Annotated in this window: 65 protein-coding genes and 2 tRNA genes (2 of these 67 only partly in view); 37 read left to right on the top strand and 30 right to left on the bottom strand. The window is 35.8% G+C overall.

Annotated elements, in window-relative coordinates; genetic code table 11:
* Both C1638_RS11345 and C1638_RS11340 read left to right on the top strand, forming a co-directional pair.
* Positions 1-164, top strand: the 3' end of a protein-coding gene (locus C1638_RS11345) for a 3'-5' exonuclease (RefSeq protein ID WP_109621032.1). Its footprint begins 538 nt before the window's first position; 164 of the gene's 702 nt are visible here — the last part of the coding sequence; its start codon lies off the left edge, out of view; it ends in the stop codon at positions 162-164.
* A gap of 3 nt (positions 165-167) precedes the next feature.
* Entirely contained in the window at positions 168-494 is a 327-nt protein-coding gene (locus C1638_RS11340) for an SUF system Fe-S cluster assembly protein (RefSeq protein WP_109621030.1), read from the top strand.
* A gap of 293 nt (positions 495-787) precedes the next feature.
* Here the strand turns inward: C1638_RS11340 and C1638_RS11335 are convergent, their stop codons facing one another.
* Both C1638_RS11335 and C1638_RS11330 read right to left on the bottom strand, forming a co-directional pair.
* Positions 788-1,624, bottom strand: coding sequence for a sulfurtransferase (locus C1638_RS11335; protein WP_109621028.1), 837 nt, complete (start codon positions 1,622-1,624; stop codon positions 788-790).
* A 114-nt stretch (positions 1,625-1,738) separates the two neighbouring features.
* On the bottom strand, positions 1,739-2,587 hold the full coding sequence (locus C1638_RS11330) for a hydroxymethylglutaryl-CoA lyase (RefSeq protein ID WP_109621026.1): 849 nt from the start codon (positions 2,585-2,587) through the stop codon (positions 1,739-1,741).
* A 189-nt stretch (positions 2,588-2,776) separates the two neighbouring features.
* Between C1638_RS11330 and pepT the strand changes: the two genes are divergently transcribed.
* The 5 genes from pepT (at position 2,777) to C1638_RS11305 (ending at position 7,239) form a co-directional block, all read left to right on the top strand.
* Positions 2,777-4,024 (top strand): peptidase T, encoded by a 1,248-nt coding sequence (gene pepT, locus C1638_RS11325; RefSeq protein WP_109621748.1) that lies wholly within the window; start codon positions 2,777-2,779, stop codon positions 4,022-4,024.
* 5 nt (positions 4,025-4,029) lie between these two features.
* A complete protein-coding gene (locus tag C1638_RS11320; RefSeq protein ID WP_109621024.1) occupies positions 4,030-4,596 on the top strand; it encodes an energy transducer TonB in 567 nt (188 codons plus the stop codon).
* A 183-nt stretch (positions 4,597-4,779) separates the two neighbouring features.
* Entirely contained in the window at positions 4,780-5,376 is a 597-nt protein-coding gene (locus C1638_RS11315; RefSeq protein ID WP_109621022.1) for a porin family protein, read from the top strand.
* 281 nt (positions 5,377-5,657) lie between these two features.
* Positions 5,658-6,512 (top strand): sensor histidine kinase, encoded by an 855-nt coding sequence (locus C1638_RS11310; RefSeq protein ID WP_228428129.1) that lies wholly within the window; start codon positions 5,658-5,660, stop codon positions 6,510-6,512.
* The gene (locus tag C1638_RS11305; protein WP_109621017.1) at positions 6,505-7,239 is read left to right on the top strand and encodes a LytR/AlgR family response regulator transcription factor; all 735 of its coding nucleotides are present in this window, start codon (positions 6,505-6,507) and stop codon (positions 7,237-7,239) included. The genes C1638_RS11310 and C1638_RS11305 overlap by 8 nt, the downstream gene beginning before the upstream one ends.
* Before the next feature lie 85 nt (positions 7,240-7,324).
* Here the strand turns inward: C1638_RS11305 and C1638_RS11300 are convergent, their stop codons facing one another.
* From C1638_RS11300 to C1638_RS11280, 5 genes are all read right to left on the bottom strand, one after another.
* The gene (locus C1638_RS11300) at positions 7,325-8,233 is read right to left on the bottom strand and encodes a DUF6268 family outer membrane beta-barrel protein (protein ID WP_109621016.1); all 909 of its coding nucleotides are present in this window, start codon (positions 8,231-8,233) and stop codon (positions 7,325-7,327) included.
* A gap of 136 nt (positions 8,234-8,369) precedes the next feature.
* Positions 8,370-9,566, bottom strand: coding sequence for a multidrug effflux MFS transporter (locus C1638_RS11295; protein ID WP_109621014.1), 1,197 nt, complete (start codon positions 9,564-9,566; stop codon positions 8,370-8,372).
* 180 nt (positions 9,567-9,746) lie between these two features.
* Positions 9,747-10,568: a helix-turn-helix domain-containing protein gene (locus tag C1638_RS11290; RefSeq protein WP_109621012.1), complete on the bottom strand. Its 822-nt coding sequence runs from the start codon at positions 10,566-10,568 to the stop codon at positions 9,747-9,749.
* A gap of 91 nt (positions 10,569-10,659) precedes the next feature.
* On the bottom strand, positions 10,660-11,712 hold the full coding sequence (gene thiL / locus C1638_RS11285) for a thiamine-phosphate kinase (protein WP_109621746.1): 1,053 nt from the start codon (positions 11,710-11,712) through the stop codon (positions 10,660-10,662).
* Positions 11,713-11,803: 91 nt separating this feature from the next.
* Positions 11,804-12,298: an acyl-CoA thioesterase gene (locus tag C1638_RS11280; protein ID WP_109621744.1), complete on the bottom strand. Its 495-nt coding sequence runs from the start codon at positions 12,296-12,298 to the stop codon at positions 11,804-11,806.
* A 114-nt stretch (positions 12,299-12,412) separates the two neighbouring features.
* Between C1638_RS11280 and C1638_RS11275 the strand changes: the two genes are divergently transcribed.
* From C1638_RS11275 to C1638_RS11260, 4 genes are read left to right on the top strand one after another with little or no spacing between them, the layout of a single operon-like run.
* Positions 12,413-13,615: a BaiN/RdsA family NAD(P)/FAD-dependent oxidoreductase gene (locus tag C1638_RS11275; RefSeq protein WP_109621010.1), complete on the top strand. Its 1,203-nt coding sequence runs from the start codon at positions 12,413-12,415 to the stop codon at positions 13,613-13,615.
* Positions 13,616-13,645: 30 nt separating this feature from the next.
* Positions 13,646-14,050, top strand: coding sequence for an energy transducer TonB (locus C1638_RS11270; protein ID WP_109621008.1), 405 nt, complete (start codon positions 13,646-13,648; stop codon positions 14,048-14,050).
* A 1-nt stretch (position 14,051) separates the two neighbouring features.
* Positions 14,052-14,690, top strand: a complete 639-nt coding sequence (locus tag C1638_RS11265; RefSeq protein WP_109621006.1) for a DUF2306 domain-containing protein — start codon at positions 14,052-14,054, stop codon at positions 14,688-14,690.
* Positions 14,687-15,604: a YARHG domain-containing protein gene (locus C1638_RS11260; RefSeq protein ID WP_109621003.1), complete on the top strand. Its 918-nt coding sequence runs from the start codon at positions 14,687-14,689 to the stop codon at positions 15,602-15,604. The genes C1638_RS11265 and C1638_RS11260 overlap by 4 nt, the downstream gene beginning before the upstream one ends.
* A 24-nt stretch (positions 15,605-15,628) precedes the next feature.
* On the opposite strand, the gene C1638_RS11255 is transcribed toward C1638_RS11260, so the two are convergent.
* From C1638_RS11255 to C1638_RS11245, 3 genes are all read right to left on the bottom strand, one after another.
* Positions 15,629-16,009 carry a ribosomal maturation YjgA family protein gene (locus tag C1638_RS11255; protein ID WP_185140427.1) on the bottom strand — a complete coding sequence of 127 codons (381 nt, stop codon included), beginning with the start codon at positions 16,007-16,009 and terminating at the stop codon, positions 15,629-15,631.
* An 81-nt stretch (positions 16,010-16,090) separates the two neighbouring features.
* Positions 16,091-16,747, bottom strand: coding sequence for a thioredoxin family protein (locus C1638_RS11250; RefSeq protein ID WP_109620998.1), 657 nt, complete (start codon positions 16,745-16,747; stop codon positions 16,091-16,093).
* Between the two features lie 8 nt (positions 16,748-16,755).
* Complete coding sequence (locus C1638_RS11245; RefSeq protein WP_109621743.1) at positions 16,756-17,244, bottom strand: TlpA family protein disulfide reductase; 489 nt, start codon at positions 17,242-17,244, stop codon at positions 16,756-16,758.
* Between the two features lie 150 nt (positions 17,245-17,394).
* On the opposite strand from C1638_RS11245, the gene C1638_RS22345 reads away from it, so the two are divergent.
* From C1638_RS22345 to C1638_RS22340, 3 genes are all read left to right on the top strand, one after another.
* Positions 17,395-17,553: a hypothetical protein gene (locus C1638_RS22345; RefSeq protein ID WP_165826528.1), complete on the top strand. Its 159-nt coding sequence runs from the start codon at positions 17,395-17,397 to the stop codon at positions 17,551-17,553.
* 241 nt (positions 17,554-17,794) lie between these two features.
* Complete coding sequence (locus tag C1638_RS11230) at positions 17,795-17,959, top strand: bacteriocin (protein WP_109620992.1); 165 nt, start codon at positions 17,795-17,797, stop codon at positions 17,957-17,959.
* 29 nt (positions 17,960-17,988) lie between these two features.
* Positions 17,989-18,147, top strand: coding sequence for a hypothetical protein (locus C1638_RS22340; protein ID WP_164463070.1), 159 nt, complete (start codon positions 17,989-17,991; stop codon positions 18,145-18,147).
* A gap of 36 nt (positions 18,148-18,183) precedes the next feature.
* Here the strand turns inward: C1638_RS22340 and mutS are convergent, their stop codons facing one another.
* Entirely contained in the window at positions 18,184-20,775 is a 2,592-nt protein-coding gene (gene mutS, locus C1638_RS11225; RefSeq protein ID WP_109620990.1) for a DNA mismatch repair protein MutS, read from the bottom strand.
* Positions 20,776-20,899: 124 nt separating this feature from the next.
* Between mutS and C1638_RS11220 the strand changes: the two genes are divergently transcribed.
* Entirely contained in the window at positions 20,900-21,430 is a 531-nt protein-coding gene (locus C1638_RS11220) for a GNAT family N-acetyltransferase (RefSeq protein ID WP_109620988.1), read from the top strand.
* A 4-nt stretch (positions 21,431-21,434) separates the two neighbouring features.
* Here C1638_RS11220 and C1638_RS11215 read toward each other — a convergent pair whose 3' ends face one another.
* Positions 21,435-22,313: a cupin-like domain-containing protein gene (locus C1638_RS11215; RefSeq protein ID WP_109620987.1), complete on the bottom strand. Its 879-nt coding sequence runs from the start codon at positions 22,311-22,313 to the stop codon at positions 21,435-21,437.
* Between the two features lie 183 nt (positions 22,314-22,496).
* Between C1638_RS11215 and C1638_RS11210 the strand changes: the two genes are divergently transcribed.
* The 9 genes from C1638_RS11210 (at position 22,497) to C1638_RS11170 (ending at position 30,603) form a co-directional block, all read left to right on the top strand.
* Entirely contained in the window at positions 22,497-23,393 is an 897-nt protein-coding gene (locus C1638_RS11210; protein ID WP_228428127.1) for a bestrophin family protein, read from the top strand.
* 263 nt (positions 23,394-23,656) lie between these two features.
* Positions 23,657-24,187, top strand: coding sequence for an RNA methyltransferase (locus C1638_RS11205; RefSeq protein ID WP_109620983.1), 531 nt, complete (start codon positions 23,657-23,659; stop codon positions 24,185-24,187).
* A gap of 187 nt (positions 24,188-24,374) precedes the next feature.
* Entirely contained in the window at positions 24,375-25,028 is a 654-nt protein-coding gene (locus C1638_RS11200; RefSeq protein WP_109620981.1) for a CBS domain-containing protein, read from the top strand.
* A 1-nt stretch (position 25,029) separates the two neighbouring features.
* Positions 25,030-25,896, top strand: coding sequence for an NAD kinase (locus C1638_RS11195; protein WP_109620980.1), 867 nt, complete (start codon positions 25,030-25,032; stop codon positions 25,894-25,896).
* A 69-nt stretch (positions 25,897-25,965) separates the two neighbouring features.
* Positions 25,966-27,036 (top strand): class II fructose-bisphosphate aldolase, encoded by a 1,071-nt coding sequence (gene fbaA, locus C1638_RS11190; protein WP_109620979.1) that lies wholly within the window; start codon positions 25,966-25,968, stop codon positions 27,034-27,036.
* Between the two features lie 97 nt (positions 27,037-27,133).
* The gene (gene accD, locus C1638_RS11185; RefSeq protein WP_109620977.1) at positions 27,134-27,988 is read left to right on the top strand and encodes an acetyl-CoA carboxylase, carboxyltransferase subunit beta; all 855 of its coding nucleotides are present in this window, start codon (positions 27,134-27,136) and stop codon (positions 27,986-27,988) included.
* 54 nt (positions 27,989-28,042) lie between these two features.
* The gene (locus C1638_RS11180; RefSeq protein WP_109620975.1) at positions 28,043-28,552 is read left to right on the top strand and encodes a DUF6973 domain-containing protein; all 510 of its coding nucleotides are present in this window, start codon (positions 28,043-28,045) and stop codon (positions 28,550-28,552) included.
* A 190-nt stretch (positions 28,553-28,742) separates the two neighbouring features.
* A complete protein-coding gene (locus tag C1638_RS11175; protein ID WP_109620972.1) occupies positions 28,743-30,146 on the top strand; it encodes a nucleoside recognition domain-containing protein in 1,404 nt (467 codons plus the stop codon).
* 64 nt (positions 30,147-30,210) lie between these two features.
* Entirely contained in the window at positions 30,211-30,603 is a 393-nt protein-coding gene (locus tag C1638_RS11170) for a hypothetical protein (RefSeq protein ID WP_109620970.1), read from the top strand.
* A gap of 15 nt (positions 30,604-30,618) precedes the next feature.
* On the opposite strand, the gene C1638_RS11165 is transcribed toward C1638_RS11170, so the two are convergent.
* The 4 genes from C1638_RS11165 to C1638_RS11150 form a co-directional block, all read right to left on the bottom strand.
* Positions 30,619-31,509, bottom strand: coding sequence for a ferric siderophore ABC transporter substrate-binding protein (locus C1638_RS11165; RefSeq protein WP_109620969.1), 891 nt, complete (start codon positions 31,507-31,509; stop codon positions 30,619-30,621).
* Between the two features lie 23 nt (positions 31,510-31,532).
* The gene (locus C1638_RS11160) at positions 31,533-31,931 is read right to left on the bottom strand and encodes an ExbD/TolR family protein (RefSeq protein ID WP_109620967.1); all 399 of its coding nucleotides are present in this window, start codon (positions 31,929-31,931) and stop codon (positions 31,533-31,535) included.
* A 94-nt stretch (positions 31,932-32,025) separates the two neighbouring features.
* Positions 32,026-32,730, bottom strand: a complete 705-nt coding sequence (locus tag C1638_RS11155; protein ID WP_076352931.1) for a MotA/TolQ/ExbB proton channel family protein — start codon at positions 32,728-32,730, stop codon at positions 32,026-32,028.
* A 175-nt stretch (positions 32,731-32,905) separates the two neighbouring features.
* A complete protein-coding gene (locus tag C1638_RS11150) occupies positions 32,906-33,367 on the bottom strand; it encodes a hypothetical protein (RefSeq protein WP_109620965.1) in 462 nt (153 codons plus the stop codon).
* 169 nt (positions 33,368-33,536) lie between these two features.
* Here C1638_RS11150 and C1638_RS11145 point away from each other — a divergent pair, with 169 nt between their 5' ends.
* Both C1638_RS11145 and C1638_RS11140 read left to right on the top strand, forming a co-directional pair.
* Positions 33,537-35,333: a DUF885 domain-containing protein gene (locus tag C1638_RS11145; protein ID WP_109620963.1), complete on the top strand. Its 1,797-nt coding sequence runs from the start codon at positions 33,537-33,539 to the stop codon at positions 35,331-35,333.
* Positions 35,334-35,515: 182 nt separating this feature from the next.
* Positions 35,516-35,965 (top strand): DinB family protein, encoded by a 450-nt coding sequence (locus C1638_RS11140; protein WP_185140426.1) that lies wholly within the window; start codon positions 35,516-35,518, stop codon positions 35,963-35,965.
* Positions 35,966-36,095: 130 nt separating this feature from the next.
* Here C1638_RS11140 and C1638_RS11135 read toward each other — a convergent pair whose 3' ends face one another.
* Entirely contained in the window at positions 36,096-36,716 is a 621-nt protein-coding gene (locus C1638_RS11135) for an endonuclease III domain-containing protein (RefSeq protein WP_076352927.1), read from the bottom strand.
* Between the two features lie 33 nt (positions 36,717-36,749).
* Here C1638_RS11135 and bcp point away from each other — a divergent pair, with 33 nt between their 5' ends.
* The gene (gene bcp, locus C1638_RS11130; protein ID WP_109620961.1) at positions 36,750-37,199 is read left to right on the top strand and encodes a thioredoxin-dependent thiol peroxidase; all 450 of its coding nucleotides are present in this window, start codon (positions 36,750-36,752) and stop codon (positions 37,197-37,199) included.
* 82 nt (positions 37,200-37,281) lie between these two features.
* On the opposite strand, the gene C1638_RS11125 is transcribed toward bcp, so the two are convergent.
* The 5 genes from C1638_RS11125 to C1638_RS11105 are packed head-to-tail and all read right to left on the bottom strand — an operon-like array spanning position 37,282 to position 41,481.
* On the bottom strand, positions 37,282-37,815 hold the full coding sequence (locus tag C1638_RS11125; protein ID WP_109620959.1) for a GNAT family N-acetyltransferase: 534 nt from the start codon (positions 37,813-37,815) through the stop codon (positions 37,282-37,284).
* Positions 37,784-38,449 (bottom strand): hypothetical protein, encoded by a 666-nt coding sequence (locus tag C1638_RS11120; RefSeq protein ID WP_109620957.1) that lies wholly within the window; start codon positions 38,447-38,449, stop codon positions 37,784-37,786. The genes C1638_RS11125 and C1638_RS11120 overlap by 32 nt, the downstream gene beginning before the upstream one ends.
* Positions 38,450-38,481: 32 nt before the next feature.
* The gene (locus C1638_RS11115; RefSeq protein ID WP_228428125.1) at positions 38,482-39,564 is read right to left on the bottom strand and encodes a mannose-1-phosphate guanylyltransferase; all 1,083 of its coding nucleotides are present in this window, start codon (positions 39,562-39,564) and stop codon (positions 38,482-38,484) included.
* A 2-nt stretch (positions 39,565-39,566) separates the two neighbouring features.
* Positions 39,567-40,157 carry a SprT-like domain-containing protein gene (locus C1638_RS11110; protein WP_109620955.1) on the bottom strand — a complete coding sequence of 197 codons (591 nt, stop codon included), beginning with the start codon at positions 40,155-40,157 and terminating at the stop codon, positions 39,567-39,569.
* Position 40,158: 1 nt separating this feature from the next.
* Positions 40,159-41,481 carry a TolC family protein gene (locus C1638_RS11105; protein ID WP_109620953.1) on the bottom strand — a complete coding sequence of 441 codons (1,323 nt, stop codon included), beginning with the start codon at positions 41,479-41,481 and terminating at the stop codon, positions 40,159-40,161.
* A gap of 185 nt (positions 41,482-41,666) precedes the next feature.
* Between C1638_RS11105 and C1638_RS11100 the strand changes: the two genes are divergently transcribed.
* The 4 genes from C1638_RS11100 to C1638_RS11085 all read left to right on the top strand — a co-directional run bounded on the left by C1638_RS11100 (position 41,667) and on the right by C1638_RS11085 (position 44,389).
* Complete coding sequence (locus C1638_RS11100) at positions 41,667-42,911, top strand: bifunctional folylpolyglutamate synthase/dihydrofolate synthase (RefSeq protein ID WP_109620951.1); 1,245 nt, start codon at positions 41,667-41,669, stop codon at positions 42,909-42,911.
* Between the two features lie 41 nt (positions 42,912-42,952).
* A tRNA-Val gene (locus tag C1638_RS11095) sits at positions 42,953-43,027 on the top strand.
* Between the two features lie 34 nt (positions 43,028-43,061).
* Positions 43,062-43,136: transfer RNA gene (locus tag C1638_RS11090), tRNA-Val, on the top strand.
* A gap of 131 nt (positions 43,137-43,267) precedes the next feature.
* Positions 43,268-44,389: a hypothetical protein gene (locus tag C1638_RS11085; protein ID WP_109620948.1), complete on the top strand. Its 1,122-nt coding sequence runs from the start codon at positions 43,268-43,270 to the stop codon at positions 44,387-44,389.
* On the opposite strand, the gene C1638_RS11080 is transcribed toward C1638_RS11085, so the two are convergent.
* The 4 genes from C1638_RS11080 to C1638_RS11065 form a co-directional block, all read right to left on the bottom strand.
* A complete protein-coding gene (locus C1638_RS11080; RefSeq protein ID WP_228428123.1) occupies positions 44,379-45,350 on the bottom strand; it encodes a glycosyltransferase family 9 protein in 972 nt (323 codons plus the stop codon). The genes C1638_RS11085 and C1638_RS11080 overlap by 11 nt on opposite strands.
* Before the next feature lie 2 nt (positions 45,351-45,352).
* Complete coding sequence (locus C1638_RS11075; RefSeq protein ID WP_109620946.1) at positions 45,353-45,772, bottom strand: SufE family protein; 420 nt, start codon at positions 45,770-45,772, stop codon at positions 45,353-45,355.
* 129 nt (positions 45,773-45,901) lie between these two features.
* A complete protein-coding gene (locus tag C1638_RS11070; protein ID WP_109620944.1) occupies positions 45,902-46,996 on the bottom strand; it encodes a glycosyltransferase in 1,095 nt (364 codons plus the stop codon).
* Entirely contained in the window at positions 46,996-47,220 is a 225-nt protein-coding gene (locus C1638_RS11065) for a uroporphyrinogen decarboxylase (protein WP_109620942.1), read from the bottom strand. Before C1638_RS11065 ends, C1638_RS11070 begins: the two co-directional genes overlap by 1 nt.
* A gap of 151 nt (positions 47,221-47,371) precedes the next feature.
* Between C1638_RS11065 and C1638_RS11060 the strand changes: the two genes are divergently transcribed.
* Complete coding sequence (locus C1638_RS11060) at positions 47,372-49,912, top strand: ATP-dependent Clp protease ATP-binding subunit (protein WP_109621735.1); 2,541 nt, start codon at positions 47,372-47,374, stop codon at positions 49,910-49,912.
* A gap of 76 nt (positions 49,913-49,988) precedes the next feature.
* On the opposite strand, the gene C1638_RS11055 is transcribed toward C1638_RS11060, so the two are convergent.
* Positions 49,989-50,516 (bottom strand): hypothetical protein, encoded by a 528-nt coding sequence (locus C1638_RS11055; RefSeq protein WP_109620940.1) that lies wholly within the window; start codon positions 50,514-50,516, stop codon positions 49,989-49,991.
* A gap of 211 nt (positions 50,517-50,727) precedes the next feature.
* On the opposite strand from C1638_RS11055, the gene mnmA reads away from it, so the two are divergent.
* Both mnmA and C1638_RS11045 read left to right on the top strand, forming a co-directional pair.
* The gene (gene mnmA / locus C1638_RS11050) at positions 50,728-51,915 is read left to right on the top strand and encodes a tRNA 2-thiouridine(34) synthase MnmA (protein WP_109620937.1); all 1,188 of its coding nucleotides are present in this window, start codon (positions 50,728-50,730) and stop codon (positions 51,913-51,915) included.
* 101 nt (positions 51,916-52,016) lie between these two features.
* Positions 52,017-52,223 carry a hypothetical protein gene (locus C1638_RS11045; RefSeq protein WP_109620935.1) on the top strand — a complete coding sequence of 69 codons (207 nt, stop codon included), beginning with the start codon at positions 52,017-52,019 and terminating at the stop codon, positions 52,221-52,223.
* A 56-nt stretch (positions 52,224-52,279) separates the two neighbouring features.
* On the opposite strand, the gene C1638_RS11040 is transcribed toward C1638_RS11045, so the two are convergent.
* Complete coding sequence (locus C1638_RS11040) at positions 52,280-52,633, bottom strand: hypothetical protein (RefSeq protein ID WP_109620932.1); 354 nt, start codon at positions 52,631-52,633, stop codon at positions 52,280-52,282.
* A 12-nt stretch (positions 52,634-52,645) separates the two neighbouring features.
* Positions 52,646-53,389 (bottom strand): glycine-rich domain-containing protein, encoded by a 744-nt coding sequence (locus tag C1638_RS11035; protein ID WP_109620930.1) that lies wholly within the window; start codon positions 53,387-53,389, stop codon positions 52,646-52,648.
* Between the two features lie 119 nt (positions 53,390-53,508).
* Between C1638_RS11035 and C1638_RS11030 the strand changes: the two genes are divergently transcribed.
* The 3 genes from C1638_RS11030 to C1638_RS11020 all read left to right on the top strand — a co-directional run bounded on the left by C1638_RS11030 (position 53,509) and on the right by C1638_RS11020 (position 56,151).
* Positions 53,509-54,405, top strand: a complete 897-nt coding sequence (locus C1638_RS11030) for a hypothetical protein (RefSeq protein ID WP_109620928.1) — start codon at positions 53,509-53,511, stop codon at positions 54,403-54,405.
* 150 nt (positions 54,406-54,555) lie between these two features.
* Positions 54,556-54,762: a hypothetical protein gene (locus C1638_RS11025; protein WP_109620927.1), complete on the top strand. Its 207-nt coding sequence runs from the start codon at positions 54,556-54,558 to the stop codon at positions 54,760-54,762.
* A 162-nt stretch (positions 54,763-54,924) separates the two neighbouring features.
* Positions 54,925-56,151 (top strand): DUF6051 family protein, encoded by a 1,227-nt coding sequence (locus C1638_RS11020; RefSeq protein WP_109620925.1) that lies wholly within the window; start codon positions 54,925-54,927, stop codon positions 56,149-56,151.
* Positions 56,152-56,241: 90 nt separating this feature from the next.
* Here C1638_RS11020 and C1638_RS11015 read toward each other — a convergent pair whose 3' ends face one another.
* On the bottom strand, positions 56,242-56,334 hold the end of the coding sequence (locus tag C1638_RS11015) for a LytR/AlgR family response regulator transcription factor (RefSeq protein ID WP_109620923.1). It continues 651 nt past the right edge of the window; only the last 93 of its 744 coding nucleotides appear in the window; its start codon lies off the right edge, out of view — the gene reads right to left on this strand; its stop codon occupies positions 56,242-56,244.

Here is a 56,334-nt window from a genome sequence, read left to right as displayed (position 1 = left end):
CAAAGGATGATATCGACGGCTCAATGGTTTCATCAATTTACTACATAGAAAAAGACTTGCAGCGAATTGTTGACTATTGTGAAAAAGATGTCTTAACTTTGGCAAATATTTTCCGACGTATGCGTCAGGAAGATTTGTTGAAAAGGAATATCAATCTAGATTAAAAAATGAAATTTACAGACGATCAAATTGCTGACATTGGTGAGGAAATCATCAGCATGCTAAAAACCGTATATGACCCCGAAATTCCGGTAGACATTTACGAATTAGGGCTTATTTATGATGTACAGATCTCCGATGATGCTGACGTAAAAATTATAATGACACTTACTACTCCCAACTGCCCCGTGGCAGAAACTCTTCCTCAGGAAGTAAAGGATAAAGTAGCTGAAGTAGAGAATGTAAAGAGTGTAGATTTAGAACTTACTTTCGAACCGAGCTGGAATAAAGATATGATGAGTGAAGAAGCTAAGTTTGAGCTTGGAATGTTATAAAATTCAGACATTTTTTAAGCATGAAAATTACTTTACAATCATAATTCTAAAACCATGGTAAGAAAAATTGGAGCAATACTGCTTGCTTTTCTCGGAGTTTATATGCTTTATTTAGGTACTCAGATGAAAGCCCAACCTCCATTTATTACAGGAATAGGATTTATAATTATCTCATTACTTTACTTAAGTAAAAAGTAAAATACTATTGTTCAATAGTATACTCATATAAAAAGGATGTCATCACCAGACATCCTTTTTTGTATAATTAAAAACCCTGACATTAGGATTTATTTTTAATTTTCTTTTGCTATTTCTTTTCCCTCTCTCCTGCTCCACTCACTCCATGATCCTACATACAGCTCGGGTATTGGAAATCCGGCATAATCTAAGGCTAAAATAGTATGACATGCTGTAACTCCCGATCCACAATGGATAATCAAATGTTCAGGATTATTCTTCAGCAATTCATGATACTTTTTATTTAAAATTTCAGGTTTTAAAAACAACCCGTTTTCATCAAGATTTTCAGAAAAAGGAATATTGATTGCTCCCGGAATATGGCCTGCAACCAAATCAATAGGCTCAGATTCTCCTCTGTATCTATAGGCATCCCTTACGTCAACAACGGTAGAAGAATTACTTTTCAATTGATTTTCAACCTCTTCAAGACTTGAAATTAGAAATATCCAATCCTCTTTTTTAATCAATGGAGCTTTTTCAAATGATTCTTCCCCAGTTGAAAATTCTATGTTTTCATTTTCGGCAGCCTGTATCCCTCCATTAAGAACCTGTACATTTTCCAATCCAAAGGATCTTAACATCCACCAAGCTCTTGCTGCTGCATTAGAACCATTTTTATCATCATAAATAACAATGTGGGAACTTTCGGCTATCCCAAGATTTGAAAGAGTTGTTGCAAATTTTTCAATACTTGGAAGCGGGTGTCTTCCTCCAAAAGCAGCATTTTCTCCTATCTCAGCCAGATCTTTATCCAGATCAATAAATCTTGCTCCCTTGATGTGCTTTTCCAGGTAGCTTTGTCTGATATCTTTTCCGGCTCTTGCATCAAGGATGATAAGTTTTTCAGAAGAATTATTTTTTAACTCAGATGATGAAATTATTGGAGACATTGTATTAATTTTTGGTTTGATTTTAATTAAATTTTGGCTAAAGCCATGTGTATATTAATATAGTAAAGCGGGCTAAAGCCCGCTCCTATTGATTTTTTTATTCTTTATAACTATTTAAAAATGAAAAATATCTTTCGCCTTGTTATAAGAACTTTCAAAATTCAGCAAATTCAGTTTATGATCAGCTTTTTCAACACTCATAAAGTTAATCACCTGTTCCGTAGGCATATTTCCTACAAGATCATCCTTGGCCATAGGACATCCTCCAATGCCCTTGATGGCACTGTCGAATCTTCTGCAACCCTTGTCGTAGGCCGCTTTTAATTTTGAATAAGATTCTTCATAACGATTATGAAAATGTCCTCCGAAGTTAATTTCAGGGTACTTTGAAGGGATTTTTTCAAATAAAAGAGCAATTGTTTCCGGTGTTGCCACTCCCGTTGTATCGGAAAGTAAAACATCCTTTACACCGATATCTGAAAATCTTTGTGCCCACTGGTCTACATCTTCCCACTTCCACATTTCACCATACGGGTTTCCAAAAGCCATAGAGAAGTAAATATTCAATTGTTTTCCCTCACTTTTTACCAGTTCCAGCATCTTAATGATTTCGTCAAAAGCTTCTTCCTGACTTTTGTTGGTATTTCTATGCTGAAAAGTTTCGGAAATAGAGAATGGAAATCCAAGAATATCCACAGACTCATGTTTCAAAGCTTTTTCAGCACCTCTATAGTTTCCTATAATGGCAGAAACTTTTGTCTTGGAACGGGATTTATCAATATTTTCAGCCACCTCATCAGAGTCAGCCATCTGTGGAATTGCTTTTGGAGAAACAAAGCTCAGACAATCCAATACATCAAAGCCAACATCCATTAAGGAGTTGATATAATCTATTTTTTTATTGGTAGGGATAAATTCTCCCCATCCCTGCATGGCATCTCTAGGACATTCGGTAAGAAACATTTTTACTTTTTGATTTTCTCAAATATAATAAAACTAAACTAGTTCGTATACTGTACATACAAATCTAACACTATTTTGATTTTCAAATATTTATATCTGATTTATAATTTCAATAATTGATATTCAGTCGCAAATAACGTATTCTGAGCGTCAAATTTGCTAACTTTGTTAAAATTTATGATCAATCTGATGAGTACAATAGAATTCAATCCATTATGGAAAGAGAAATTACTAAACCGTTTTCTTAGCTATGTAAAGATATATTCAACCAGTGATGCAGAAAGTGAAGCTACCCCTTCTACTCCTCGTCAGTGGGATATTGCCAATTACATTACAGAAGAGCTGAAAACGATCGGCCTGGAAAATGTTTCAATTGATGAAAACGGTTATATTATGGGCTATGTTCCATCTAACCTTGAAAATGATAACAGACCTACAATTGGGTTCATTTCACATTATGATACATCACCGGACTTCAACGGAGAAAATGTAAAACCTCAGGTTTGGGAAAATTATGACGGAAATGATCTTCTACTGAACCAAACTACCGGATTCACATTATCTTCTTTAAAATTTGAAAGTTTAAAAAAATATATCGGTCAGACCTTAATCACAACAGACGGGACAACTCTTCTTGGTGCTGATGATAAGGCAGGTTGTGCAGAAATTGTAACGGCTGCCGAATATCTGATAGCCCATCCAGAGATCAAACATGGAAGAATTGCCATAGGATTTACTCCTGATGAAGAGATCGGAAGAGGTGCACACAAGTTTGATGTAGCTAAATTCGGTGCTGAATGGGCCTATACAATGGATGGTGGAGAAGTTGGAGAATTAGAATATGAAAACTTCAATGCTGCAGGCGCTGTGGTAAAAATCCACGGATTAAGCGTACACCCGGGTTATGCTTATGGTAAAATGGTGAATGCTGCTTTATTAGCTGCTGAATTTATCCAAATGCTTCCTGCTAACGAAACACCGTCTACTACAAAAGGTTTTGATGGATTCTATCACTTAATGGATATTACCGCTGATATTTCAGAAGCTAAACTTCAATATATCATCCGTGACCATGACGCTGATAAATATGAGGCAAGAAAGAAATTCTTGGAGGAAAAAGTTGCCGAATTCAACCAAAAACATGGTGAAGGAACTGCTGAAGTAGAAATCAAAGAGCAGTACAGAAATATGAAGCAGCAATTTGAGGGCAAAATGCATATTGTAGATCTTGCTGCAAAAGCAATGACTGAAGCAGGAATTGAGCCTAAAATCAAAGCAATCAGAGGAGGTACAGATGGCGCACAGCTTTCTTATATGGGACTTCCTTGTCCGAATATTTTCGCTGGAGGAATCAACTTCCACGGGCCTTACGAATATGTAGCCTTAGAAAGTATGGAGAAGGCAACTGAAGTGATTATTAATATTGTAAAAGCCTAATTGAGATGAATAAACTCTTAGCATTAGCATTTATATTCTCATTTGCTTTCGGAAGCGCCCAGGTTTCGGGATTTCAAAAAGCAGATTCTAAATATGAAAAAAAGAAAAAGGCTTTGTATAACAAATATCCTAAGCCTAATGACTTAAGAACTAAGCTAGAGTGGCTTCTTACGGAAGACAAAATAACATCTTATAAAAACGCCCTTGAGAAAATCTCTGAAGACGAAAAGAAAGCATTAGACACTGACCCACCAGTTAAGACAAAGGTGAGCAAAGAAGCAGAATATGAGACAGGAAAAGCAGCTTTTCTAAAGTCATTGTATGAAGCTGTGGATCTTACTTTCTTAAACTATGCTTCAGATTCTTATAAAGCAACCTTAAGCTTTGTAGTAGATTCAAAAGGAAATGCGCTTAATGCTCAAGTAAAAGGAAATAATGACGATGTAAATGCATTTATTGAAGCTGCTTTCTACCGTATCAGGGAGAAAGGCAAGTGGAAACCTGCAGAAAGCAATGGAAAACCGGTATCATCCATGATCTCGATTCCTTTGGTTTTAACATTCAAAAAATAAAAAAAGCAAACCCGGTAGATTTTACCGGGTTTGCTTTTTATTTGCTTTCCCTATTCTATGGCAAGCCAGCTCTCCTCTCCATCCGCACCCCTTGTCACAAGCTTATTGCCATTCGTCAAATAAAATTTTATCCTCTTTCTCAGAGTTGTTGTTTTGCATCAAATTTTTAACAGTAATCAATTTATGAAACAACAATTTTTGGCACTAAGCTCATTATTTTTATGCATTACCTGCTCCATTGAAGCTCAGGCACAGCAAACACCGGCTTTCCATATTGGAGTAAAGGGAGGTACAAATTTTACAAAAACCTCAACGGAATCTTCTTCCTTGGAAGGGAAATACGGTTTCGGTTATCAGGCAGGGGTGATGACAAGACTAGATATTGGAAGCCTGTATGTACAAGGAGAAGCTCTATTCAACAAAAGAAAAACGTCCTACGATACAAAAGATGGTGGTTCCGCAAAACTTACATGGAACGCTATTGATCTTCCCGTGGTCATTGGTTATAAACTGGTAAAGACCGATGATTTTAATGTAAGAGTCTTTGCCGGCGGAGTCTACAGCTATGCATTTAATAATAAGGTATCCAGCTCACAGGCTCTTCAGGAGGGCTTTAAAAATTTTGACAAATCCAACATTGGCGTCACAGGGGGTGTGGGTGTAGATTATAAGAACTTTACTGTAGATCTGAGATACGAAACCGGCCTTTCAAACATCAGTAAGGAGTTTAAATCCAAGCCACATAGTTTTAGTCTTGGGATAGGTTATTTTCTATTCTAAAAACTTAAATTATCTTTACTCATTAGAAACTGCGGACCTGCAGTTTCTATTTTTTTATTAAATTATTTTAAGCTTCTATGACAAAATCATTTGTTTTAAGAGAATACATATTCACCTTTATTTTCTGGCTTGTTTTTACGATTGTATTATGGTGCAATTTTCAAACCGACACAGACAAATATCTCGCAAGCATTCAAGCTGTTATCATTGCGATCAGTTCTTTTATGTTTACCCATTTTTTAACCAATAAACTTCTCCCAAAAGCTTTGCGGGCAAAAAAAATGAAACAGTTTCTGATTCAGACCGTAATGGTTATTTTTCTTTTGAGTATCATTTTTTCTGTTATTTTCACTTATCTCGAGGTTTCTCCAAAAAGACAGCTCCCTTCAAACTTTTGGGATCACATTCCCTTTTTATGGAAAGGTTTTTATATGTCTTTACCCGCCTCTTTTTTGATCAATGGCTCTGCCTGTGGTATCAAATTCTATAAGGAACATGGAAGAATAGAACGAGATCATATCCTCCTTCAGCAGGCCCATCTTGAAAATCAGCTTAAACTTCTTCAGGATCAGATCAATCCGCATGTGGTATTCAATATCCTGAATCATATTCATATCCTGATGAAACGTGATACGGAGCTTGCCGATTTTTTACTGATGAAGTTTTCAGATATTCTGCGGTATCAGCTGTATCATTGCAATCAAAATCTTGTTCCGCTGGATAAGGAGATTGAATACCTTCAAAATCTTGTTGAGGTAGAAAAGCTAAGATGGGGAAATGAGCTGGATGTAAAGGCCACTTGGGAAATGGGAAGCAGAAAGGCTTTTATTGCTCCTTTACTTTTGGTTCCTTTTATTGAAAATGCCTTTAAATATGTTTGCAGGCTTCCTGGTCATAAAGGCTACATTAAAATCAATTATAAAGAAGAATCCGGAAACCTCTCTTTTTATGTAGAAAATTCATATTCTGACGTGACTATGTATAAAAAGAAAGACGGAGCTGGCGGAATTGGCCTTCAAAATGTAAAAAAACGATTAAAACTACAATATCCGGATTCTCATGACCTGAAAATTGAATCTGATGGTCTTGTTTATAAAGTAACTTTAACCTTAAAACTCTCTGACAAAAATGAGTAATACGATTCCTAAAATGAAATGTCTGATTATAGATGATGAGCCACTGGCAAGGTTCCATCTTAAGGAATTGGCAGATCAGATTGATTTTTTATCCGTAGAGGGAGCTTGTGCCACTGCCCTGGAGGCAGATACCAAGGTAAAGGAAAGCGAAATAGATCTTCTTTTTCTGGATATCAACATGCCTTACCTTACTGGTCTTGAGTTTTTGGAACAGCTTGAAAATCCACCTTTATGTATCCTTACAACAGCTTATTCAGAATATGCTCTGGAGGGATTTCGTTTACAGGTAGCGGATTATCTTTTAAAGCCTATTGCCTTTAATCGTTTTTACCAGGCGGTGAATAAAGCACAGCAACAGTTTATTATCAATGAAAAACTAAGGAAAAATACACCATTGGATGATCCTTTTCTGTATGTAAGACAGTCTGATACGTTCATCAAGATTTCCTGGGTAGATATTTTATTCGTTGAAAGCATGCAGAACTATACCAAGCTTCATTTTAAGGATAAATCTCTGGTCATCCATCAAACCATGAAAGCTATTGAAGAATCATTGCCCACCGATCATTTCTTTAGGATTCATAAATCTTTTTTAATCAATATCACTCATATTGACATGATTTCCGGAGGACGTTTATTCATTAATAAAATAGAGCTTCCAATCTCCCGAACCCGAAAAGAAGAATTGCTGAACCAGGTAGTGTATAAGAAGTTGATTAGTAAATAAAGGAAAAAATAAGAGCTGGAAGAGAGAAGTTATAGTAATCAGAAGATCAATTAAGAGATCATATTTCTTTCTTCCAGCCATTTTATTAAGGTAGATTCCAGCGTATTGCAAGGGCAGCATAGAATGTACTTGTAAACTTGGGATCTGCTATTTTTTTGTCTTTAAAAATGCTTGATATTTTTCGCTCGCTTTCACTGAAGTTTCTCATCAGAGTTGATCCACCTGTAATACCGAGGCTCAATTTATCATTGATCTTTATTTCTGGTCTTAAACCTGCCGTAATCTGCTGATAACCAAACATCATAGATTTCCCGTCCTTATTTCTTTCTACTGACATTCCGCTGAGGTTGACTACTGCTTTTAGGGTAAGGGCATCTGAGAATTGATATCCTGCCTCTGCTCCTTCAGGGAAGTTAATCTTGAATTTGACCTTTCCATTGGTTTTCCAATCAAAATAAATCCATGGCAAAACCATTGGCGTTCCAAATGCCGTTGTAAGCACAGGACCTCCTCCTAAAGCAAGGTTTGGATTAAAGTGTCTGATAAATAGAACTCCCCCCTGTCCCAATATATCATCAGAACTGATTCTTTCCAGATCGGTATACAGCCCTACTGAAGCCATCATCATTATGCTCCATTTCTTTCCCAAAGGTCTTATATGCTGCAGCCCAACCTGAGCGTTCAGCATTTGATCCGGAAATAGTGGGGTTTCGTAATTTTTGTGTGATATCCTTGCATAGGATCCACTAAGGAGCATAGACCATGCTTTTACTTTTCCATTATTGTCCTTTTTCATAGATAATGGAATACTCAGATTCAGATTTACTCTTTTAAAATCACTCTTAGAGTTGGTTTTAACACTATCTTCCGGACGAATATAGTTGGAGAAGGGCGTGTATTCTGTCTTCAATTCTGCAGATATTCCCGTCTGTGCATTGATCCAATATCCTAACGGCAATAGGCAGCAAAAAGCCGTCAAAAGGTTTCTTTTCATATTCTAAATTTTATGCAAAGAGAACCTTTTGACTATTTCTTTCAAAAATTACTTGATTAAGTGTACGTCTATGATGACCAACAGAAATAGTAGCAGGATTATATTTTTAAAACTACCTCAATATACCTACTGTTTCTTATGCAAATGCTTTGATCTGCTTCAATGAACGATATCCAAACCATACAGCAATTAACCCTATTAAAGCTCTTGTGACAACCATTGGTATGATTGAGTCGGCCTCCATCAGCCCTACAATTCCCGAGATTACAAACGTAACCATTAGTTGCATAAAGCCCATTAATGCTGCTGCTGTACCACGTCCCTCCTTAAATGGTGACAGGGCATGAGCAGAGGTAATCGGGAATAAAAGTCCTATGGCTAATAACGAGATATGCAATAATACAATTTCCAGCCCTACAGACAATTGATACATTGAAACCAGGATATGAAGACAGCATGAAGATAATAAAATAACAGTGGCCCAGAACTTAATTCTGGTTTCTTCAAACCTCTTGATCAGCCTTGGAGTAATGTAAGCCGCCAAGATTAAAGCCACAGAATTGAACGCGAATATAAACCCGAAGACTTCACTGGAAAAACCATGCAGCTCCATAAACAGAAACGGAGCATTGGAAATATAAATAATCAGGGAAGCAAAAGCAATACTTCCGATCATCGTATTGTTTACAAAGTCTCTATTGGAAAGAATTGTTTTAAGCTGTTTGATAAGGTTTATTTTTTCCTCTACAACGTCAGTATCTTTGGATAGAAGTCTGGCATTGGTTTCAGGAACACATTTATAAACAAGAATTAGTGTTATAAATCCTAATATTACCAAGAAAGCAAAAGAGCTGTTCCATCCCCAAAACTTAAGGAATACACTTCCCAGCAAAGGGGCCACAATAGGTGCTACTCCACTGATTTGGGATTGTTGGGAAAATATAGCTACAGATTTTTGTTTATCATACAGGTCAATAATGATAGCTCTTCCTATCACAATTCCGGCACTTCCTCCAAATGCCTGTAGAAATCGCATAGCCCATAGCATATAAATATTTTTTGTAAAATAGATTCCTATTGCTCCTACAATAAACAATAGCAACCCGCAATACAGCATCGGTTTTCTTCCTTTATGATCTGATAAAGGCCCCCATAAAAGCTGCCCAATGGCAAATCCTGCAAAAAATACAGAAATGGAGATTTGTATGTGCCCGATATCCGTCTGAAAAATTTGAGCCATACTTGGGAATGCTGGTAAATATAGGTCTATACTCAACGATTCCAACGTATTAAGCAAGGCTAAAATAAAAATAACGACACCTAGGTTTTTCATAAATAGTATTAATTATTAAACGATCTACTCATGCGGTTTTCATGGGGTGCAAAGGTCCTCCAAAAAAGTAGGCGGTTCAATAACAGAACTGAAGAAATAATAGGACAAACTGAAGATTTGTAGATGTAAAAACAAACAATAAGTACTAATTTAAAACAATAACATTGTACATATTGAAGATTATTCTTTTCCTTTATTTTTAAAACAATCAGGGTTTTGACCGGTATGTTTCTTGAAAAACCGGGAAAAATATGAAGTATCGTTAAAACCAAGCTTGAAAGCAACCTCTTTAATGGATAAAGCGCCAAAGCTAAGTTCTCTTTTGGCTTCGAGAATAAGTCTTTGGGCAATCATTTTTTTGACAGTTGTTGCTCTTAGCAAACGAACAATATCATTAAGGTGATGGGTACTGATTTTTAGATGTTCAGCATAAAAGGATGTGTTTTTCTGAGTGATATAATTTTCCTCAATTAGTTTTACCAGTTGCTGAATACGCTGGCGGTCATTCAATAAAGGTTCCTGAGGAATAATTTGTTCTCCGATGATGATACAAAATGCTTTCAGATAAGCCTTTAAGAGTTCTGTTCTTGCCGTTGTTTTATATTCCTGCTCCATCAATGCTATAATTGTTCTGCAGGTTTTTTCATTTTGGGGATTTAAAAAAAAGGGCAGCTCTCCTCCCGTAAGCACCGATTCTATGGTACAGGCTTCGTTGAAAATTTCCCTGCTTATCGCCATGGCATACCCCTTCTCTCCTTCTAATTTCATGTTGAATGCCTGCCCCGGCGCAATGATACAGATTTGATTGTTCTCGAGTTTATACCTTTCAAAATCCAATTCTAATCGGCTGTTTTCATACACTTCCCTAAACCAGATGATTTCAAAAAAATTATGCCGGTGAACATCATGAAAGTTCTCTGGACCGGCATCAGTCAGAGTACTCATCTGAAATTCTTCGGAAGTCAGGTGATGAACCGGAATTTCTTTTTCTGGTGTAATCATTACTAAATTATTTAGCTATAAACAAAAACCACAGCAAAAAAAGTGCTGCGGTTTTCTTACAATATTTAAAATTAAATATAATTTTTCGATTTTATTGGCTTAAAAAAGCATCCCATCCCTGGGCGGTAAGAGCAACCAGTTGATTAGACCCTCTCGCTACCATAAAGTTTCCGTCTTCTTTTTCAACAGCATGCCCGATAATGGTAAAGTCCGGATGATTTTTAATTTTATCAAAGTCATTGGGTGAAATGGTGAATAATAATTCATAATCCTCTCCTCCGCTTAATGCGGTCATTACAGGATTTAAATTCATTTCATCTGCCGTAGAGATCGTTAGATTATCTAAAGGAATCTTTTCCTCGTATAATCTGAATCCTACTTTTGACTGATCAGAAAGGTGAAGGATCTCTGAAGCTAAACCGTCTGAAATATCAATCATAGAAGTTGGTTTAATATCCAACTCTTCTAAAATATTTTTAACATCTGTTCTTGCTTCAGGCTTCAATTGTCTCTCAAGGATATAATCGTAGCCCTCCATCTCCGGCTGCATATTGGGATCTGCAAGATAAACGGCATGTTCTCTTTCCAGGATCTGAAGTCCCATATAAGCTCCTCCAAGATCTCCTGTAACTACAAGAAGATCATTTGGCTTTGCTTCGCTTCTCTTGACAATATTTTCATCAGTTTCTATTCCTACCGCTGTAATACTCATCACCAATCCGGCATTAGAACTCGTTGTATCACCTCCAATAAGGTCAACTTTGTATCTTGCACATGCCGCCTGAATTCCTGAATAAATCTCTTCCAAAGCTTCCACCGGAAAACGGTTGGAAACAGCCAGAGAAACTAAAATCTGTGTAGGAACGGCATTCATTGCAGCTATATCACTAAGGTTTACTACCACGGCTTTATAGCCTAAATGTTTTAACGGAACATAACCAAGGTTAAAATGCACGCCCTCAGCCAAAACATCGGTTGTAAGAACCACTTTTTTATTGCCAGGATTAATAACTGCCGCATCATCTCCTACTCCAAGTTCTGAAGATTCATTGGATAATGGAAAATGCTCTGTCAAATGCTTAATAAGACCGAATTCTCCTAGTTTTGAAATGGGCGTAAGCTCCTGTGATTTATCTTCAAACATAAAATTTCTTTTTTGTACAATGTCCAATGTAAAATGCATTAATAACCCAAAGGTTTTTCATAACATTGAACCCTGAACTTTAAATTTTGAATTAATTTGTCAATTCTGCCGGATCAATATTTTGTGGGTGGAAAGGAAGCTTTTTAAAGTCTTCTTTTGAAAGCACCACCGTTTCCGGGCTTTTATACTTGTTCATTGCTTCCACTACATCATCTGGTGGAGTGGTCATTTTTCTAAGCATCATATCTATCCATACCCCTGTAGCTTCTGCTGTAGCACAGTGCATCCCATCCGGTGTATAGAATTTGTGTACGAAACGATAGATAGAAGAATCCTCTGAACATCCGTCTATTTCTACACTTACAATTACGATCTGATCTGCATAGATCTCCTTGAAGAAAGAATATCTCTCATGCAGGATTACCGGACCAATTCCCCATCTGCTCAATTGGGTAACCCCCATTTTCTCTTTGGTCATGAAAGCCATTCTGGCTTGTGCACAATACTGTACATAGGATGAATTCGCCAAATGCTTATTGGCATCAAGATCACTCCATCTCACTTCAAATTTATGGTAGAAAATCATATGAAAATCGTTTTTGGTATAATTAAAATTATAATCTTCAAAAATACTCAAATAAGATGGTTTATAAAAATTGTACTTTTGAAAAAATAATCTTCAGCATAGGATTACATATACATGAAACAGATCATCATAATCGGAGGCGGGGCTGCAGGCTTTTTCTGCGCATCGAACCTTGACGAAAAGAAATACACAATTACGATTTTAGAACAGAACTCTGATGTCCTTCAGAAAGTAAAGATTTCCGGAGGCGGACGCTGCAATGTTACGCACGCATGCTTTGACCCAAAAGAGCTTGTTCAGTTTTACCCGCGTGGAAACAAGGAATTATTAAGTGTTTTTACCAAGTTCCAACCGGGAGACACCATGGAATGGTTTGATCAGCGTAATGTTCCGTTGAAAATAGAAAATGACAACAGAACTTTTCCTGAAAGCAATTCTTCACAGACCATCATCAATACTTTTTTGAATGAAACTCAAAAGAAAAATGTTACGGTAAAAACAAAATGCGCGGTAAAGGAGATTGAAAAACTGGATGAAAAGTACATAGTAAGAACTAATTCCGGAGACTTTGAAGCAGATTATATTGTGTATACAACCGGAAGTTCTCCCAAATCTTTAAAAATGATTGAAAATCTGGGTCATAAGATCATAGACCTTGTCCCTTCCCTTTTTACTTTTAATATTAAGGATGATTTGCTAAAAGATCTTCCGGGAACAAGTTTTGAAAACGCAGGTATTTCAATTCCTAAACTGAAGACAGAAGAAAGTGGTCCTTTACTGATTACCCATTGGGGACTTTCCGGGCCGGCTGTTTTGAAAATTTCTGCATGGGAAGCGATAAGCCTTGCCAAGGTTAAATACAATTTTGAAATTGAGGTTAACTTTATCTCAATGGAAGTGGATGAGGCAGAAGAAACCTTTCAAAACTTCAAACAAGGTAATCCTAAAAAAACCGTCGGACAATCCAAGATATTTGATATCACAAATAGATTCTGGCAGAAAATTCTGGAGATTTCAAAGGTTGACCTCAACAAGCAGGTTGCCAATATTTCAGGAAAGGAAATGCAGAAAATTTTAGAAAATCTTTGCGCGAAAAAGTTTCAGGTAACTGGAAAATCAACATTTAAGGATGAGTTTGTAACGGCAGGAGGTGTTGATTTAAAGGAAATTAACTTCAAAAATATGTCTTCAAAACTTCTTCCTAATTTTTATGTTGCCGGAGAGGTTCTGAATATAGATGCGGTAACCGGAGGTTTTAATTTTCAGGCATGCTGGAGTGAAGGATGGCTGATTGCTCAAGACCTCAATAACTTGTAAAAAACATTATTTTCACTAAAAACTATAACCATGAAAAAAATAGGTCTATTTATCTTACTATTAGGATCTCATTTTGTTTTCGCCCAAACAATACACACAGGATTGGCAAACAATAAATCTGTTGTCTCTACAGAGAATATCAATGTAGAAACTCCAGCAGAATTCCCCGGCGGTATGAATGCTTTCAGAAAATATATTTTCAATGAGATTAATATCGAAAAAATAAAAAGCTCCGGAGTATTTACATCAGTAACAAAATTTGTAGTGGGCACTGATGGAAATATTGAATCTGTCTCTGCTAAAGGCGATAATAAGGACATGAATCAGGAAATGGAACGTGTAATAAAATCCATAAAAATTAAATGGAAGCCCGCTCAGAGTAATGGCCGCCCTGTAAAATATTGGGTTACACTTCCAACAACTATAAACCTCTGATATGCTTTTGGCCAAAAGAAATATTTCAAAAATTCTCACAATCCTTTTAGTTTTGGGATTTGGGTATTTCTTTTGGCTGATGCTTACAATAACCCTCGAATATATTCCGTTGGATTCCAATGTTAGTTTTCTGATGATTAAACAGACAGAAGTTCAACATAGACCAGAATACCTTGGCTTCTTTTACACCCATGTTTATACAAGTATTTTTGTATTGCTTTCGGGCTTTTTCGCCATTATAAGGAAAGATTTTGGTTTAAAAAATCTTCACAGAAACATGGGAAAGATGTATATCTTCCTCGTCCTTATTTTTTCTGCTCCCTCCGGAATTTACATGGGATTCTTTGCTAATGGCGGAATCATTTCAAAGGTTTCATTCATTATTTTAGGGATATTATGGTGGTTTTCTACCTATAAGGCCTATCAATTGGCCAGACAAAAAAGATTTAAGGAGCATAAACAATGGATGTGGAGAAGCTTTGCGCTTACTTTATCTGCTATCACATTACGGATGTGGAAGGTTATTATTGTATATTTATTTCACCCCAATCCCATGGATGTCTACCAAATCATAGCATGGCTGGGCTGGATCCCGAACCTCCTTTTAATTGAATACTTAATTACAAAAAAACATATATGAAAATTTTAAATTACACTCTTATTTCCCTGCTTACCCTTTCATTGGCAGGCTGTAAAAAAGATGGGAAAACCAACGGATCAGGAAATGATTCCCTAACTGCAAAAAAAGATTCTGTTGTCATTCCGGAAGTTCATCAGGAATACTACGGAATCTACACAGGAGATTTTGAAGGGATGGAAAAAATGATTGATGAATCGGATGGTTCAGAATATGATGGAAGCGTCTACAAAAGAATCTCCTTGAAAATCAATAGAATTACAAAGGACAGTGTTTACGGACAAAGTATTGTGAATGGAAATCAACGTCCTATCAGAGGAATCTTTAATGAAGCATCAAAATCCTTTGTACTGGATGAACCCGGCAATGACAAAACAGATGGCAGATTTGAGGTAAAACTGAGCGGTGACAGCTTAACCGGAAAGTGGAATGCATTTAATAAGACGGCGGTAAAGGCTCCTTTGAAAACCCTTAAGCTTACCAAAAAAGAGTTTGTTTACAATCCTAATTTTATGCTGGATCCGGATTCAAATCTGGTAGACTGGACAAATCCCAAGGATTTTGTAGAGAAATATACAGACAGTGAGGGAAAGACTGAAAGTTACACTACCTCCAAAAACAGAGTGGCTTCTGATGCTGTATTCAAGCTGAATGCATCCAAGCAAAAGCTGAATGAAAAAGAGATTAAAAATCTAAGAAAATTGGATCTTGAGATCATCAAAAATTCTGTATTTGCAAGGCATGGTTATTCTTTTAAAAAGGAAACCTACAGAAACTTCTTTGAACAGACGGATTGGTATATTCCTGTTTCAGGAAATGTGGATAATGAACTTTCTCCCATGGAAAAGGAAAATGTAGCTTTACTGAACCGTTTTATCAAGTATGCAGAGGATAAATATGATAGTTTTGGGAGATAGATTGCAGAAATCAGGAATTAGCTGTTATGGTTTTTTTTCTGTCATCTTTACGAAAAGGTAGATTAACAGGCACCCTACAGCATAACACAGAATATCTATCCAGGAAAAAGAATTTCCAATGACAATATACATTAGGCTTCCCTGGCGGAAGCCTAATTTTTCTGCAATATTGAAGTATTGTGCAAACTCCACCATACAGGAAAAAATTAAAATTCCTCCAATAAGTTTTTGATTATTTACCCTGAAAAAACTTTTCACCATGGTATAAAGAAGAATAACGACAATGACATCACCAAGATAGGCCCGCACAAAGAAAATATCTTTCAGCTTGGTGGCAATTAAAACTTCTATAAGAAAAATGAAGATCGAGATCAGGAAGTATTTCAGGCTAAATTGTAATTTCATCATTATTGTTTTTGATCTTAAAAATTAAGGCATAAAAAATCGGCATTTAGAAAAACACCGATCATTATTTTAGCAAATATATTATTTCTTTACCTTTATTGTACACCCTATGGCAACAGTTTTTGTCATTTTTACTGGCTCTCCTTTTATCAAAGCATTTACCGCATCCTGAGCATAATATTCAGTTACATCATTGGGGTTATCGTAGTTATTGTCAATAGCTCCTATATATTTTACGATATTTTTTCCGTTTTCTTTTTGCAATACAAAAACATGAGGTGTTTTTGTGGCTCCATATTGAGGATAAATTTTTTGTCCTTCATCCACTAAATACGGAAAAGTAAACCCTTTCTGTTTCGCTCTGTCGATCATCTGTTTGTAACCGTCTTCGGGTTGTACATTTGGATCATTTGGATTGATGGCGATGACCGGATATCCCTGATCTTTATATTTTTTATCAAGCTCTACAATTCGATCTTCATACTTTTTTGCATAGGGGCAATGGTTGCATGTAAATACAACAATAAATCCTTTTGCAGTCTTAAAATCACTTAAGGAAACCATCTTTCCATCAATATTTTTAAGCTTAAAATCAGCGGCATCATCTCCTACTTCATAGCCTTTTACAGCAGCCACTTTTTCTTTTTGAGGCTTATTTTTATCATGATCTGTTGTTGTAAAGCTCAACAGGCCCAAACCAACGATAAATGCCGTCATTAAAATTTTCAGATTTTTCATAATATTATTTATTGTAAATTTTCACTAATTGTTTTATCTAGGTCTTCCTTGCTCATTTCTCCGTCATTGAAAAATACTTTTTCTCCATTCTTATAGAACAGGGTTACCGGAATATTTCCATCCCAATCCTTTTCAAACCTTGGAATCCAGGTGTTCATTCTTTTGATATCATCCAGCAGAAGAACCTCAGCCGTCAGGTTTTTATTTTTTATAAATTTTAAAACCCTATCCTTATCTACCAATCTGTCCAATGAAACCAGAATCATCTTAAACTTAGCATTGCTGGCAAATCTATTATTGACTTCCATAAAGTGTGGTAATTCTTTCACACATGGAGCACAGGTTGTTGCCCAGAAATTAACGACCAGAAATTTATCCTTTTCCTGTTGAATCCTTTTTTCAAGGTCTTCATATTTGATGACAGGAACCTCAGTCTGCTGCGCTTTATAAACCGTGCAGAACAAAAAGATGGCCAATATTCTTATTAAATTCTTCATACTCAAATTTACCAATTGCATTCTTTCTCTATGAGTATCAATCTGTTAAAATTTGTTAATAATGTTTAATTATTGTATAATTTTCATTCACCACCTATTGAATTATTCAAAATAAAATGTAAATTAGCTTACAACCAAACTAAAATTATCATGAAAAAATCAAACATTCTACAAAGAAAATTAACAAAACAAGAATTAAAGGAAATCAATGGAGGAAACAGAGTATTCTGCCTAAGAGGCTTCTGCATGGTTCCCGGATCAGACGAACTGGTACGAGGTCTTATAGGAGAAGACGGATACTGCTGTTAATCTAATTAAAATCAACCAAAACAAAAAATACCATGAAAAAATCAAACATTCAACAAAAGAAATTGACAAAAAAAGCTTTAAAAAACATTAGCGGAGGCGGCGGACCAGACATATGCATGGACGGGTTTTGCACGGAAAGAGGGTCTAATGAGGTACAACTCGGCCTTATGGACAGAAATGGCTATTGCTGCTAATACACAACAATTTATTAATATCTGACAATCAGAAAATTAAAACTACTATGAAAAAGTCAAACATTCCACAAAGAAAGCTTTCCAAAAAGGAATTAAAAGAAATAAGTGGAGGTCTTAGACCCGTCTGCCCTCGAGTAATAAGCTGTACAGATATGAAGACCGGAATAGAAAAATCAGGAGTTCCTGGTATTCAGGATGGGCCTTGTTGCTAAAAGACATCTGTAACCAAATTCAAAATCATATGAAAAAGTTAAGTAGTCAGAAACGCAAGCTTACCAAAAGCGAGCTGAAAGAAATTAATGGAGGTGCAGCCAACTGTGCAGAAGGTTTATGTAAACTTCGAGGAGTAGGCCATTTCCTTATTATAGGTCCTGTTGGAAAAAACGGATACTGTTGCTAGCTATTTTTCAAACGTATTCAAAGAAAAATGATTGGATTATTTTCCAATCATTTTTTTTATGGCATTCAGCTTCATTAAAGCCTCTATAGGTGTTAAGGTATTGATGTCGATCTTCGTCAGTTCCTCACGGATATTCTCCAGAACAGGATCATCCAGCTGGAAGAAAGAAAGCTGCATATTTTCTTCGGTTACCCTTTTAATACTTTCAGATGTCCCGTTATTTCCTTGTGTTCTGCTGGCTTCAAGGGTTTTAAGAATTTCGTTTGCTCTGTTCACCACTTTCGCAGGCATACCCGCAAGTTTTGCAACGTGAATACCGAAACTATGTTCGCTACCTCCAGGAACCAACTTTCTTAAGAATATAATATTCCCTTTGTTTTCCTGAATGGATACGTGAAAGTTCTTTACACGTTCAAAATTCACAGTCATTTCATTGAGCTCATGATAATGGGTAGCAAATAAGGTTTTCGCCTGTGTAGGATGCTGGTGAAGATATTCTGCAATAGCCCATGCAATGGAAACCCCGTCATAAGTGGACGTTCCACGGCCAATCTCATCCAGAAGAATAAGGCTTCGTTCAGAAATATTATTCAGAATGTTAGCCGCTTCGTTCATTTCCACCATGAATGTGGATTCACCTGCAGAAATATTATCCGTAGCCCCTACTCTTGTAAATATCTTATCCAATAATCCGATCTCTGCGTGTTTTGCAGGCACAAAACTACCAATCTGAGCCAAAAGGCATACAATAGCCGTCTGCCGCAGAATCGCCGACTTACCGGCCATGTTTGGTCCTGTAACCATGATGATCTGCTGAGAATCTTTATCTAAAAAGATATCATTCGGGATATATTTTTCACCCAATGGAAGAGCATTTTCAATGATCGGGTGTCTTGCTTCTTTTAGGTCAATAGCATATCCATCATTCAAAATAGGTTTTGTATAGCTCTCTGAAACAGCCAGTTCGGATAATCCGGCAGCTACATCCAATTGTGCTATGATATTGGAGTTCCCCTGAATTTGATCTATATAAACCATTGTTTCAGCACATACATCTCTGTACAGCTTACTTTCCAGAACACCAATTTTTTCTTCGGCGCCTAGAATCTGGCTTTCATATTCTTTTAATTCTTCTGTAATATATCGTTCAGCATTTACAAGGGTCTGCTTTCTTAACCAATCACTCGGAACTTTATCTTTGTGGGTATTTCGAACTTCAATATAATATCCAAAAACATTATTAAAATCTATTTTAAGACTTGAAATTCCTGTTCTTTCAATTTCTCTCTGACACATTTCATCCAGAAATCCACGGCCTTTGCTCTGAAGATTCCTTAATCTGTCCAGTTCTTCAGATACATCATTCTTGATAACGTTACCCTTGGCAATGTTTACCGGAAGTTCTTCATTAAGATGGTTTTGCAGGAATTTGATAAGCTCTTCAAGATCAAATAATGGTTCAAGCCAGGCCATCACATCTGCATGAGGATGCAATAAAGCCTTGATTTTATGTATATTAATTAAACTTTGGCGCAAATATCCCAATTCTTTTGGTGAAATTTTTTCTGCTGCTAGCTTTCCCATCAATCGGTCAAGATCAGAGATTGATCTTAACAGCTGTGCTATTTCATATTTAAGAGCATCCTTTTCGTTCAGAAAATCAATCAGTGAAAGCCTTCTCGCAATTTCATCCACAGATTTCAGAGGAAGAATAATTCTTCTTCTCAATAATCTTCCACCCATTGGAGTAGAAGTTTTATCAATGATGTCCAGAAGTGATTTCCCTTGTGGATTACTTGGGTAAACGATTTCCAGGTTTCTTAATGTAAAATTATCCATCATCAGGTAGTCTTCCTGAGGAATAACCTGAAGTTTGGTAATATGAGCAAGAAGATTATGATGGGTATCTTCCACGAGATATGCGAAAATAGCCCCTGCTGCAGTAATCGCCAACGGTAAATTTTCTATTCCAAATCCTTTTAAGGAATTGGTTTTGAAATGGTTTGTTAGTTTTTCGTAGGCAAAATTGTATTGAAAAGCCCAGTCTTCAAGCTTAAAGGCGTTTTTATTCTTGATCTGTTCAGGAATCTGTACACTTCTCTGGAAAATAATCTCACTTGGATCAAAGGTATTGACAATATGCAACAGCTTTTCGAGATTTCCCTCGCTCACCAGGAACTCTCCGGTAGAGACATCCACTAGTGCGATTCCGTATTTCTCTTTTTCTTTATGCAAAGAAAGCAGGAAGTTGTTCTTTTTAGAATTTAGGACCTGATCATTGAACGTCACTCCGGGAGTTACCAATTCCGTAACCCCTCTTTTCACAATCCCTTTCACCATTTTCGGATCTTCCAACTGGTCGCAGATCGCCACTCTCATGCCTGCTCTTACCAATTTTGGCAAATAAGAATCTACAGAATGATGTGGAAATCCGGCCAATTCGATATGTCCGTCTCCGTTTGCTCTTTTGGTAAGAACAATTCCTAAAATCTGAGACGTTCTCACGGCATCCTGCCCAAAAGTTTCATAAAAGTCCCCTACTCTGAAAAGTAATAGTGCATCAGGATATTTACCTTTGATGGTATTATACTGGGTCATTAGTGGGGTTTCTTTCTTCAATTTTGCCATAGTAAAAAATGAACCCCAAATTTAGAAAAATAAATTCAGGGTTACAGAATTGTTTGATGGTTTATCATTGAATACGCTTTTCCTTATCAGGAATTAATTGTATTTTCACCATAAAATCAAATCCATGGAATTTCCTGTTCTAGAAACTGAAAGACTTATTTTGCGACAGCTTACCCTGAATGACTCGGAGGATCTTTTTGAGTATTTTTCTCAGGATGAGGTTATGGAATATTATGATCTTGACACTTTCAAAACACTGGAGGATGCTCAGCACATCATCCAACATTTCAACAGTGAATTTAAAGAAAGAAAAGGCTTTAGATGGGCCCTGGAACTAAAGTCTGAAAAGAAAGTAATTGGCACCTGTGGCTACCACAACTGGTATCATGAGCATTTCAAAGCCGAAATTGGATATGAGCTTAATCCTTTATACTGGCAGCAGTCTTTTATGAAAGAAGCCATACTTCCTATTCTCACATTTGGTTTCGAAAGTATGAGGCTACACCGTGTGGATGCATTTATTGATCCGGCAAATATCTCCTCCGAAAAACTACTTTCTTCTCTCAACTTTCAGGAAGAAGGAACTATGCGGGATTACTTTTTTGAAAAAGGGAAATTTGTGGATGCTAAACTCTTTGGACTGATTAATAAATAAAACGTTATTTTTCAGATTTCAAATGCTGAGCTAATGCTTCAGAGCTTTTTTTATAAGCCCATTCCTGCTTGTATTTCACCCATTTAGCCTTAAAAAGCTTACGCATAAGCTTATCTGTATACCTCATGATAAAAACATGATACAACATATTGGCAAAAACAGCCGGCTTATTCGGAAGCGCTCTTAATGATAAAGAAAAACCAGGCTCCAGATATCTGTTGAAATGCCAGAATGCTCCCGGAATAAAAAGAGCATCCCCGTGCTCCATGAAAATTTCATATCCCTTTGCATATTTAAGTGCCGGAAATTTTTCATAATCAGGGTTTTCGTAATCCAAATCATATATGGTATGAACGGATAAGGGAACTTTATAAAGAAATGGTGACTGCTCCTGATCAAATAAAAGAATCCTCTTTTTACCCTCAAAGTGAATATGCATAAAATCCCCAAGATCAACATCATAATGCATCAGAACATGAGCCTCACTTCCGCCAAAGAATAAAGTAGGAAGCCTTTTGAAGAACTTCATACCCAGATCCGGATAGGTAAAGTTTTTCAGCAGCTCAGGAAGCCTGTCCGTAATAATGTAGAAAAAAATACGAAGATCTGAAGGCTTACTCTTTATCGTATCAATATAATCCTTCATTTTCATATTGGCTACCGGAGCATCAGTACTTTTGGCCGCATCTGCGGGCTTATTGTCGTATAAAGGAATATCCTGATCACCAGCTTTCTCTCGGATGTAAGCCAGATTCCATTTGTCAAAAGCCTCCCAGCGGCTAGCAAAATTCTTGATTAAAAGAGGCTTATGCTTCTTGAAATAATTCTTCTGAAAATCTTCTTTACTGATATCATTGACAACATCTACGTTTTCGAGGATCATGTATTTTGTATTTTAGGCGAAATAAAAATAGTGTTTTTTTGAAAACTGCGGAAACTTTAAGAGAGAAGAGAAAGGCCTCGTTTTTATAAATTCTTGTATGAGATAAAAATTTTACGTCACTCAGATTTTAAAATAATTTTAAGGCGTTCTATAAAGGAGAGCTCAGATGAAAAATTTATATTTGTGTTATTAAGCGAATTTATGAGAGTCTACAATACTAAACATTTCCTTAAGATCCTTTTCAGTTTACACAAAAGCGATACCCTAAAAATTCTTTTTCCAAGCATGATCCTTGTAGGATTATACTCTTGGGGAATTGAATATTTGGAAGTGGAATACCTTCACCTTACTTCAAAATCCGGGATCAGTAATGTGGGAATGATCCACTCTCTGCTGGGTTTTGTGCTTTCCCTTTTATTGGTTTTCCGAACTAATACCGCCTATGACAGATGGTGGGAGGGAAGAAAGCTTTGGGGGAAATTAGTTAATGATACCCGAAATTTTGCCATAAAAATCAATGCCATTCTTGGAGATAATCGTCAGGATGCAGAACAAATTGCAAGATATTTAAAGTATTTTCCCCATTTTTTAGCCAAGCATCTTTCTAAAGAATCAACCCGTTTGGCTCTGGACGAAGATTATTCTGAAATTGAGAAAACATTAAAGAACCATGGCCCAAGTGAAATCATCATTCTTTTGACCCACAAGCTGAACCAATTAAAGAAAGAAGGGAAAATTACTGAGGTTGAAATGCTGTATTTAGATAGTCAGCTTTCAGGTTTTCTGGATGTGTGCGGAGGTTGTGAGAGAATTAAGAACACCCCTATTCCCTATTCATATTCTTCATTTATTAAAAAGTTCATTATTCTGTATGTATTTGCATTGCCTATTGCTTACGTTATTACCATTGGCCTTTTCATGATACCGCTTACTGTTTTTGTGTATTATGTTCTGATGAGCCTGGAACTTATTGCTGAAGAAATTGAAGACCCGTTCAATAATGATGAAAATGATATTCCAATGGAAACGATCGCTCAGAATATTGAAAAAAATGTTCATCAGATTATGGGTAAAAAATAAGAAACAGGCTTCTAAAGATCTATTTCATTTAGTTTACCATCTTTTTTATATTTTTTCTCATGCATAAAGCCTCTCAAAAGAGGTTTGTAAATAGTAAGTATTTTACTATTTTTGAAATAAAAATATCCATGGCCTTGTTATCAAGAAATTGAATTAGCCAGTGGTAACAACAGCGACAACATAATCTACTGTTGTGAAAACGAAAGCATTGAAAAAAACAGAGGTCTATAAAGACGGAAAATTAATCTCAACAAAATAATACATTGGTACAGAAACTAAAATTGGAAGAACTTAACAGAATAGATGTTGAAACATTTAAGAAAGTTGAAAAAATTCCGTTGGTCATCATTTTAGACAATATCAGAAGTATGCACAATGTGGGTGCAGCTTTCAGAACGGCAGATGCCTTTTTAATTGAAAAAATAATCCTTTGTGGAATTACTCCACAACCACCTCATCGTGAAATTCACAAGGCTGCTCTGGGCGCAACAGAAAGTGTAGACTGGTCTCATGAAGAGGATACAAATAACGCCATCTCTGATCTGAAAAGCAAAGGTTATGAAGTGATAGGTATTGAGCAGACAACTAGCAGCCAAATGATCACAGATTTCACAATTGATAAATCGAAAAAATATGCCTTGGTCTTAGGAAATGAAGTAGAGGGAATCAGTGATGAAGTACTGTCTAATATTGATGTATTCTTAGAAATTCCGCAGCTTGGAACCAAACATTCTCTTAATGTAAGTGTATGTGCCGGAATTGTGATGTGGGAGTTTGCAAAGGCCCTAAAATAAAAAAACTGCATATGTCATTAGTAGACAGTGCAGTTTGAAATAAATCTAATAAAAAGTAAAAATGAAAGGCGACAAAGGTACTTTTTTTTTCTTTACAAACAAATTTTGACGTCATTTTTTTTGTTAGATCTTAAAAAAAGTCGTGTTTTCAGAAAAAGTTTCATTTAATTTTTTATAAATTAGCACAATGTTTATCAAGGACTATATCTCAAAAGATTTCCCATGTTTTAACCTGTCGGACTCCATCGAGTCGGCCAGAAATACATTGGAAGATTTCGGATATTCTCATGTATTCATCAAGAAATCTCATCACTTCTATGGAGCCCTTGCTAAGGACTTTTTATATGAAGAAGATGGAGGAACGTTGAAGGATCTTGAGCATCAGATTGAGCGGTTTGCCATTCTGGAAGATAATAACATCATGGATAGTATCCGCCTTTTCTATACATTCAATTCTAATGTGATCCCCGTGATCAACAAGAATGAAAAGTATCTGGGCTATATTACCTGTGAGGATATTTTCCAGGACCTTTCCCGTTATCCTTTATTTTCAGAATCAGGAGCTATTCTTACTGTGGAAGTTCCTGCCAGAAAATATTCAATGACGGAGATTGCCAATATTGTGGAGAGTAACAACTCGAAATTTTATGGCGGATTCATCAGCTTTATGTCTGAAGAAGTAATTCACGTGACCATAAAGATCAGCAATGAAAACCTGGCCTCGATAGACGCAACGTTTGACCGGTATGACTACAGAATTGTTGAAAAATATTATTCTGATGAGAAAACCGACCTTTTTAAGGACCGATTTGGTTTTTTCCAAAAATTCATAGAAATATAACATGAAGGCAGCTATATATTCTCAGAAAAAAGATCTTGATACTTTTTTATATTTAAGCAAGTTTATCTCTGAACTTGAAACCAGAGGTGTAAAATCTGTTCTGTATGATGAAATGGCTGAAGCTCTTCAATTTTCGAAAATCTTCGAGACTTTCAACAGCAAACAGGACCTTTTGGACAAGGAGGTGGATCTTTTCTTTACTTTCGGTGGAGATGGAACCATTGTAAATTCCTTAACATTTATTGAAGATCTTGAAATCCCCGTGGTCGGTGTAAATACCGGAAGATTAGGATTTCTTGCTTTTTTCACTAAAGAAGAAGCCTTTAAAGAACTGGACGCTATCCTAAAAGGAGATGTAAAAACAAGCCGCCGTTCTGTAATCGAAGTGGTTTCTCCAAATCTGGAAGGATTTTTCCCGTATGCATTAAATGATGTAACAGTTTCCCGAAAAGAAACAACCTCCATGATTACGGTAGACTCTTATATTAACAATGAGTTTTTAAATGTATTCTGGGGAGACGGGGTAATAATCTCAACACCAACCGGTTCTACTGCCTACTCTTTAAGCTGCGGAGGGCCTATCATTTCTCCTAATAATGAGAACTTCGTCATCACTCCTATTGCTCCTCACAATTTGAATGTGAGACCTTTAGTGGTAAATGATAAGGTAGAAATAAAATTCAGAGTTGAAAGCCGGGTACCACAATACTCTCTTTCCTTAGACTCTAGATTGATACACATTGAAACAGATAAGGAAATCATCATCAAAAAAGCCGATTTTCAGCTTCTTTTGGTGCAGCCTAACAATTTGAGTTTCTACGAAACCATCCGTCAGAAGCTACTTTGGGGACGAGACAAAAGAAATTAATGATTTCTTAAAAATGATTACCTTTACACGAAATTAAACACCTAATAAATTTATAATAAAAAGTAAAACATGAGCAGAATTTTTCCGGCAGGAGTTGCCACAGGTCAGTTAGTTACTGATATTTTTCAGTATGCTAAAGAAAACAAGTTTGCACTACCTGCAGTAAACGTAATTGGATCAAGCAACGTAAACGCTGTGATGGAAACTGCAGCGAAATTAAACTCTCCTGTAATTATCCAGTTTTCAAATGGTGGAGCTGCTTTCAATGCAGGGAAAGGATTAAGCAATGACGGACAAAAGTCTGCAATCTTAGGAGCTATCGCGGGTGCAAAACATATTCACACTCTTGCTGAAGCTTACGGAGCAACAGTAATTCTACACACAGACCACTGTGCAAAGAAATTACTTCCTTGGATAGATGGATTAATGGATGCTAACGAAGAATTCTTCAAGCAGACAGGAAAATCTCTTTACTCTTCTCACATGTTAGACCTTTCTGAAGAGCCTTTAGAGGAAAACATTGAGGTTTCAGCTAGATATTTCGAAAGAATGGCTAAACTTCAGATGACTCTTGAAGTAGAAATCGGGGTAACTGGTGGTGAAGAAGATGGTGTTGACAACTCAGACGTTGATAACTCTAAATTATATACTCAACCTGAAGATGTAGCTTATACTTATGAAAAATTAAGAGCTATTTCTGACAACTTTACAATTGCTGCTGCATTCGGTAACGTACACGGAGTTTACAAACCTGGAAATGTAGTTCTTACTCCAAAAATCCTTGACAATTCTCAGAAATATGTTCAGGAGAAATTCGGAACTGCTGCTAAGCCGGTAAACTTTGTATTCCACGGAGGTTCAGGATCTACTTTAGAAGAGATCAGAGAAGCAATTGACTACGGAGTAATCAAAATGAATATCGATACTGACCTTCAGTTTGCATACACAGAAGGAGTGAGAGATTATATGGTAAACAATATTGATTATTTAAGAGCTCAAATCGGAAACCCTGACGGAGAAGAAAAACCTAATAAGAAATTCTATGACCCAAGAGTTTGGGTAAGAAAAGGTGAAGATACATTCTCTACAAGATTGGTGAAAGCGTTTGAAGATTTAAATAATATAGATACTTTAAAATAAAATTTGTAAAAGTAAAATGTATAAAGCACAAAGTAATTGATAATGCTTTGTTTTTTATACATTTTACATTATACACGGTACATTAATACAATACAAAATGGCATTCGACTGGTTTAAAAGAAAAGCAAAAAACATTACCACCTCTACTGATGAAAAAAAGGACGTTCCTAAAGGCCTATGGCATCAGACTCCATCTGGAAAAGTTGTGGAACACGATGAACTAAAGAGAAATAACTATGTTTCTCCTGAAGACGGATTTCATGTGAGAATAGGAAGTGCGGAATTTTTTGATATCCTTTTTGACGGCGGTAAATTTACTGAACTGGATGCCCATGTTGAAAGTATTGATATCTTAAACTTTAAGGATACAAAGGCTTATAAAGACCGTTTAAAAGAAGTAAAAGCAAAGACAAAACTTACAGACTCTATCAGAAATGCTGTAGGAACTGTAAAAGGAACTGAAATGGTAGTTTCTTGTATGGATTTTGCTTTTATCGGAGGTTCTTTAGGCTCTGTAATGGGAGAAAAGATCAGAAGAGCGATTGATTATTGTATCAAACACAGACTTCCTTACATGATCATTTGCCAGTCCGGAGGAGCAAGAATGCAGGAAGCAACTTATTCCCTAATGCAGTTAGCTAAAGTACAGGCTAAACTTGCTCAGCTTTCAGAAGCGGGACTTTTGTATATCGCTTACCTTTGTGACCCTACTTTCGGTGGAATCACTGCTTCTTTCGCTATGACGGCTGATATCATTATGGCTGAACCAAAAGCCTTAATCGGCTTTGCAGGACCAAGAGTAATCCGTGAAACTATCGGTAGAGATTTACCGGAAGGATTCCAGACATCTGAATTCCTACAGGAAAAAGGATTTGTAGACTTCATCGTAAAAAGAACTGAAATTCAGGATGTTGTTGCGAAAACAGTTAATTTATTAGCGGTAAAAGCATAATTTCTGTAACAAAAACAATACAATCTCTCTCTAATTGGGGAGAGATTTTTATTTATGAGGACTTTTAAGATATTTTTCAATACCATCCGAAGTATGAGCTTTAAAAAGATAATCCGTCTTTTATCGCTTATTCTTCCACATCCTCTTTTCGCAATTCTCAGCTTTCATGCTACTGTAAAAGCATTCACAATAGCACAAAAAAAATTTCCTGCAACGGCGTCCAATAATGGGATAGGAAACGCTTTCAGACATGCGCTTTGGTGCTGTTTTATTATTATGTATTGCAGCAAGGTTTCATCCCCTAAAAAAGCATTGGATTTCTGTAAGAAAATAACAGATATGCATGAAGAGCTATTCCCCAACCAACCTTTAGAAACCAAAATGGACCTTCATAACAATAAAGTGGGAATGGATTACTTTATGGAGCTTCTGCCAGGAATTCACCGTCAGTTTTTTGAAAAAAGTTTCTTTATAGAAGGATTAATCAAAAAAATGGATGATGCCAAAGTCTTGAAAAATCTGGATGATGATTTCGAGGGATATCTCGTTTATCTGGAAGAGTAAATACATTTATTTTAACCACAAACCCTATTCAAAAACACTTTAGAACTCTAAAAGAAGTTCAATACTACGCTTCATAAAAAGCACTCATTGGATGAAAATTAAAGATTTTCAAAAGCTTACGTGTTTTATTCTTTCGCGCCTTTTGCAGTTTAAAGTATTTTTGATAAGTTTAAACAATTAAATCAATCGAATGGTTCTCAGCAGAATTTGGTCGGCTTTTATTATTATCGCCATTGCCATTGCCAGTATAAAATACATTTCGTCAAGCCATTACAAAACCATTTTCAATGATATGGTGGTAGGAAAAGGCGGTGATACGGTGAAGATTGCATCACAACCCATGACTACCCTCTCTCCCATTGTAAAGGACAGCCTGATGAAAAAGAATGATTTTGCAGACAGCAGAATTCATTATAAAACAGATTCACTAAAGCAGAATGTAAATGTTTACCGTGTTCAGGAAGCAGATGGTGTTATCGGAACTTCGGAAACAGCTGTAAAAATCTGTATTGGACTGATCGGAATCATGACGCTCTTCATGGGTTTCATGAGTATTGCTGAAAAAGCGGGAGGAATTAATCTTTTAAGCAGGTTTATTCAACCTTTTTTCTCCAAATTATTTCCGGATATTCCTAAAAACCACCCGGCATTCGGGCATATGCTGATGAACTTCAGCGCCAATCTTCTTGGACTGGATAATGCGGCAACACCATTTGGATTAAAAGCAATGGAAAGCCTCCAGACTCTCAACCCTAACAAAGATACAGCCAGTAATTCACAGATCATGTTTCTTTGTCTCCATGCTGGTGGAATGACTTTGATTCCCGTATCTATTATTGCAATCAGGGCTTCTATGGGTTCCAAAACCCCTACTGATATTTTCCTGCCATGTATGATCGCTACTTTCGCGGCAACTTTAGCAGCTATGATTATTGTTTCATTATACCAAAAGATCAATCTTCTCCGTCCTGTGGTTATTGCCTATGTAGGTGGAATCTCAGCAATTATTGCATTATTGGTGGTGTATTTAGTACAATTGAGCAAGGATGAACTTGATGATTTCAGCAAAATATTAAGTAACGGTCTTATTCTTTTTATTTTCCTTGCTATCATACTTGGGGCCGTTTATAAGAAGATCAACGTTTTTGATGCCTTTATTGAGGGTGCTAAAGAGGGTTTCACTACCTGCGTAAAGATTATTCCTTATTTAGTTGGAATGCTGATCGCTATTTCACTTTTAAGAACTTCCGGTGTTTTTGATGTTATCATTGATGGAATGAAATGGGTTGCCAATGTAGCTCACTTGGATCCAAGATTTGTAGACGGACTTCCAACAGCCTTAATCAAACCTTTATCCGGTTCCGGAGCAAGAGGAATGATGGTTGATACAATGGCAACATTCGGAGCAGATAGTTTCCAAGGGAAATTAGCAGCGGTACTTCAGGGAAGCTCAGATACTACATTTTATGTGATTGCAGTATACTTTGGGGCCGTAGCCATAAAGAATACCAGATACACGGTAATCGCCATGCTTTTGGCTGATTTAGTAGGTGTTATTACTGCAATTGCGTTGGCTTATTTATTTTTTGCTTAATAAAGTTACCCATTGAGCAGATTCTATTAATTTTAAACATTAAACTCAAAACATTAAATCCATTATGATTACAGATAAAGAATTCACCCTAAGGCTTATCCGCCAATTGACTCAAGCATTAGAAAAACTGATCCTGGATAAACCTGAAGAAAGCTTAATGCAGAAAGAACTGGATTTTGATACTCTGATGAGAGATATTTTCAAGATAAGTTTCACAGAGATTTCCTCCAAGACTAAGGAAGAACTGATTGAAATGGTCAACGAAAGACAGGAAAGAGATCATAAAGACTATTATGAAATGTTAGGGAACCTATTCTACTTTAAGAGCAGAGAAGATCAAAATAAAGACTTCCAGGATAAAGCAAAAACATTCTATGAGCAATATCTTCAAACCAGTGGAATCTTTGCTCTTCCCATTATCAATAGAATTAACGAATTAAAAAAAGCACTTGAATAAAGTGCTTTTGTATTTTTAGAATGTAATCTTATAAGATCCGGTGGAAGATGTATTGGCTTTTTCTGCTTTTACATACTTCTTAACCCAAGATACAGATGTAGATGACACACAGGGATCTGAAACTCCCCCTAATCTTCTTGCTGAAACCACATTTCCCGCTTTATCTACAGTATATGCAATGGTAATAGATCCGCTTGCTGTACAGCTGTGAGAAGGCTGTGCTCCTCCTCGTCCCATCGTCCCCGGAATATATCCAACAAGTTTTCTGTCAATCCCCACTTTGCTGTCTCCATTTCCGTCGCCACCCAGGGGATCTCCTGCATTACCAATTCCATCTCCAGTACCTTGACTTCCTGCTTTTGTTCCTCTTCCTTTAATTAGATTTCCAATAGCTGCATTCCCTTTTCCATCACCATTTCCTGTTTTAGAATTGGCTGTGGTTGCTCCTGCTTTTTTTGTATTTTTAGAAGCGGCTGTACTAGTAGCCTCTTTTTTTTCTGTCTTTTTGGATTCCTCCTTTTTAGGAACTGTATTTTTTGAATTATTCCCAGTGATTACCTTTTCTTTAGCTTCAATTTTCTTTGGCTCAGGTACAGGAATTGGTTCCGGTTTTACCACTGTCTTTGTTTCAGTAACGGGAGTTTCTATAGGCTCTGGTGTCACTTCTTCTGTAGCAGCTGCTAAACTTCCTGGTTGCTCCGCAGGCTCTTCAATTCCATTTCCATTCCTGTTGTCTCCGAAGTTCACCAACATTGTAGTAATAACTTCAGGATCCTTATCAAGCTCAGGTTTTAACTTATATAAAAAAACAAAAAGCAAAATGCCACACCAAATAAGAATAGAGAGTATTGCACTCTTTATCCGGTCTCGGTTCTCCTCGCTTTTGTTTGCTGTATAGCTTCTCATCTAAAAATGATTCTTACTATTTATTATTTATCCTTAACTGTTGCAATCGCAATGTTAAATTTATGTTTTTCAGCGATTTCCATAGCAAAAACCACATCTTTATGCATGGTATTTTCGTCTGCTCTGATCGTGAAAGACTTATTGGTCTGATTGGTTAACTTATCAACGATAATCTGTTCCAATTCTCCTTTATTCACCGGATTATCATCTACAAAATATGATCCATCAGGTTTAATACTTACCGTCAAAGGATTTGGAATATTGTCATCAACGGCACCGGCTTTCGGAAGATTCACATCTATTGCACTCTGATTGGCCGCAGATGACGTAATCATAAAGAAGATCAGCATCAACAGGATAACATCTGTCATCGCAGCTAAACTGAACTCCGGGTTCGCTTTATTTCTTCTCTGAATTTTCATCTGTTTATTCTAATATTTTTAATGGTCAGATGGAATCGCTTAATTAATGATTCTCTAAAAAGAGCTATTCTCAGAGCGATTTCATAAGAAAGATTTATAAAGGTTTGTTGATAAGGTCTAAAAATTCACCTGACATATTCTGAGCCTTTAATACAAATTTATCAATTTTTGTTAAAAGAATATTATAACAGAAATTTGCAGGAATTGCCACCGCAAGACCCACCGCCGTTTGTCCTAACGCAGTATAAATACCCTCCGAAAGTGTTTTTGGCGAGAAAGATCCTGTTGCATGAGATAAATTAAAGAAAGCAATAATCATCCCGATTACAGTTCCTAAAAGTCCTAACATCGGAGCAATACTTGGAACTACAGCCAAAAGGTTCAGGTTTTTTTCCATATTGGCAACTTCTACCTGAGCTTGGGATTCCATAGCACTTACAATATCAGAAACAGGACGCCCTAATCTTGAGATTCCCTTTTCAAGGATTCTACCCTCTGGAGAATTCTGTGTTTTACAATAATCTGCCGCTGCTTCTATCTTTCCTTCTTTGATAAAATCTTCAATATTATTCATGAAATTAGAATCTGTTTTTGAAGTTAATCTCTTGATAAAGAAGAATCTTTCAAAAAACAGATATAAAGAGAATACTCCAAGCACCAATACGGTTCCCATCACTATTTTAGCGAAAGCTCCTCCATGGAACATGATTTTCCAAAATGAAAATTCTAAATTGTCTGTGGCAACAGCAGGTGTAGCAATCTGTGCAAATAAAATCTGAGAAAGTTCCGTTAACAGCATTAAATGTGAATTTTATTAAAGTTTCAACGACAAATGTAGTGGAATATTATGAATTGATATCTTAAAAATTGCTTAAAAACAACTTAAAGTTTGTTAGAATTGGTAAATAGCAAATTTCTTTCCAAAAGAGATTTTGAAAAGAAATTTGATTTTATAAAAAGATTAGAGATTGCTCTTAGTCTTCGTCTAGCACAATGTCATCCTGCCTGAATTCGCATTTTAACCTAAAAGGAATCGGCGTATCTGATCCGGTATAAAAATCATCAATGGTCCCTTTCCAGATTACCTGGAGTTCCCCCTCCTCGTTCTTCTCAAAAAGAAGCTCATTATCATAGATATAAGCATCTTCATCATCGAACAAGTCTACTTCCGTATAGGTTTCGTCGTCAGAGTCATTGATTTTGATAGTTTTTCCTTCTATCTCCCCAGAGTCGATAGGAAAATCGAAAACCTCAAGTGAAAGCTGAGGAAAATTGTATTGTAATGAATCATCATCTACATGATCCAACCCGTCATCCGTTATAATTTCAACCTCTAAAAAATGTTGTTGGTTGCTGTAAACTGCTTTACAATAAGTATTTCTGATATTGTACTTTAGCGTTTCCTCCGGATGGTAAATTTTTAAAATCCCTTTCATTATTTCTTAAAAAAAGAACTGTAATAATATGATTGTTAAACGTTTTCAACAAAGATAAAAAATTGATTCAAAGTGAAAAGGATTTTGAAAAATATTTTTTCAAAATCAATCAGTACAATGATAGGAATCACCCAATAATACTTATTTTTGTTACATAAAGATTCTGAAAATGAAAAATATTTTATCGAAAAGTATTCTAGGACTAGGATTATTGATTGGTCTTGCCTCGTGCAAAAAAACTGATTCTCCTCTCACCAAGGTGACCCCTACCAATCTGGATTCTATTGCATCCAACTATTATGAACAGTATCTTAAACTATATCCATTAGATGCTACTTCTCAAGGAGACTTGAGATATAATGATCAACTTCCCATCAATATTGACAAGGATTTTATATCGGGAGAGATTGCTTTCTACAATTCTGTACAGAAACAACTGGAAAGTGTAGATTATAAAGCTCTTTCTGATGATGACAAAGTGGTTTATGATGTTTTGGATTATACTTTAAAAGATAAAATTGAGGCTCACGCTTATCACCCTGAATATATTCCTTTCACACAGTTTGGAGGTCTTCCTTTAAGCTTTCCTTTATTTGGAAGCGGACAGGGAAGCCAGCCTTTTAAAACTGAAAAAGACTATAGTGACTGGCTGAAAAGAATGGAAAAATTCCCGGAATGGATGAATGCCGCTACAGATAACTTCCGTGAGGGAATTAACAACAAAGTGGTTCTTCCTAAGAAATTGATTATCAAAATGATTCCTCAAATGAGATCTGAGGAAATCACATCTTCCGATATGGATAAGAATATTTTCTATGGACCTGTTAAGAATTTTCCAAAAGACTTTACTCAGGCTCAAAAAGATAAATTTTCAGCTCTTTATAAGGATGCCATCACCAAAAAAATAATTCCTGCTTATACCAAAATGGGTACATTTTTGGAAAAAGAATATTTACCAAAGGGACGGGATACTGATGGATACAACAGTCTTCCTAATGGAAATGAAATTTACAGCTATTATGTAAAAAGCTGGACAACAACGAAGAAATCACCAGAGGAAATTAACAAGGTTGGACTGCAACAAGTCGCTATGCTTCGTGCAGAAATGGAAAAAGTAAAGCAACAAGTTGGTTTCTCCGGAACGCTTGAAGAGTTTATCACTTTTGTAAAAACGGATCAAAAAGCGATGGCTTATAAGACTTCCAAGGAAGTTTTAGATGGATTCAATAGTATTTTGACTAAAATTACTCCGAAACTGAAAACGATGTTTAATGTAACTCCTAAAACAAAGTTTGAGATCAGACAGACAGAGAAGTTCAGAGAAGCCAGTGCAAGCGCAGAATACATCCCTGGAACTCCTGATGGGAAAAGACCAGGTATATTCTATGTTCCGATTCCTGATCCTGCTAAGTTCAATGTAACTTCTGGAATGGAATCTCTTTTCTTACACGAAGCTATCCCTGGACATCATTATCAGGTTTCTTTACAGCAGGAGAATACAAAACTTCCTAAATTCATGAGATTCGGATGGTTTGGTGCTTATGGTGAAGGATGGGCGCATTACTGTGAAACTTTAGGACCTGAGTTTGGGCTGTACACAGATCCTTACCAAAAAATGGGATATCTAAGCGATCAGATGCTGAGAGCAGTAAGATTAGTTGTAGATACAGGTTTACACACAGGTAAAATGAGCAGAGAGGAAGCCATTAAATATTTCCTAAGCAATATTTCTTATGATGAGGGCGCTGCAGTGGCTGAAGTAGAAAGGTATATGGCAATGCCGGGACAGGCTTTAGGATATAAGATAGGATCTTTAAGAATACGTGAACTAAGAGAGAAGTATCAGAAAGAGCTTGGAAACAAGTTTAATCTGGCAAGCTTCCATGATGAAGTTCTAAGCCAAGGATGTCTTCCACTGGAAGTTTTAAATAGAAAAATGGAACTTTGGGCTAAAAAACAAAAGTAACAGAATAACTTTCAAATATAAATGGGGCAATTATTTAACTGTCCCATTTTTTTATTTCTAAAACCAAGCAAATGAACATCTAATTTTATACTTTTAACAGAATGAATCTCTTGCTTTCAGAAAGAAAAATTTTCATTCTCAAATTTATAATAACACATATAATTAATTGAAATCCAGTTACCATGATCATAGAATCTTTACGCTCTCTATACAACAGAGATTTAAACAAACTAAAAGCTGAAATTGAGGCTTATCAACATGAAGAAAACCTTTGGAAAACAGATAAAAGTATCTCCAATTCTGCAGGAAACCTTTGTCTCCATTTAGTTGGAAACCTCAGCCATTTTATAGGAGCACAGCTTGGAAACACGGGCTATGTAAGGCATCGTGAGTTGGAATTTTCATTAAAGGATATTCCAAAAGCCGAGCTTATTGAAAAAATTGAGGCAACGACAATAATCGTTGATTCAGTATTAAGCCAGCTACCTGAAGCAGATCTGAGAAAGGAATATCCACTAGTTGTTTTTGAAGATAAAATGACAACTGATTTCTTCCTGATTCACCTTATTGCTCATCTGGATTATCATTTGGGTCAGATTAATTATCATAGAAGATTATTAGATAATGTATGATGATCAAGATTTTCACTTATTAAGATAAAAACAAGGATGTCAGTATTGAACTGGCATCCGTTTTATATCAGCAGATTCTATGCAGATTCGCAATAAAGATTTTTTAAATAAGGCTATAAAGTAAATTTCATTACTTCTCAAACATCATTTTGGTAATAAAGTCCTTATCACCCTTACCTCTTGCCGGAGAATATTCTCTACCGTAGAAAATGATCTGAAGATGAAGCTTATTCCATACTTCTTCTGGGAAGAGCTTTTTGGCATCACGCTCGGTTTCTACAACATTTTTACCGGAAGTAAGCTTCCATTGTGTCATCAAACGATGAATGTGGGTATCCACCGGAAACGCAGGAAATCCGAAACCCTGGCTCATTACTACTGAAGCCGTTTTGTGTCCTACACCCGGAAGCGCTTCCAATTCTTCATAAGTTTGCGGAACGATCCCATTATGTCTTTCCAATAAAAGTTCAGCCATTCTCTTTAGGTTCTTGGCTTTTGTATTGGATAATCCTATTTCTTTAATTAATTCTTTGATTTGAAATTCCTCCAGTCTGGCCATTCTCTGCGGAGTTCCAGCCACTTCGAAAAGATTTGGGGTAACTTCATTCACCTTTTTATCTGTGGTTTGTGCAGAAAGTGCTACGGCAACCATCAATGTATACTCATCGGTATGATCCAACGGAATAGGCGTGGTAGGATATAATTTATCCAGTTCTATCTGAACGAGTTCAGCCCTTTGCTTTTTTGTCATTTTACCCTTAAATTTGAACAAAATTAAATCATTATGCTGAAAGTTGGAGACAAATTACCTGAATTTGAAGGAATAAATCAGGATGGAGAGGCAGTAGCTTCCTCTAAACTCATCGGAAAAAAACTTGTTGTATTCTTTTATCCGCAAGCTAGTACTCCAACATGTACTGTGGAAGCCTGCAATCTGAGTGACAATTATTCTATGCTTGAAAAAGCCGGATTCCAGTTATTGGGAGTGAGTGGAGACTCTGTCAAGAAGCAAAAAAACTTCCATAGCAAATTTGCTTTTCCTTATGATCTTATCGCTGATGAAAACCGTGATATTATTGAGAAATTTGGGGTTTGGAAAGAGAAAAAGACATTTGGTAAAACTTATATGGGAATTGTAAGAACTACTTTTATTTTTGATGAAAAGGGAATTTGCACAAGAGTTATTGAAAAAGTAACTTCAAAAACAGCCGCTGAGCAAATTTTGGAAGGATAGTTTTTTAATACGAATCAAAAGAATAAATCCACAAATAGCACGATTGTCTGTTTGTGGATTCATTTATATTGTAAGTTTATTTTTACTCTGTTTCGTAGTAATTCAGTTCTTCGTTCTCACCGGGAAGTGTAACGTGTTTCTGAAATTTCAGTCCTAATTTTTCAATCAGCTTCTGGGAAGAAACGTTATCCTTTGAAATGATTGCTGATATCTTTGGCAGTTCAAAATCATCCATACCAATAGATTTCACCTTTTGAGCGGCTTCATAAGCGTATCCTTTTCCCTCAAATTCTTCAAGAAGGGAATATCCTATATCTAAAATATCCAAGCCTTCTCTTTCAAAGATACCAACTGCCCCTATTTTCTTATTTTCCTCTTTGGTAATCAAAAGATAATTTCCATATCCTAATCTTTCGATCTGCGGCATAAACCTATTTCTGATATAGTTTTCTGCATCTTCAATCGTTTTAATATTACGATCACCAATATATTGGATAAATTTTGGTGCGTTGTAAAGTTCAAAAATGAAATCCCTGTCTTCTGGAGACATAGGACGAAGAATTAAACGTTCGGTTTCGTAAACCTTATCTGCGTTTGGTTGTTTTTTTAGGCTCATCTTTCTTTGGTTCTTCCTTTTTTTCGATTTTTAAAAGTCTCGGGTTATTAGCACATTTTTTATTGTAAAGCTCAATATACGTCCCATTATCTTTCACATTAGAAACAAGTCCTGTAGCTTTATTTACGGTTAAAGTATAATGCGTTTTTTGATAAGGACATTCTCTTGAGGTTACCTTTCCAAGATCCAGATAATAATTGGATTGATCCTCGTGATAATTCCCTGCAAGATCCTTAAATTCTTCGTCAACGATATAACCATCTGAAGCTAGTAAAATAGCGGCTTCCTGGGGGTTGTCAATTTTTCCAACAAACTTCTTTAACGCTTCTACATCAAGAACGTAACTTATCTTTCCTCCTAAAGAATAGGCTATATAATAAAAGCTGTCTTCACTGGGAAACAGATTAAATCCTGAGAATTGAGGGATATAGCTCATCTTCCCTCCGGAAATCTTTATTTCCTCACCTTTTCCATAGCTATTGTAAACTAATGTCCAAGAATCTACCCTGTCATCGGGACTGATTCTTTGTAAAATATTTGGAATACTTGAAAATTTTTTCTTCTCCTGAGAATATCCCAAAATTGTCCAAAATAAACATATAAGAGTCGTTAATCGGAATGCAATTTTAATCATAGCTTAAAAATCAGCATAAAAGATACCAAATATTACATAAACTTATCGCCTTTCTTAAAGTTCTTTAAATCAAGAACGTAATCTTTGATCAGTTGATCGTTATCTCTAGGACAAATCAAAAGTGCTTTGTCTGTATCAACAACAATATAATTTTCAAGTCCGTCAATAATAACAGCTTTGTTATTGTTTCTTAAACGGATAATATTCCCCTTTGAGTTATAAGTTAGTAAGTGTCTTAATTTCACAGCATTACCATCCTTATCTTTTTCTGTATTTTCATACACAGAAGTCCAGGTTCCCAGATCACTCCAGCCCAAATCTGACGGAATTACGTACACATTTTTAGCTTTTTCCAAGATCCCGTTATCAATGGAGATTTTTTGAACCTTTGGATAAATTGTTTCTATACAATTGTTTTCCTTTTCTGAGTTATATTCACAAGCCATAAAATGCTGCGTCATCTCAGGAAGATACATTTCAAATGCATGGTGAATACTTTTCATATTCCAGATAAAGATCCCCGCATTCCAAAGAAAATCACCACTTTCCAGAAAGCTTTGAGCAAGCTCAAGAATAGGTTTTTCCGTAAATGTTTTTACCTTAAAATATTCTGAATTTTTCTTTTCTACGAACTGAATATATCCATAGCCGGTATCGGGTCTTGTGGGAGTAATTCCAAGAGTAACCAAATAGTCGTGTTTGGAAGCCAAATCAAAAGCAAGTTCTACTTTCTCCAGAAATACGTCTTCTTTCAGAATCAAATGATCTGCAGGAAGAACGATCATGGTGGCATTAGGGTTAATTTCAGCAATCTTATTAGCCATGTAAAGATTACAGGCTGCTGTATTTTTCATCAAAGGTTCCCCCACAACATTCTCCTCCGGTAGCTCCGGAAGCTGCTGGTGAGAAAGTGTTACATATTCTTTATTCGTAATGACGAATATCTGCTCCTTAGGAATTACCTTGCTGATTCTGTCATACGTTTGTTGAATCATAGTACGTCCGGTACCTAGAATATCCTGAAACTGTTTGGGAAATTTCTGTGTACTCATTGGCCAGAATCGACTGCCGATCCCTCCTGCCATTATCACACAGTATCTATCTGATTTTAACATTCTTAGCTACATTTTTCTACCCTTGCTAAAGGCTTAAAAGAATACTTCCTTCCAGTAGCCAGGTTCTTACAAAGATAGTTTTTTTTAATCAGACCTTCTAATAAATACTTTTCGTTGCGATATATAAAAAATTCACCTTTCTGAAGCTCTTCAATAAAACGTAGGCTATCATCTTGTTTTTCAGTATGAAAATATCTTACAAGATCGGGGCTAGCCATAAAATTTGCTTTTGGTGATTTTGAAAACTTTACAATAATGGGCCTTAGATCTTCGTCATAAACTTCAAGGCTTTCAATCAGCATATTTCTAAAAGTTTCTTTCCACTCATTGCCATGAGGAGAAATTCTACGTCCGTATTTTTCAAAAGCAATTAAATGTGCCAGCTCATGGGTAAGCACAAAGAAAAAAAGTGGTGGGGTAAGCGTTGAGTTTACCGTAATTTCATGAGAATTATCCGGAAGTTTTCTATAATCTCCCAGTTTAGAATTTCTGTTCCTAGTGACCTTTATATGAATATAGTAGTCTGAAAACCAAATTCTTAAATATTTAAGTGTATTTTGTGGTAAATATTTTTCTAACGATTGAATAGGCATTTTACAAACTTAATGGAATTCCCGCATAGAAACTCAATAGTTTAAGACTGAAAAGATAATTATATTTCGCCTGCGCTACTGATCCCTGTGCATTTGCATAATTATTTCTTGCAACGTTAACGTCGTAAATGGTTGTTTTTCCTGCAGCATAGCTTTTATCCGCAAAATCTAGTGCCAGCTTAGAACTCTTTTCTGCTTCTACTGCAGCAAGGTATGTTTCATAATTGGCATCAGCATCAAACTGAGCTTTCTGTATGTTTTGTCTTACCGTTTGTTTTTGTTGTTCAAGAGCAATTTTACTAACGCTTTCATTCAACTTAGACTGCTCAACCTGTAATTTTGTCTTTCCTTTATTGAAGATAGGAATATTAAGTGATAGTGCTACACTTTGCCCAAACTGATCATTATATTGTTCAAAAAAAGTTCCCTGCACAATTCCTGGCGGAACATTAAATGATTTATTGTAGAACGTATTAATACCAGCACTAGCTGTTAATGTAGGCCAGAATGCCGTTTTGCTTACCTCGGTTTGTGCTTCGGCAGATCTTATTCTGCTTTCGGCAGCTTTTATTTGTGGTTGTAAATCATAAGCTTTTGTAAGAACCTCATCAATGGTTACCAACTGTGAGTCTAATACATCAGAAACATCTACATTTTCCACGTCAAAATCTTTATAATCTTCAAGCTGTAAGAGTTGAGCAATAGCAAACAAAGCTCTTCCTACGTTAACTTCTGCTGTTTTAAGATTTTGTTTTTCTCTGGCTAATGCTGCTTCAGATTCTGCCAGCACCGTCTGAGCAGTAGTTCCAACCTGAGTTGTTATTTTTGCTCTGTCATATTGCTTTTTAGCATTTTCTACAGCACTTTGAGAAATCTTAACGATTTCTTTGTTTAATAAAGCCGTTAAATATTGCTGGGCAATTTGTACAGAAATATCATTTTTAATCGCTTCAATATCATATTGGCTTGCCTCTACATCAAACTGAAGCTTTCTTACATTCTTCTCTAGCCTTCCATTATTGTAAACCAAAACATCAGCGCTTACCCCAATACTGTTATTGAATCTATCGTTTCTATAACTTCCTGCTCCTAATGATCCCTGTCCGAAACTTACTCCATTCATCATACTCCCCGATACAGAAGGCAAATAATCTTTTTTAGCTGCTTTAAGGTTGTATTCTTGGTTTTGCTTGGTATATTGATTTTGGATAACCTGAAGATTATGCTCCACTGCATAGCTTACACATTCTTTTAAGGACCATTTTTTCTGAGCACTTAGCCCCAGACAACTTAGTCCAAAAACGATAATCCAAACTTTTTTCATATTATGTAGATGTTTATTTGTTTTTAATGGTCGTATGGAATCGTGTTATTTTTATCGGTATTTGTCCTTGCAAATCACAACGATTTCATATTAAGATTTTTCCCTATTAGACGAAGTAAATATAAAAAAGTTACAGATTGAAAAAAATTGTTTCATTTTCATAAAACTTTTGAGAATTTTGTAGCATGACAAATGAACAATACCAAGCAGCTATTGATTGGCTTTTTGTACAGATGCCCAACTATCAGATAGATGGACAAAAAGCCTACAAACCAGGACTAGATAATATTACTAAGCTTTGTGCTTTCTTTGGAAATCCTCAGGAAAAAATAAAGTGTATTCACATAGGCGGAACTAACGGAAAAGGGTCTTCAAGTAATATGCTGGCGTCAGTTCTTCAAGAAGCGGGCTATAAAGTAGGTTTATATAATTCTCCTCATCTTATAGATTTTACTGAACGTATTAAAGTGAATGGTAAAAATTGCAATAAAGAATTTGTCTTTGACTTTGTTCAAAAGCTTAAAACCATTCCGGAAGAAATTCGCCCATCTTTTTTTGAATTTACAACCATCATGGCCTTTGAATATTTTTATCAGCAGAAAGTGGATTTTGCCATTATTGAAGTTGGTCTGGGTGGAAGACTGGACTCAACAAACATTATAACCCCACTTGTTTCTGCAATAACGAATGTTCAGCTTGATCATCAAAACATACTGGGAGATACCATTGAGGAGATTGCCGGAGAGAAAGCGGGTATCATCAAACCTAATATCCCTGTTATTTCAGGAGATGAAACTGAGGTGGTAAAAAATATCATCAGAAAAAAAGCTACTGCTGAACAGGCTCCTTTTATAGATGCTACTCTACTTCATACAGAGCTTAGTTCTGATTTGAAAGGAAATTACCAACAAAAAAACATCCGTGTCGTTCTTGCAATTGTTGAAGAATTAAGAAAACTACATGTCAATATTACAGACAAACAGTTGGAAATCGGTTTACTAAATGTTCATCAAAATACAGGATTCATTGGTCGTTGGTTTGAATTTTCAAAAGACCCTCTTACCATTTGTGATACTGGACACAATCAGGCAGGTCTTGAGTATGTTTTTTCACAATTAAATTCTATTGATAAGCACAAACATGTTATTTTAGGGTTTGTAAATGACAAAAATATTGATGAAGTGATGGGATTACTTCCTGAAAATTCTGAGTTTTATTTTGCTAAACCATCCATCAACAGGGGAAGACACCCAAAAGATTATGAAAACCTGCTTCAAGAGGCAAAAATTTTTTATAAAATTTTTGATTCCGTACAAGAAGCCTATCTATCTGCAAAAGAACAATGTACAAAAGAAGAAATGATTTTTATTGGCGGAAGTAACTTTGTTGTTGGAGAATTTTTAGAAAAAAATTTGGAGATATCTAAATAAGTCGTATATTTGCACCACTCTAAACGAGGAAACAAGTATAGGGGCTCTTAGCTCAGTTGGTTCAGAGCATCTGGTTTACACCCAGAGGGTCGGGGGTTCGAATCCCTCAGGGCCCACAAAAAGGATACTGAAGCCTTTCAAAAAATTTCAGGGCTCTTAGCTCAGTTGGTTCAGAGCATCTGGTTTACACCCAGAGGGTCGGGGGTTCGAATCCCTCAGGGCCCACAAAAATCTCTCAGGAAACTGGGAGATTTTTTTTATTTATAAATCCCACATATTAACCTTACTTTAAATTGGGAAAAGATTCCACAGGATTTCTTTACCTTTGCCTCCCTACAGATTAATATTCACAACCATTGAAAGCTCTTCATGTCATATCATTTAATTATCCCTATCCTCCGTCTTATGGTGGTGTTATAGATGTTTATTACAAAATAAAAGCTTTATCAGAGCTGGGAGTAAAAATTCATCTACATTGTTTTGTGAATCAAATTCCTGAAAAAACAGATCCGGAGATTACAAATATTACAGAAAATGTATTCTTTTATCAAAAGAAGAAAAATCCTTTTCTTTATCTTTCATTTACACCATTTGCTGCCATCATAAGGAATTCAGACATTCTGATTAATAATCTGGCAAAAATTAAAGCTCCTATTCTTTTTGAAGGCTTACAAACCACCAGCCTCCTCGCTCAATTAAAAAGCAAAGAACACCCCTTATACCTGCGACTTCATAACAACGAAGCCGAATATTACAAAGGACTCTCTTTTTCGGAGAAAAATATTTTTAAAAAGATCATTTATAAGATTGAAGCTATCAAATATGAAAGTTATCAAAAAAAGAATTTAAAAGAGTTCAAGTCTGTGTTTTGTCTTTCTGAAAAGGAATATCGCGAGACAGAAAACTATTCCGAAAACGCAAAACTCATTCATATTTTTCATGGCAATCATACGGTAAAGAATCTTGACAAAAAAGGAGATTATTTCCTTTTCCATGGAGATCTGAGTATTTCAGACAATAAAAAGGCATTATACGAGGTAATTGAGCTGTTCAAGGAACTTTCTGAATACAAACTCAAAGTAGCATCAGATCGAGCCTCAGATGATCTTAAAAAGAAAATTAACGCTATTGAGAATATAGATCTGGTTCCCATTGAAACCAATGAAAATTTATACCATCTTCTAGAAAATGCCCAAGCCAATATTTTGCTGTCTTTTCAGAATTCCGGAACCAAAGTAAAGCTTTTTAACTCTCTCTACAACAGCAGATTTGTCATTATTAATCAAAATATTACAGACGACAGCTCACTAAGAGATTTGTGTCTGTATGGTTCCAATATGCAGGAAATTCGACAACATATTATTGATATTGCAGAAAAGGATTATACAGGAAGTGAGCAAAGAAAAAACGTTTTGGAACGAAACCATTCTGATGAATCTAAAGCAGAAGAGATGATAAAGGTTATTTTTAAAGATTAACAGCTTGTATCACTTTTTGAATATTAAACTCTGCCAAACACGCCCAATCTCCTCTATAACATTCCTTATCACCGAAAACAGAACATGGTCTGCAGCTTAAGTCCTTTACCTGAATGACATCCTCTTCACTTTGTCCGAACCCTAAAAACCCAGCATAAGGATGTGTTGCACCCCAGATCGAAATACATCTTGTTCCAACAATGCTTGCCAGGTGCATATTAGCAGAATCCATTGAAATCATTATTTCCAGCTCAGCAATTTTATTAAGCTCTTCTGTAAGGCTTAATCTTCCGGAAAGACTTTTGGTATTTGGGATTTGGTTTTCCCATTCTTCAAGAGTTTCAGTTTCTCTTTTTCCGCCGCCAAAAAAATACACTGTATGTTTTTGAGCTAAAATTTTAGCCAGTTCAAAAGATTTTTCCAGAGGAAGCATTTTTCCCTTGTGTTGGGCAAAAGGAGCAAAGCCAATTCCTGATTTATGGCCCGGAAGAGGTCTAAGTTTTTGAGAAAGTTCTACTTTAAAACCCATTTCTCTGAAAACATCGGCATAACGTTCAACTGTTTTTTTCAATTGAACTTTATCCAGATTCCAGACATCCGTAAGATGCTCTTTCTCCTCTTTTCCCTTATTGATCTTAAAAACCTTTAGTCCTTTTCTTCTATAAATCCTATCCAGTATTTTAGTCCGGATCACATCATGAAGATTGGCAACACAGTCCGGATTAAATTCCTTAATCAATTCGTTACTTAATTTTCTTAATCCAAAGAATCCTTTATAGTCATCAAGATCAATTCCTTTAAATGTAACATTAGGAATACCAGAAAATAAGGCTTCAAAATTTTTTCTGGAAACCATAATAATTTCCACATCAGGATTTTGCTCCAAAAACTCCCTGAAAACAGGAACAGTCATTGCAACATCTCCAAATGCAGAGAAACGATATGCTAAAATTCTGGTCACGGTTATGATTTCAGTTGGTAAGCAACTGCATAAAATTTAATTTGTTTTGTCATAGCCATCAGTCCATTAGCTCTGGATGGCGAAAGAAACTCCTGTAATCCAATCTCTGAAATAAATTGAAAATCAGAATCCAAGATCTCCTGAGTAGAATGCCCACTATAAATGCTCACCAAAAGCGAAACAATACCTTTTGGCAAAATTCCATCAGAATCTGCATTAAAGAAAAGCTTTCCTTCTTTAAATTCAGCATCAATCCATACTTTACTTTGGCAGCCTTTAATCAGGTTATCCTCTATTTTCTTGTCTTCCGGAAACCCTTTTAATTCCTTTCCAAGATCAATAATATATTCATATTTCTGCTCCCAGTCGTCAAGAAACGCAAATTCGTCGATTATTTCCTGCTGTTTTTCTTTAATGGTCATTTTTCACAAATTTCTTTGTGCAAAGATAATTAAATTTAGACTTTTAAGGTTTTAAGATAAAAGATTGGTTCATAGAATACAAAAAAATCATCCATACACCATAAACAGGCCCTCCTGATTGAATTTATTTTATTGGGACGCTTTATTAAAAACTTCCAGCAATTTTATTTCTTCATTCTCCCAACAAAGAGTTTTTGAAGCTTTTTCAAGTTCTTCCAGATAGTTTTTTCTTCCTTTGTTTAAAACTTTTTCAATTGCCGTTGCAATGTTTTTTGGATGATGATCAGGAATTGTCTCTCCTACATCAAACTGATTTTTAATATTTTGCAATTCAGGAATATTTGACAGAATCAAAGGAACACGCGCCTGAATACAATCTAAAACCTTATTGGGCAATGAATAAAGGTAACTATCTCCCCCATTTTCTTCAATGCTCATCCCACAGTCAGCAGTTATCGTAACCTTTCTCAAGTCCTCGGGCATTAATTTTCCCAAAAACTGAACTTTATTCTGAAGCTTTTCTTGTGCTACTAAATTTTCATATTCCCCTTTTCTTGGGCCATCTCCGGCTATTTTTAGCACCACATTATCTAAATGATGCATCGCCATAATCACTTTATCAATTCCTCTAAAAGGATTGATTGCTCCCTGATATAAAAGTATTTTAGGATTATTATCAGGAATTTCGAAGTCAAAATTCATTTTCCTTGGTGCATTTTGAACCACAATTGGATGAATTCCATATGTTTTTTGAAACCATTTTGCATAGCTTCCACTCGCAGTAATCATCCATGTAAGTTTCGGAATGACTGTTCTTTCGACATAACGCCATAATTTTTGTGACATTTTGCCCTGAACTGCAGGCATTTCTGAAAAAATTTCATGACTGTCAAAAACCAGAGGAATATTCAGCTTTTTGGCAATAAGATAATTTGGAAACAGGGCATCAATATCATTAGCATGAAGAATGGTATCTTTATCTGCCTTTTTTTTTAATTCATGATATAGCTTCCAATTAAATTCAAAATAGGCTGTTTTTAAGCTTTTTGAAATTAAATGTATCCTTGAAAAGGAATAAGGGCGCTGCATTTTTTCGGCTCCTTTCCAGTCATTTCCAATCAGATCAATAGTATATCCGTTTTCATGCAAAGTCTGGCAAACCTTTTCAATACGTTGGTCTGTATACAAATTACTGAAAGCAGATGTTATTATTTTTTTCTTCATTACTTCTTATTTCCAAGCAGTAAATGATAGATCTGAATAAAGCAAATAAGTCCGTTTGGAATGATAACCGGCCATAAAGGTCCACTAAAGAAACCATAAATGACAAAGCAAAAGCAGCCGATCATATTAACAATTCTGATTTTTCTTACATCTTTCAATATGAAACTCAATACAATAAAAATTGAGGCAGAGTATCCGACGTAAGTGGTTATTTCAGGATTCATGGGGAAATTTTAAGAATAACAAACTTAATCATTTTCAATAAGATAATAAAATTTTTTCTGCCATAAAGTCATTAATTGATTTTTGGTAAAATATTTGTAATTTAGATAATGAATAAATGGTAATGTTGCCTTTATTCTAATGAGATATATTATGGATTATAAGTTTTCACAAGGTTTGAGCCAGGTGTTCAAACAAAGCAAAAGCGAAGCTAAAAGGCTGAAAAGTGAATTTCTCAATACAGAACATCTACTTTTAGGTATTATAAAAACGGAAAACTCTGCAAAAGAAATCCTTCAAAACCTTAATGCGGATTTAACACAAATCAGAAGAAAAATTGAAACTCTAAATACAGCAAGTCTTAATCCTATTTCTGAGGAGGTTACCAATATTTCTTTCACCAAGATGGCAGATCATGCCATTAAACGTGCGGAGTTAGAATGCCGACAGTACAAAAGCAATGAAATTAATACCGTTCACCTGCTTTTAGGTATTCTTTATAAATATGAGGATCCTACTTCAAATATTTTGGGAGCTTATGACATCGACTATGAGGGGGTTTCAAAAGAGTACCAAACTATGCTTAAAAATTCCGGGCAGTCACCACAGATGAGTGCGTATGATGATGACAATGAAAGAGAGGATTTTGAGCAAATGAGAAAGCCTACCGGAAATCTAGGCTCTGCAAAAAGCAAAACTCCAACTTTGGATAACTTTGGTAGAGATTTAACTTCCCTGGCAAGAGATGGAAAATTAGACCCAGTAATCGGTCGTGAAAAAGAAATTGAGAGAGTTTCTCAGATCTTATCGCGTAGAAAGAAAAACAATCCGCTTCTTATCGGGGAGCCGGGAGTTGGTAAATCTGCGATTGCAGAAGGGTTAGCATTAAGAATTCAACAGAAGAAAGTTTCAAGAGTTCTTTACGGAAAACGTGTGATCACTTTGGATCTGGCAAGTTTAGTGGCCGGAACAAAATACCGTGGTCAGTTTGAAGAAAGAATGAAGGCTATTATGACGGAGCTGGAAAAAAACAGAGATGTCATCTTATTCATTGATGAGCTTCACACTATTGTAGGTGCGGGAAGTTCTACAGGAAGTCTGGATGCATCCAACATGTTCAAACCAGCCTTAGCAAGAGGTGAAATTCAATGCATCGGGGCTACAACTCTGGATGAATACCGTCAGTATATTGAAAAAGACGGAGCTTTAGAAAGAAGATTCCAGAAAGTAATGGTGGAGCCTACTTCTATTGAGGAAACCATTCAGATTTTGAACCAAATTAAGGATAAGTATGAAGAACATCACAATGTAATTTATACTCCTGAGGCAATTAATGCATGTGTCAATTTGACATCAAGATATATTACAGATCGTTTCCTACCGGACAAGGCTATTGATGCCATGGACGAAGCAGGTTCCAGAGTTTATATTAAAAACATGAAAGTTCCTACTGAGATCATTGATTTTGAAAAGAAAATTGAAGATATCAAGGAATTGAAGCAAAAAGCTGTAAAAGCTCAGGATTATCTTGAAGCAAGAAAGCTTAAGGATGAGGAGGAACGTCTTCAAATGGAACTAAATGCTGCTCAGGAAAAATGGGATAAAGATGTTAAGGAGAAAAAAGAAACCGTAAGTGAAGAAAGTGTAGCAGAAGTGGTTTCTATGATGAGTGGCGTTCCTGTAACGAAAGTTGGCAAAAACGAGCTTGATAAATTAGCTCAGATGGATGAAAAACTGAACGGAAAGGTTATCGGTCAGCAAGATGCTGTAAAGAAAGTAGTTAAAGCTATTCAAAGAAACAGAGCAGGTCTTAAGGATCCTAACCGCCCAATTGGTACATTTATCTTCCTTGGAACAACAGGGGTTGGTAAAACCGAGCTTGCAAAAGTAATGGCCAGAGAGCTTTTTGAATCAGATGAATCGCTGATCCGAATCGATATGAGTGAATACATGGAGAAATTTGCCGTTTCAAGATTGGTTGGAGCGCCTCCGGGATATGTTGGATACGAAGAAGGAGGTCAGTTGACCGAAGCGGTAAGAAGAAAACCATACGCAGTAGTTCTTTTGGATGAGATTGAAAAAGCTCACCCGGATGTATTCAATATTCTGTTGCAAATCCTTGATGAAGGACACGTTACGGATAGCTTAGGAAGAAAGATAGACTTTAGAAATACAATCATCATTCTTACTTCCAATATTGGAACAAGGGATCTTAAAGACTTCGGAGATGGTGTAGGATTTGGAACTTCAGCTAAAAAGACAACATCTGACTCAAGAGCAAGAAGCACTATTGAAAATGCCCTTAAAAAAGCATTTGCTCCTGAATTCTTAAACAGAATTGATGATATTGTGATCTTCAACTCTCTTGTACAGGATGATATCAAGAAAATCATTGATATTGAACTGAATAAGCTTTATGGCAGACTTGAAAAATTAGGTTATAAAGTAGAATTAACCGAAGAAGCGAAAGACTTTATTTCTGAAAAAGGATGGGATAAAGACTTTGGTGCAAGACCACTGAAAAGAGCAATCCAGAAGTACATTGAAGATTTATTGGCAGAAATGTTGGTAAACAAACAATTGAATGAAGGAGAAACCGTAGTTCTTGAGGTTAATGAAGCAAAAGATGCATTGGTAGGAAAAACTTCAAAGCCGAAGAAATCATCAGCAGCTGAGAAGTCTTCTCAATCTTAAATAATTAATTTAATTTCAATAGAAAAGCACCGGAAAGTTTCCGGTGCTTTTTATTTTTATCTGTAAGAAGCAATGATTAAAGCCCTACCACAAAACCTATATTAGGGACTAAGCCATTTGAAAATACACTTGAATTTTCTTTCCAAAGAACATTATACATTAATCCTATCTGCATAAAGGAATTATTCCCTATTCTCTGCATGTAACCTCCACCAAGATATAATGCGTTTTCTTCTCTGTTGTACTTGTAATCGTAATACTTATCATTATAATTGATGAAGTAGTGTTGGAAGTTTGCACTTAAATAAAACGAGCGAGCAATATAATAATTAACAAAAGGCCCTATCCCAAACATTGTGGATCTATAGTAGTCTGAAGTCTGCCATGAAACACTTCCCACAGCTCCTGCCTCAAGATCTTCGGTAAGACGATATCCTACTCTTGGAGAAGCCTGTAGATAAAATGAACTGTTGCTTCCAAACCCCAAACCGATTCCTCCTCCAAAAGTCCATTTGTTATTTTCTTGCACCGGAGCACCTATTGAAACCTGGGAAAAAACTGATCCTGAGGTTATCAGCATCATTGAAATAATAAACTTTTTCATATGTAAATATTTTATTTTGTCTAAAGATATTTATAAATCATCCTCATTTTCATCCTCATCTCGCTATTGAAAACTTCGTTAATGGTATCATTTATACTACTATCGTTTTTATCAATGTTTAAAATTATGGTTTTTTTACGAATTTTTTTAGTTGTATTTTTGCCGGGTCAAACTAAGAACTCCCGTTAAGAGTTTCGTAAAATTGAAATAAATGAAAGTAGTAGTAGGCCTCTCCGGAGGTGTAGATTCAAGTGTTACAGCATATTTGCTACAACAGCAAGGGCATGAAGTAGTTGCTCTGTTTATGAGAAACTGGAATGATGCTTCTGTAACATTAGAAGATGAGTGTCCTTGGATTGAGGACAGCAATGATGCCCTGATGGTTGCCCAGAAGTTGGGTATTCCTTTCCAGGTTATAGATATGAGTGACCTTTACAAGGAACGTATCGTAGATTATATGTTCGATGAGTATCAAAAAGGAAGAACTCCCAACCCTGATGTTTTGTGTAACAGAGAAGTAAAATTCGATGTTTTTATGAAAACAGCAATGTCGTTAGGTGCTGATAAGGTGGCTACAGGACATTATGCAAGAGTAGACTCCACTATTGATGAAAACGGAAAGGAAATCTTTCATCTTTTAGCCGGAAAAGACAACAACAAGGATCAATCTTATTTCCTTTGCCAGCTAAGCCAGGATCAGCTATCTAAAGCCTTATTTCCTATTGGAGAGCTTACAAAGCCTCAGGTAAGAGAGATCGCAAAAGAAATAGGCCTGGTAACGGCAGATAAAAAGGATTCTCAGGGATTGTGCTTTATTGGAAAAGTAAGCCTTCCTCAGTTCTTACAACAGCAACTTAAACCGAATGAAGGTGAAATTGTTGAGATTTTCAAAGATTCATCATTATTTGCAGAAGAAAAAACTGAATTCTCTTCAAAGAAAGAGGAACTTGAATTCCTTTCAAGAAAAATCAACTATAAAAAGACCGACGGAAAGGTAATCGGAAAGCATCAAGGTGCTCAATTTTTCACCATCGGACAAAGTAGAGGACTTGGTATTGGCGGACATAAAGAAAGCTGCTTTATTGTATCGAGAGACATGGAAAACAATATTATTTTTGTAGGAGAAGGAAATCAATTTCCTGGTCTTTATAAAAAAGCTTTAAAAATTGACAATTCTGAATTGCACTGGGTTCGTGAAGATATGAAGCTGAACAATGGTGAGTCTATGGAGGTATTGGCAAGATTCAGATACAGACAGTCTTTACAGAAAGCGACTCTCTATCAGTTTGAAGATGGTTTTTACGTTGAATTTGAAGAGCCACAATCAGCCATCGCTGAAGGACAGTTTGCCTCATGGTATATTGATGATGAACTTATCGGAAGTGGGGTGATTTCGTAGAGCATATTTTGAAGTTTAGTTTAAAAGATATTTTTAATTTTTTTTGTAACGTATGTTAAATTGTCATACTTACTGGATAAATAACAATAAAAAATATCATTATGAAAACTTCAACAAACCAGTACGCTTATGCCAATAATATTCTGATCGCTTTAGTATCTGCTGTTTTTGGTTATAATCTTTATCAGGCAATTGTTCACCCGGATAATTCAAACATTGGAATAAGCCTTATTTTAGTAGTCCTAACCTCTATTATGGTTCGAAAATATGGACATAAAAAAGTAAAGGATAATCAAGAAAGTAATTAATTTCAACAATTTATATAAAGCCCGAAGCAGTTTTTGTTTCGGGTTTGTTTTTGATACTAGTTCTTAATTTTATTCTTTACATGGAATAACTTAAATAATAGGATTACAATACATTCTGCAATTAATATCATTACTAAAAATCCGACAGGTTTTCCTAATAGTATTCCTCTTATCAACTTTATCATTCCCAACACGAAGATGAACAGCATAAAATAAAGTGTGGTTTTGGAAATGGGTTCCTTTAATAATTTTAAAATAAAAATTGAAGAATAAAACCCAAGCAAAAGGAGTAAATAAAACTTTAGAAATCCTGGACCTTTCAGCGTAAACGGATTAAATGTCTGGCGTGTTTCGATAAGCCATATAAAGCTTACCATTATTGAAACTGAGTGAATGATTATCTTTTTCATAGGTATTCATTTTTATCCACCACAGCCGCCGCCACAACCTCCACATCCACCCCCGCAGCTTCCCCCACCACTACAACTGCTTCCACTGCTACAACCTCCTCCACTGCCACTGCTTTCTCCAGAACTTGATCCGGAATCTTTATTCTTTTTACCATTTGTATTCTGGAGTAGAGAAACTACAATTCCAAAAGCAAAAATTCCCAGCATGCTAAAAACTATAGATATTACTGTACTTATAATCTCTCCAAGACAGGAAGATAACAGTAAAAGAAGCATAAAAAAGGGAATCAGCCGCAGCTTTCGCCACCAGAACCTCTTACAATGAGCACTTTCCCGTTCATGCCAGATTTCCTGAGGGGCTTCAGTTTGAAAAATCTCTTTGTAGCTTTTTAAAGTATTTGTAAACCAATTCTGGTGCTTAGTGTTTTCATTAAATCCTCCCTTTGATGGATGGTGATGCAGAGACTTTCTTAGAATATTCGGACAAAACTCCTCCCAATAGTTTTGAGTATAGATCAGATGCATATGCCATACCTTATCTACTATTGTGCTTGGTGAAGCACCATTGGGAAGAACACAACAGAGATACACAAATCTTTTATATTCTTCTATGGCTTTTCGGGCAAAATCAAGGCTCCAGTTTTCTTCTTTTGCCAGTTTTCTCGAAAAAGGAAAATCAGCATCCGGAGCGTCCAGTGAAAATCCCTGAATTCTATTCCAAAGGGATTCATCTTTTAATAACATTCTTGTTTCCATTGTTCTAACTTTTGTTTTTCTATTCAAATATCAATGGATTTTAAAATATAAAAGTCTTTCTATTGTATTCTTTAGTCTGATAAAAATCTTAAATTAGTCTTGTAAAAATATAATAACAGATGAAAAAAGAAGATATCCTACACCTTGAGAAACTGATGAACTTCTTAGGCCGTCAATTTTTAAAGAAAAATCAGTGGGAAGACGTTACTAAAACAGAATGGTCGTACATCTGTGCAGAGCTTAATGACCTTATTGCCAGTGATCATTCTGAAAAAGGGATAAAAAAGAATCCTGATCTTCTGGGTTCAAATTACCTTTATGAACACTTGATTATCAACAAATTAAAAAAGTTCCAACAGAATGAAAATGCAGTCTTAAGCAGGCCAAATTTGGCAAAGCTAAGTCTGATTGTCAGGGTTTTGGGATACTCAAACTACATTGACTTCATTAATTCTAATACAGAAGCATTCAATTTTAATGATCTTAAGATTGATATGAATAATGTAAAGCTGAATATCACGTTATTGGATCGTTTAGTGGGTTGTTGGTATTCCTACAACAGAAATCTTCCTGAGAATCCTACACAGGCTAAAGAAGACAGAATGTGGCGCTCTGCCATGGAAATCTATAAGTCTGAAACTACAGGAGAGTATTTTATAGAAAGAAGTGGTGGCGACCATCATAAATATTTTGGAAAGGTTACAGCCTATTCTGATTATGTTTTTATTATCATGAATAGCAATACATTCATCAGACAAAGGCATTTTATCTCGAGAATAAAAGATATAAAAGAAAAACTTAAGAATCCGGATTATAAGCTTCACGAGCTTCATTTCATCAGTACTTGTATCAGTTTTAATCAAGAACCTATTGCCTTATTTGAAATCTTTCAGAAAGCAGACAGAAAAAACTTTATTTCCGATTCTATCAGTCTTCCCATCGATAGTGATGAGATCCCGGAATCTATTATCAAACAACTTGAAGACACTGAATCTAACAGAATTGATTACAGATAGTTGAGAGTATAATTCTTCAGATGTAAACTCATTACCATTTTGATTTTGTATTACTCAATGTATGTTTTGAATGAAGAGTAAAGTTTTTTTGAAATTTTTCTGTAACGTATTTTGAATCGCCATACTTACTGGGTAAATAAAAACATCATTATGAAAACTTCAACCTCAAACAACCAGTACGCAGAAGCCAACAATATTCTGATCATCATTGTATCTATGCTTTTAGGCTATAATATTTACCAGGAAATTTATCATCCTGAGAATTCAGATCTTCTCTTATGTATTGCTTTGGTAATACTTACCTCTGTAATGGTAAAAAAATATGGCACCAAAACTGAGCAAAAAGACAAGAAATAAACATCAATATCTATTCACCATATCTACCCCGAAACAGAATTGTTTCGGGTTTCTTTTTATTTCTCCTATGTCTAGAATACTTTTAAGCTTTTAAAATCAACACTTTAACATAATAATTACCTACCTTAAATGTTTTAATGGTGAACCCCCAATTATCTTGTTATGGAATATTATGAATTATATGAAGTTTTGAAAGATCATTTTGATTCCAAAAAAGAGATGGTGGAGATCAAGGATTTAAATATAACCATTGAATCTGTTCCTTTTGAGTCAAAGGTTTCAGATTTACTTCATGGCCCTGAAAACTTAGCCTGTCCTAAGCACCATCAAACTCTGAAAGCTACTGAAAGTGCTTATCTAGTATATCATCAACCCTCCATTGACATTAAAGATATTGATATAGAGTGTAATAAAAAATTTGAGTACTATATTCTTAAAAGAGCGGATATAGAAACAACTAATGGCTGCATTATTTTTTTTCACGGTCTCAATGAAAAAAAATGGGACAAATATCTTCCCTGGGCTTATGAACTGGCTCAAAAAACCCATAAGGCAGTTATCCTGTTTCCTATTGCTTTTCATATGGATCGCGCGGAAGCCATTTGGAGCGATCGTCACCATATGATGGAAATAGTAAAATTCAGAAAGGGAAAATATCCGGAAAACACTCATTTTTCCTATGTAAATGCTGCGATAAGTTCAAGATTGGAAGCTCATCCACAAAGAATCTTCTGGTCGGGATTACAGACCTATTCTGACATTATTGAAGTGGTAAAGAAAATTAAAGCCAATAAGGTTAAAAGCATATCTCCGGAAGCGAGCCTGGACCTGTTCGGATATTCTATAGGTTCGTTTCTTTCCATGATTATTAAAATGGCTGATCCGTATGGATTCTTCGCTACATCCAAGGTCTTCTGCTTTTGTGGAGGAATGACCATTGACAGGATGTTCCCCATCTCAAAATACATTATGGATTCTCAGGCCACGATTAAAATGCAGTCTGTTTTCACAGAATTATTAAGTTCAGATTTTAAGTTTGATAACAGATTAAAGCATTATCAGGACGATGATCTTCATCCTCAGGAAAGCTGGTTCAAAAAAATGCTCCGATATAATTATTTTCAAAAGGAAAGAGAGGAAAGAATCTCGGAGATCCAATCTCAAGTAAAGGCTTTTGTACTGGAAAAAGACACCGTTGCCCCTCCAATGGAGGCTTTAAATACCTTGCAGGGGGGCTACCGAAATATCAATGTGGAGGTTGAGATAAAGGATTTTCCTTTTGATTACTCCCACATGGTTCCTTTCCCTCTGGCTCATAAGCACAAAACGGAAGTGACGGAAGCTTTTCATACAGTGATGAAGTCTGCAGGTGATTTTTACAATCAATGACGATCAAGGATAAAAAATAGAGAGAAAAAGCTTAAAAAGTAATAGTAAAAGGTCCATGGTATTGTTTTTTGAGGTTATAGTATTGATGGTTTAGCTTACGAGCCAGTCTTTGAAATCCTTTACACGATCTCTGCTTACTGTAATTTCTTCCTGTGGCTGAAATTCAAGATCTACTTTGTAATA

Origin of the sequence: Chryseobacterium oncorhynchi, assembly GCF_002899895.1 — a bacterium.
GTDB lineage: Bacteria > Bacteroidota > Bacteroidia > Flavobacteriales > Weeksellaceae > Chryseobacterium > Chryseobacterium oncorhynchi.
This window is presented reverse-complemented; position numbering and strand designations above follow the sequence as displayed.

Coding starts and splice junctions, on each gene's coding strand:
- C1638_RS11340 (WP_109621030.1), top strand. CDS start 168: ATGAAATTTACAGACGATCAAATTGCTGACATTGGTGAGGAAATCATC.
- C1638_RS11335 (WP_109621028.1), bottom strand. CDS start 1,624: ATGTCTCCAATAATTTCATCATCTGAGTTAAAAAATAATTCTTCTGAA.
- C1638_RS11330 (WP_109621026.1), bottom strand. CDS start 2,587: ATGTTTCTTACCGAATGTCCTAGAGATGCCATGCAGGGATGGGGAGAA.
- pepT (WP_109621748.1), top strand. CDS start 2,777: ATGAGTACAATAGAATTCAATCCATTATGGAAAGAGAAATTACTAAAC.
- C1638_RS11320 (WP_109621024.1), top strand. CDS start 4,030: ATGAATAAACTCTTAGCATTAGCATTTATATTCTCATTTGCTTTCGGA.
- C1638_RS11315 (WP_109621022.1), top strand. CDS start 4,780: ATGAAACAACAATTTTTGGCACTAAGCTCATTATTTTTATGCATTACC.
- C1638_RS11310 (WP_228428129.1), top strand. CDS start 5,658: ATGAAACAGTTTCTGATTCAGACCGTAATGGTTATTTTTCTTTTGAGT.
- C1638_RS11305 (WP_109621017.1), top strand. CDS start 6,505: ATGAGTAATACGATTCCTAAAATGAAATGTCTGATTATAGATGATGAG.
- C1638_RS11300 (WP_109621016.1), bottom strand. CDS start 8,233: ATGAAAAGAAACCTTTTGACGGCTTTTTGCTGCCTATTGCCGTTAGGA.
- C1638_RS11295 (WP_109621014.1), bottom strand. CDS start 9,566: ATGAAAAACCTAGGTGTCGTTATTTTTATTTTAGCCTTGCTTAATACG.
- C1638_RS11290 (WP_109621012.1), bottom strand. CDS start 10,568: ATGATTACACCAGAAAAAGAAATTCCGGTTCATCACCTGACTTCCGAA.
- thiL (WP_109621746.1), bottom strand. CDS start 11,712: ATGTTTGAAGATAAATCACAGGAGCTTACGCCCATTTCAAAACTAGGA.
- C1638_RS11280 (WP_109621744.1), bottom strand. CDS start 12,298: ATGATTTTCTACCATAAATTTGAAGTGAGATGGAGTGATCTTGATGCC.
- C1638_RS11275 (WP_109621010.1), top strand. CDS start 12,413: ATGAAACAGATCATCATAATCGGAGGCGGGGCTGCAGGCTTTTTCTGC.
- C1638_RS11270 (WP_109621008.1), top strand. CDS start 13,646: ATGAAAAAAATAGGTCTATTTATCTTACTATTAGGATCTCATTTTGTT.
- C1638_RS11265 (WP_109621006.1), top strand. CDS start 14,052: ATGCTTTTGGCCAAAAGAAATATTTCAAAAATTCTCACAATCCTTTTA.
- C1638_RS11260 (WP_109621003.1), top strand. CDS start 14,687: ATGAAAATTTTAAATTACACTCTTATTTCCCTGCTTACCCTTTCATTG.
- C1638_RS11255 (WP_185140427.1), bottom strand. CDS start 16,009: ATGAAATTACAATTTAGCCTGAAATACTTCCTGATCTCGATCTTCATT.
- C1638_RS11250 (WP_109620998.1), bottom strand. CDS start 16,747: ATGAAAAATCTGAAAATTTTAATGACGGCATTTATCGTTGGTTTGGGC.
- C1638_RS11245 (WP_109621743.1), bottom strand. CDS start 17,244: ATGAAGAATTTAATAAGAATATTGGCCATCTTTTTGTTCTGCACGGTT.
- C1638_RS22345 (WP_165826528.1), top strand. CDS start 17,395: ATGAAAAAATCAAACATTCTACAAAGAAAATTAACAAAACAAGAATTA.
- C1638_RS11230 (WP_109620992.1), top strand. CDS start 17,795: ATGAAAAAGTCAAACATTCCACAAAGAAAGCTTTCCAAAAAGGAATTA.
- C1638_RS22340 (WP_164463070.1), top strand. CDS start 17,989: ATGAAAAAGTTAAGTAGTCAGAAACGCAAGCTTACCAAAAGCGAGCTG.
- mutS (WP_109620990.1), bottom strand. CDS start 20,775: ATGGCAAAATTGAAGAAAGAAACCCCACTAATGACCCAGTATAATACC.
- C1638_RS11220 (WP_109620988.1), top strand. CDS start 20,900: ATGGAATTTCCTGTTCTAGAAACTGAAAGACTTATTTTGCGACAGCTT.
- C1638_RS11215 (WP_109620987.1), bottom strand. CDS start 22,313: ATGATCCTCGAAAACGTAGATGTTGTCAATGATATCAGTAAAGAAGAT.
- C1638_RS11200 (WP_109620981.1), top strand. CDS start 24,375: ATGTTTATCAAGGACTATATCTCAAAAGATTTCCCATGTTTTAACCTG.
- C1638_RS11195 (WP_109620980.1), top strand. CDS start 25,030: ATGAAGGCAGCTATATATTCTCAGAAAAAAGATCTTGATACTTTTTTA.
- fbaA (WP_109620979.1), top strand. CDS start 25,966: ATGAGCAGAATTTTTCCGGCAGGAGTTGCCACAGGTCAGTTAGTTACT.
- accD (WP_109620977.1), top strand. CDS start 27,134: ATGGCATTCGACTGGTTTAAAAGAAAAGCAAAAAACATTACCACCTCT.
- C1638_RS11180 (WP_109620975.1), top strand. CDS start 28,043: ATGAGGACTTTTAAGATATTTTTCAATACCATCCGAAGTATGAGCTTT.
- C1638_RS11175 (WP_109620972.1), top strand. CDS start 28,743: ATGGTTCTCAGCAGAATTTGGTCGGCTTTTATTATTATCGCCATTGCC.
- C1638_RS11170 (WP_109620970.1), top strand. CDS start 30,211: ATGATTACAGATAAAGAATTCACCCTAAGGCTTATCCGCCAATTGACT.
- C1638_RS11165 (WP_109620969.1), bottom strand. CDS start 31,509: ATGAGAAGCTATACAGCAAACAAAAGCGAGGAGAACCGAGACCGGATA.
- C1638_RS11160 (WP_109620967.1), bottom strand. CDS start 31,931: ATGAAAATTCAGAGAAGAAATAAAGCGAACCCGGAGTTCAGTTTAGCT.
- C1638_RS11155 (WP_076352931.1), bottom strand. CDS start 32,730: ATGCTGTTAACGGAACTTTCTCAGATTTTATTTGCACAGATTGCTACA.
- C1638_RS11150 (WP_109620965.1), bottom strand. CDS start 33,367: ATGAAAGGGATTTTAAAAATTTACCATCCGGAGGAAACGCTAAAGTAC.
- C1638_RS11145 (WP_109620963.1), top strand. CDS start 33,537: ATGAAAAATATTTTATCGAAAAGTATTCTAGGACTAGGATTATTGATT.
- C1638_RS11140 (WP_185140426.1), top strand. CDS start 35,516: ATGATCATAGAATCTTTACGCTCTCTATACAACAGAGATTTAAACAAA.
- C1638_RS11135 (WP_076352927.1), bottom strand. CDS start 36,716: ATGACAAAAAAGCAAAGGGCTGAACTCGTTCAGATAGAACTGGATAAA.
- bcp (WP_109620961.1), top strand. CDS start 36,750: ATGCTGAAAGTTGGAGACAAATTACCTGAATTTGAAGGAATAAATCAG.
- C1638_RS11125 (WP_109620959.1), bottom strand. CDS start 37,815: ATGAGCCTAAAAAAACAACCAAACGCAGATAAGGTTTACGAAACCGAA.
- C1638_RS11120 (WP_109620957.1), bottom strand. CDS start 38,449: ATGATTAAAATTGCATTCCGATTAACGACTCTTATATGTTTATTTTGG.
- C1638_RS11115 (WP_228428125.1), bottom strand. CDS start 39,564: ATGTTAAAATCAGATAGATACTGTGTGATAATGGCAGGAGGGATCGGC.
- C1638_RS11110 (WP_109620955.1), bottom strand. CDS start 40,157: ATGCCTATTCAATCGTTAGAAAAATATTTACCACAAAATACACTTAAA.
- C1638_RS11105 (WP_109620953.1), bottom strand. CDS start 41,481: ATGAAAAAAGTTTGGATTATCGTTTTTGGACTAAGTTGTCTGGGGCTA.
- C1638_RS11100 (WP_109620951.1), top strand. CDS start 41,667: ATGACAAATGAACAATACCAAGCAGCTATTGATTGGCTTTTTGTACAG.
- C1638_RS11075 (WP_109620946.1), bottom strand. CDS start 45,772: ATGACCATTAAAGAAAAACAGCAGGAAATAATCGACGAATTTGCGTTT.
- C1638_RS11070 (WP_109620944.1), bottom strand. CDS start 46,996: ATGAAGAAAAAAATAATAACATCTGCTTTCAGTAATTTGTATACAGAC.
- C1638_RS11065 (WP_109620942.1), bottom strand. CDS start 47,220: ATGAATCCTGAAATAACCACTTACGTCGGATACTCTGCCTCAATTTTT.
- C1638_RS11060 (WP_109621735.1), top strand. CDS start 47,372: ATGGATTATAAGTTTTCACAAGGTTTGAGCCAGGTGTTCAAACAAAGC.
- C1638_RS11055 (WP_109620940.1), bottom strand. CDS start 50,516: ATGAAAAAGTTTATTATTTCAATGATGCTGATAACCTCAGGATCAGTT.
- mnmA (WP_109620937.1), top strand. CDS start 50,728: ATGAAAGTAGTAGTAGGCCTCTCCGGAGGTGTAGATTCAAGTGTTACA.
- C1638_RS11045 (WP_109620935.1), top strand. CDS start 52,017: ATGAAAACTTCAACAAACCAGTACGCTTATGCCAATAATATTCTGATC.
- C1638_RS11040 (WP_109620932.1), bottom strand. CDS start 52,633: ATGAAAAAGATAATCATTCACTCAGTTTCAATAATGGTAAGCTTTATA.
- C1638_RS11035 (WP_109620930.1), bottom strand. CDS start 53,389: ATGGAAACAAGAATGTTATTAAAAGATGAATCCCTTTGGAATAGAATT.
- C1638_RS11030 (WP_109620928.1), top strand. CDS start 53,509: ATGAAAAAAGAAGATATCCTACACCTTGAGAAACTGATGAACTTCTTA.
- C1638_RS11025 (WP_109620927.1), top strand. CDS start 54,556: ATGAAAACTTCAACCTCAAACAACCAGTACGCAGAAGCCAACAATATT.
- C1638_RS11020 (WP_109620925.1), top strand. CDS start 54,925: ATGGAATATTATGAATTATATGAAGTTTTGAAAGATCATTTTGATTCC.